44 protein-coding genes and 5 pseudogenes (1 of these 49 running past the window's edge) are annotated in these 57671 nt (G+C 68.4%); 21 read left to right on the top strand and 28 right to left on the bottom strand.

Going from position 1 to position 57671, the window contains the following annotated elements:
• From ACZ68P_RS33850 to ACZ68P_RS33805, 10 genes are all read right to left on the bottom strand, one after another.
• Nucleotides 1–874 carry the beginning of a hypothetical protein gene (locus tag ACZ68P_RS33850; RefSeq protein WP_471012959.1) on the bottom strand. The gene continues 1349 nt to the left of window position 1, outside the view, so 874 of the gene's 2223 nt are visible here — the first part of the coding sequence; it begins with the start codon at nucleotides 872–874; the stop codon falls past the left edge of the window.
• Nucleotides 871–1947, bottom strand: a complete 1077-nt coding sequence (locus ACZ68P_RS33845) for a hypothetical protein (protein WP_471012957.1) — start codon at nucleotides 1945–1947, stop codon at nucleotides 871–873. The genes ACZ68P_RS33850 and ACZ68P_RS33845 overlap by 4 nt, the downstream gene beginning before the upstream one ends.
• A 79-nt stretch (nucleotides 1948–2026) precedes the next feature.
• On the bottom strand, nucleotides 2027–3304 hold the full coding sequence (locus ACZ68P_RS33840; RefSeq protein WP_471012956.1) for a hypothetical protein: 1278 nt from the start codon (nucleotides 3302–3304) through the stop codon (nucleotides 2027–2029).
• Between the two features lie 5 nt (nucleotides 3305–3309).
• Nucleotides 3310–3618: a hypothetical protein gene (locus tag ACZ68P_RS33835; protein ID WP_471012954.1), complete on the bottom strand. Its 309-nt coding sequence runs from the start codon at nucleotides 3616–3618 to the stop codon at nucleotides 3310–3312.
• A gap of 1 nt (nucleotide 3619) precedes the next feature.
• Entirely contained in the window at nucleotides 3620–4603 is a 984-nt protein-coding gene (locus ACZ68P_RS33830) for a C40 family peptidase (RefSeq protein WP_471012953.1), read from the bottom strand.
• A 169-nt stretch (nucleotides 4604–4772) separates the two neighbouring features.
• Nucleotides 4773–6383: an FtsK/SpoIIIE domain-containing protein gene (locus ACZ68P_RS33825; RefSeq protein WP_471012951.1), complete on the bottom strand. Its 1611-nt coding sequence runs from the start codon at nucleotides 6381–6383 to the stop codon at nucleotides 4773–4775.
• A gap of 242 nt (nucleotides 6384–6625) precedes the next feature.
• Nucleotides 6626–7720: a hypothetical protein gene (locus ACZ68P_RS33820; RefSeq protein WP_471012949.1), complete on the bottom strand. Its 1095-nt coding sequence runs from the start codon at nucleotides 7718–7720 to the stop codon at nucleotides 6626–6628.
• A gap of 103 nt (nucleotides 7721–7823) precedes the next feature.
• Nucleotides 7824–8087 carry a hypothetical protein gene (locus tag ACZ68P_RS33815; protein ID WP_471012948.1) on the bottom strand — a complete coding sequence of 88 codons (264 nt, stop codon included), beginning with the start codon at nucleotides 8085–8087 and terminating at the stop codon, nucleotides 7824–7826.
• 117 nt (nucleotides 8088–8204) lie between these two features.
• Complete coding sequence (locus ACZ68P_RS33810; RefSeq protein WP_471012946.1) at nucleotides 8205–8369, bottom strand: hypothetical protein; 165 nt, start codon at nucleotides 8367–8369, stop codon at nucleotides 8205–8207.
• Nucleotides 8370–8372: 3 nt separating this feature from the next.
• Nucleotides 8373–8825, bottom strand: a complete 453-nt coding sequence (locus ACZ68P_RS33805) for a hypothetical protein (RefSeq protein ID WP_471012945.1) — start codon at nucleotides 8823–8825, stop codon at nucleotides 8373–8375.
• A 613-nt stretch (nucleotides 8826–9438) separates the two neighbouring features.
• Here ACZ68P_RS33805 and ACZ68P_RS33800 point away from each other — a divergent pair.
• The 3 genes from ACZ68P_RS33800 (at nucleotide 9439) to ACZ68P_RS33790 (ending at nucleotide 11548) form a co-directional block, all read left to right on the top strand.
• Nucleotides 9439–9768, top strand: coding sequence for a GntR family transcriptional regulator (locus tag ACZ68P_RS33800; protein ID WP_471012943.1), 330 nt, complete (start codon nucleotides 9439–9441; stop codon nucleotides 9766–9768).
• Between the two features lie 179 nt (nucleotides 9769–9947).
• The gene (locus ACZ68P_RS33795) at nucleotides 9948–10985 is read left to right on the top strand and encodes an AAA family ATPase (RefSeq protein ID WP_471012941.1); all 1038 of its coding nucleotides are present in this window, start codon (nucleotides 9948–9950) and stop codon (nucleotides 10983–10985) included.
• Nucleotides 10982–11548 carry a phosphotransferase-like protein gene (locus ACZ68P_RS33790; RefSeq protein ID WP_471012939.1) on the top strand — a complete coding sequence of 189 codons (567 nt, stop codon included), beginning with the start codon at nucleotides 10982–10984 and terminating at the stop codon, nucleotides 11546–11548. The genes ACZ68P_RS33795 and ACZ68P_RS33790 overlap by 4 nt, the downstream gene beginning before the upstream one ends.
• A gap of 7 nt (nucleotides 11549–11555) precedes the next feature.
• Here ACZ68P_RS33790 and ACZ68P_RS33785 read toward each other — a convergent pair whose 3' ends face one another.
• Nucleotides 11556–12395, bottom strand: a complete 840-nt coding sequence (locus tag ACZ68P_RS33785) for a DUF1932 domain-containing protein (RefSeq protein WP_471012938.1) — start codon at nucleotides 12393–12395, stop codon at nucleotides 11556–11558.
• Nucleotides 12396–12399: 4 nt separating this feature from the next.
• Entirely contained in the window at nucleotides 12400–13056 is a 657-nt protein-coding gene (locus ACZ68P_RS33780; protein ID WP_471012936.1) for an HAD family hydrolase, read from the bottom strand.
• A 96-nt stretch (nucleotides 13057–13152) separates the two neighbouring features.
• Between ACZ68P_RS33780 and ACZ68P_RS33775 the strand changes: the two genes are divergently transcribed.
• The 7 genes from ACZ68P_RS33775 to ACZ68P_RS33745 all read left to right on the top strand — a co-directional run bounded on the left by ACZ68P_RS33775 (nucleotide 13153) and on the right by ACZ68P_RS33745 (nucleotide 24646).
• Nucleotides 13153–13431, top strand: coding sequence for a helix-turn-helix transcriptional regulator (locus tag ACZ68P_RS33775; protein WP_471012934.1), 279 nt, complete (start codon nucleotides 13153–13155; stop codon nucleotides 13429–13431).
• A gap of 1055 nt (nucleotides 13432–14486) precedes the next feature.
• Entirely contained in the window at nucleotides 14487–16964 is a 2478-nt protein-coding gene (locus ACZ68P_RS33770) for a hypothetical protein (RefSeq protein WP_471012932.1), read from the top strand.
• 2560 nt (nucleotides 16965–19524) lie between these two features.
• Nucleotides 19525–21147, top strand: a complete 1623-nt coding sequence (locus ACZ68P_RS33765; RefSeq protein WP_471012930.1) for a type I-E CRISPR-associated protein Cse1/CasA — start codon at nucleotides 19525–19527, stop codon at nucleotides 21145–21147.
• Nucleotides 21131–21718 carry a type I-E CRISPR-associated protein Cse2/CasB gene (gene casB / locus ACZ68P_RS33760; RefSeq protein ID WP_471012928.1) on the top strand — a complete coding sequence of 196 codons (588 nt, stop codon included), beginning with the start codon at nucleotides 21131–21133 and terminating at the stop codon, nucleotides 21716–21718. Before ACZ68P_RS33765 ends, casB begins: the two co-directional genes overlap by 17 nt.
• Complete coding sequence (locus ACZ68P_RS33755) at nucleotides 21715–23061, top strand: type I-E CRISPR-associated protein Cas7/Cse4/CasC (protein WP_471012926.1); 1347 nt, start codon at nucleotides 21715–21717, stop codon at nucleotides 23059–23061. Before casB ends, ACZ68P_RS33755 begins: the two co-directional genes overlap by 4 nt.
• Nucleotides 23058–23915, top strand: a complete 858-nt coding sequence (gene cas5e / locus ACZ68P_RS33750; protein ID WP_471012924.1) for a type I-E CRISPR-associated protein Cas5/CasD — start codon at nucleotides 23058–23060, stop codon at nucleotides 23913–23915. The genes ACZ68P_RS33755 and cas5e overlap by 4 nt, the downstream gene beginning before the upstream one ends.
• Nucleotides 23852–24646 (top strand): type I-E CRISPR-associated protein Cas6/Cse3/CasE, encoded by a 795-nt coding sequence (locus ACZ68P_RS33745; protein WP_471012922.1) that lies wholly within the window; start codon nucleotides 23852–23854, stop codon nucleotides 24644–24646. The genes cas5e and ACZ68P_RS33745 overlap by 64 nt, the downstream gene beginning before the upstream one ends.
• 295 nt (nucleotides 24647–24941) lie before the next feature.
• On the opposite strand, the gene ACZ68P_RS33740 is transcribed toward ACZ68P_RS33745, so the two are convergent.
• Nucleotides 24942–25133 carry a hypothetical protein gene (locus ACZ68P_RS33740; RefSeq protein WP_471012921.1) on the bottom strand — a complete coding sequence of 64 codons (192 nt, stop codon included), beginning with the start codon at nucleotides 25131–25133 and terminating at the stop codon, nucleotides 24942–24944.
• Between the two features lie 392 nt (nucleotides 25134–25525).
• On the opposite strand from ACZ68P_RS33740, the gene ACZ68P_RS33735 reads away from it, so the two are divergent.
• Together ACZ68P_RS33735 and ACZ68P_RS33730 are read left to right on the top strand one after the other, a co-directional pair.
• On the top strand, nucleotides 25526–29050 hold the full coding sequence (locus ACZ68P_RS33735; protein ID WP_471012919.1) for a hypothetical protein: 3525 nt from the start codon (nucleotides 25526–25528) through the stop codon (nucleotides 29048–29050).
• Between the two features lie 3111 nt (nucleotides 29051–32161).
• Nucleotides 32162–32785, top strand: a pseudogene (locus ACZ68P_RS33730) (telomere-associated protein Tap); the annotation flags it as partial.
• On the opposite strand, the gene ACZ68P_RS33725 reads toward ACZ68P_RS33730, so the two are convergent.
• A complete protein-coding gene (locus ACZ68P_RS33725; RefSeq protein ID WP_471012917.1) occupies nucleotides 32764–33216 on the bottom strand; it encodes a hypothetical protein in 453 nt (150 codons plus the stop codon). The pseudogene ACZ68P_RS33730 and the gene ACZ68P_RS33725 overlap by 22 nt on opposite strands.
• Here ACZ68P_RS33725 and ACZ68P_RS33720 point away from each other — a divergent pair.
• The 3 genes from ACZ68P_RS33720 to ACZ68P_RS33710 all read left to right on the top strand — a co-directional run bounded on the left by ACZ68P_RS33720 (nucleotide 33202) and on the right by ACZ68P_RS33710 (nucleotide 34477).
• Nucleotides 33202–33696 carry a hypothetical protein gene (locus ACZ68P_RS33720; RefSeq protein ID WP_471012915.1) on the top strand — a complete coding sequence of 165 codons (495 nt, stop codon included), beginning with the start codon at nucleotides 33202–33204 and terminating at the stop codon, nucleotides 33694–33696. The two genes, ACZ68P_RS33725 and ACZ68P_RS33720, sit on opposite strands and share 15 nt — an antisense overlap.
• A 263-nt stretch (nucleotides 33697–33959) precedes the next feature.
• Nucleotides 33960–34256, top strand: coding sequence for a hypothetical protein (locus ACZ68P_RS33715; protein WP_471012913.1), 297 nt, complete (start codon nucleotides 33960–33962; stop codon nucleotides 34254–34256).
• Between the two features lie 38 nt (nucleotides 34257–34294).
• Nucleotides 34295–34477, top strand: a complete 183-nt coding sequence (locus tag ACZ68P_RS33710; protein WP_471012911.1) for a hypothetical protein — start codon at nucleotides 34295–34297, stop codon at nucleotides 34475–34477.
• A 45-nt stretch (nucleotides 34478–34522) separates the two neighbouring features.
• Here the strand turns inward: ACZ68P_RS33710 and ACZ68P_RS33705 are convergent, their stop codons facing one another.
• The 4 genes from ACZ68P_RS33705 to ACZ68P_RS33690 all read right to left on the bottom strand — a co-directional run bounded on the left by ACZ68P_RS33705 (nucleotide 34523) and on the right by ACZ68P_RS33690 (nucleotide 37072).
• Nucleotides 34523–34888, bottom strand: coding sequence for a hypothetical protein (locus ACZ68P_RS33705; RefSeq protein ID WP_471012909.1), 366 nt, complete (start codon nucleotides 34886–34888; stop codon nucleotides 34523–34525).
• The gene (locus ACZ68P_RS33700; protein ID WP_471012908.1) at nucleotides 34885–35148 is read right to left on the bottom strand and encodes a hypothetical protein; all 264 of its coding nucleotides are present in this window, start codon (nucleotides 35146–35148) and stop codon (nucleotides 34885–34887) included. Before ACZ68P_RS33700 ends, ACZ68P_RS33705 begins: the two co-directional genes overlap by 4 nt.
• 1187 nt (nucleotides 35149–36335) lie before the next feature.
• Nucleotides 36336–36479 (bottom strand): hypothetical protein, encoded by a 144-nt coding sequence (locus tag ACZ68P_RS33695; protein WP_471012906.1) that lies wholly within the window; start codon nucleotides 36477–36479, stop codon nucleotides 36336–36338.
• Entirely contained in the window at nucleotides 36476–37072 is a 597-nt protein-coding gene (locus ACZ68P_RS33690) for a recombinase family protein (protein WP_471012904.1), read from the bottom strand. Before ACZ68P_RS33690 ends, ACZ68P_RS33695 begins: the two co-directional genes overlap by 4 nt.
• Before the next feature lie 319 nt (nucleotides 37073–37391).
• Here ACZ68P_RS33690 and ACZ68P_RS33685 point away from each other — a divergent pair.
• From ACZ68P_RS33685 to ACZ68P_RS33675, 3 genes and pseudogenes are all read left to right on the top strand, one after another.
• Nucleotides 37392–37715, top strand: a pseudogene (locus tag ACZ68P_RS33685) (MerR family transcriptional regulator).
• 233 nt (nucleotides 37716–37948) lie between these two features.
• Nucleotides 37949–38152: a cold-shock protein gene (locus tag ACZ68P_RS33680; RefSeq protein WP_471012902.1), complete on the top strand. Its 204-nt coding sequence runs from the start codon at nucleotides 37949–37951 to the stop codon at nucleotides 38150–38152.
• Between the two features lie 655 nt (nucleotides 38153–38807).
• Entirely contained in the window at nucleotides 38808–39461 is a 654-nt protein-coding gene (locus ACZ68P_RS33675; RefSeq protein WP_471012900.1) for a DUF6518 family protein, read from the top strand.
• Between the two features lie 311 nt (nucleotides 39462–39772).
• Here ACZ68P_RS33675 and ACZ68P_RS33670 read toward each other — a convergent pair whose 3' ends face one another.
• The 4 genes from ACZ68P_RS33670 to fxsT all read right to left on the bottom strand — a co-directional run bounded on the left by ACZ68P_RS33670 (nucleotide 39773) and on the right by fxsT (nucleotide 46276).
• A complete protein-coding gene (locus tag ACZ68P_RS33670; protein ID WP_471012898.1) occupies nucleotides 39773–39937 on the bottom strand; it encodes a hypothetical protein in 165 nt (54 codons plus the stop codon).
• A gap of 987 nt (nucleotides 39938–40924) precedes the next feature.
• Entirely contained in the window at nucleotides 40925–42115 is a 1191-nt protein-coding gene (locus tag ACZ68P_RS33665) for a ParB/RepB/Spo0J family partition protein (RefSeq protein ID WP_471012896.1), read from the bottom strand.
• Nucleotides 42112–43359, bottom strand: a complete 1248-nt coding sequence (locus ACZ68P_RS33660; RefSeq protein WP_471012894.1) for a ParA family protein — start codon at nucleotides 43357–43359, stop codon at nucleotides 42112–42114. Before ACZ68P_RS33660 ends, ACZ68P_RS33665 begins: the two co-directional genes overlap by 4 nt.
• Nucleotides 43360–43594: 235 nt before the next feature.
• Nucleotides 43595–46276 carry an FxSxx-COOH system tetratricopeptide repeat protein gene (gene fxsT, locus ACZ68P_RS33655; protein ID WP_471012892.1) on the bottom strand — a complete coding sequence of 894 codons (2682 nt, stop codon included), beginning with the start codon at nucleotides 46274–46276 and terminating at the stop codon, nucleotides 43595–43597.
• A 1763-nt stretch (nucleotides 46277–48039) separates the two neighbouring features.
• Here fxsT and ACZ68P_RS33650 point away from each other — a divergent pair.
• A complete protein-coding gene (locus ACZ68P_RS33650) occupies nucleotides 48040–49704 on the top strand; it encodes an IS630 family transposase (protein WP_471012978.1) in 1665 nt (554 codons plus the stop codon).
• A 414-nt stretch (nucleotides 49705–50118) separates the two neighbouring features.
• The gene (locus tag ACZ68P_RS33645; RefSeq protein ID WP_471012890.1) at nucleotides 50119–50571 is read left to right on the top strand and encodes a hypothetical protein; all 453 of its coding nucleotides are present in this window, start codon (nucleotides 50119–50121) and stop codon (nucleotides 50569–50571) included.
• A 127-nt stretch (nucleotides 50572–50698) separates the two neighbouring features.
• Here ACZ68P_RS33645 and ACZ68P_RS33640 read toward each other — a convergent pair whose 3' ends face one another.
• Nucleotides 50699–51574 carry an IS5 family transposase gene (locus ACZ68P_RS33640; protein WP_423565927.1) on the bottom strand — a complete coding sequence of 292 codons (876 nt, stop codon included), beginning with the start codon at nucleotides 51572–51574 and terminating at the stop codon, nucleotides 50699–50701.
• 92 nt (nucleotides 51575–51666) lie between these two features.
• Here ACZ68P_RS33640 and ACZ68P_RS33635 point away from each other — a divergent pair, with 92 nt between their 5' ends.
• Nucleotides 51667–52758 (top strand): IS630 family transposase, encoded by a 1092-nt coding sequence (locus tag ACZ68P_RS33635; RefSeq protein WP_471012889.1) that lies wholly within the window; start codon nucleotides 51667–51669, stop codon nucleotides 52756–52758.
• 184 nt (nucleotides 52759–52942) lie between these two features.
• On the opposite strand, the gene ACZ68P_RS33630 is transcribed toward ACZ68P_RS33635, so the two are convergent.
• From ACZ68P_RS33630 to ACZ68P_RS33610, 5 genes and pseudogenes are all read right to left on the bottom strand, one after another.
• Nucleotides 52943–53365: a DUF6578 domain-containing protein gene (locus ACZ68P_RS33630; protein ID WP_471012887.1), complete on the bottom strand. Its 423-nt coding sequence runs from the start codon at nucleotides 53363–53365 to the stop codon at nucleotides 52943–52945.
• Between the two features lie 137 nt (nucleotides 53366–53502).
• Nucleotides 53503–53853 (bottom strand): annotated as a pseudogene (locus tag ACZ68P_RS33625) (transposase); the annotation flags it as partial.
• A 447-nt stretch (nucleotides 53854–54300) separates the two neighbouring features.
• Complete coding sequence (locus ACZ68P_RS33620; RefSeq protein WP_471012885.1) at nucleotides 54301–55833, bottom strand: hypothetical protein; 1533 nt, start codon at nucleotides 55831–55833, stop codon at nucleotides 54301–54303.
• A 324-nt stretch (nucleotides 55834–56157) separates the two neighbouring features.
• Nucleotides 56158–56590 (bottom strand): annotated as a pseudogene (locus tag ACZ68P_RS33615) (transposase family protein); the annotation flags it as partial.
• Between the two features lie 54 nt (nucleotides 56591–56644).
• A pseudogene (locus ACZ68P_RS33610) lies at nucleotides 56645–57392 on the bottom strand (transposase).
• Nucleotides 57393–57671 lie beyond the last annotated feature (279 nt).

Genomic DNA, 57671 nt, shown 5'->3' with positions numbered 1-57671 from the left:
CCGCCTTACGGCTGTTCTTGAGCTGCCGCTGAATCAGGGACGCGGTCGCCGGGGACAGCAGAATCTGCCACGCCTCCTCCAGTACCAGGTGGCGGTGGACGGCGGTCGACTGCGGCAGCCACACGTGCTCCGCCCAGCACGACACCGCCGCCATCAGCGACGGAATCGCCGGGCTGTTGCGATCCAGGCCGGTGAAATCGAACGACAAGATCGGCAGGTCAGTCGGGGGCAGGCTGGCATCCTGCCCGTCAAAAAGACCACTGAGAGAGCCCTCCGTGTAGCGGGACAGGGCGATCGCGGCGCCCTCGCCCCACTCGGCCAGTTTCGCGGCCGGCCACCGCCCGTCTTCCGGGCTGACCAGCGCGTCCACCAGCCCGCCGAGCGCGACAGCCTTCGGGTGGGAGAGCGCGTGCTGGAGAGCGTGGGTGGCCTGGTGGCTGAGCGCGTCCGGCTCGACCGCCAGAATCAGCGAGCGCACCAGCTGCTCGCGCACAGCGATCGGAAACAGCTCGGAGAGCGGGTTGAGGGTGAAGGATCCGGCGCGGATGACCTTGCCGCCGAGCGCGTGCACGAGCGGCTGCCACTCTCCGGTCGTGCCGTCCTCACCGAAGGAGTCGATGACGACGGCCTGGTGGCCGTTCTCACGGATCTCCCGGTGCATCCGCGCCTTGGCGGTCGACGACTTGCCCGACCCTAGCCCGCCCAGAGCGAGGCTGTTGGTGGAGGGCAGGACGGCCGTGTCCGCCTGGACGGGCGAGAGGTGAAAAGCCCGGCCGTCCAGGAGCGAGCGGCCGATCGGGATACCAGGGAAACGGGTGCTGGAGGCGACCAGGGGCGCGGTGATCGCGGCGTGGGTGGAGGGCAGGCGGATCACAGGATTGCCCCTTTCTGGGTGGAGGCTCCGTGCGGGGTGGTCATCACGTGGGCGCGGTGCTGCTGGCCGGTGAGCCAGTCGAGCCGGATGCGGTGCCGGTCGGCCATCAGGGATGCCTGCCAGCGGGCCTCGGTCACCGCCTCGGGGCTGTCGCCCCACACGGTCAGGTAGGCGTCCAGGTCCACGAGCGTCGCGCCCTGGACCAGTGCGCCGTGGGCGGCGCTGGAGGCAAGCTGGAGGGCGTCCTGCTTGATCTTGTCGGTGGTCCACGCCTCCGCCGCGGCGCTCTGCCAGCGGGCCGAGCGGCGCGACTGCGCGGCGGGCAGTGGCCGGTACAGGACGGCGAACGAGCGGTCGGCCTCTCCGTCCTCGAGGAGCAGCCGGCGCATGAGGTCGCCGTCAGCGGTGTCGGGCCAGGAGGTGACCCGGGCGGTAGCGGCGAACCGTCCGTCATCCAAAGCGACCCAGCCGGGGCCGCGCTCGACCACAGCCGGGGGCGGGTCCGGCTCCAGAAGCGTCAGTGCTCCGAGGCGGGCGAACTCCCCTTCCAGGGTGCCGAGGATCCGGGCGGGCTGGCCGATCAATGCTTTGGGGACGTGTACGGAGATCGTCTGCGTGTGGGCGGTGGTCTCGCCGACCGTGGCGTGGTGGGTGACGTGGACCTGGATCCCGGCGGTGCGGGCCTGACTGCCCGCGAACGTCAGCGCGCGGGAGAACGCCTCGTGAAAGGCCATCCGGCGCATGGGGTCCTGCATGGTGCCGTGCTCCGGGTACAGGGCCCATGTCATCGTCGCCCCCGGCCGGTCCACCACCGAGTCAGGGATCGTGCGTTCCCGCAGCCGTCGGTAGCCGACCGTGGCCCACCGGGCGAGCGAACGCGGCCCCGGGGAGAGGTTGAGCAGCGCTGCGGCCGCGCCGACCGCGCCGAGCGTCCACAGCGGCGGCGGGGTGACGATCGCGGACATCAGGACGGCCCCGCCGACCCCGGCGTTGAGCTTGGTCAGCGCGGTTTCGGCGGGGCTCAGGCCGCGCTGCAGAGCGGGCACGCGGTAGCCGGGCGTCAGCGAGTACACGGTGATCTCCTCCTGGGTGTGGGACCGAACCGGCCCCGGTGCCCGTCTGTGAGGCGGGCACCGGGGCCGGGAGAGCGGCCTACGGGTTGGGGGGCGGCGGGGGGTTCCCCTGCCGTGGATTCGGCGGGGCGTTTCCCTGCCGGGGGTTGGGCGGTTGGGGCGTCCCGGTGGGCGGGGTGCCTGCCGGACGGGGCGCGCGGACCGGGTAGCCGGCCGCAGCGCGCGCCTCGCGGCGCGCCTCGCTGAGCTGCGCGGTGCGGACGGTGTCCCGCCGGACCTTGGCCACCGCGGATTCCGTGGTGAGCCGCCCGGGCCGCTCGCGCCGCCGGATGCCATAGGCGCCGAGGAGCACGCCCCCGTCCTGCGACATCGCCCGGCCCGGGGTGCTGACCGTGCGCGGGTCCCGAGGGACGTTCTCTTGCTCGTACACGGTCGGCACCCCGGCCCGCATCACGGCATGCGCAAGCGGGTTGGAGGTGTGGCGCTCCACCAGCGTCCGGGCGGCGCCCGCCAGACGCGGGCCGAAGTACGGCACCCCATGGAAGATCATCCGCAGCATGATCGCGTCGGCCGCGACCAAGAGCACCAGATCCATCGCGATGACCCCCTTCGCGAGCGACACGAACGGCGCGACCAGCAACAGGGCAAACGGCGCGAACATCAGCCCCAATAGGCGCTGCATCCACCGCTTGAGAGCTGCCGTGTCTCCCCCTCGTGCCAGCGACGCCAGCACGAGGGGAGCCATGCAGACAAACGCGATGATGCCGAGCTGCCGCGTCATGAACACGAGCGCGGCAAAGGCGAGGGCGACCACCAGGCCGGCCACGATCAGCAGCACCGCCAGCGGGTCATCCGACTTTGCCCCCAAGTCGGTCCGGATGACTTCGAACAGCGTGTTCTCGTTGCTGTCGAAGGCGGTCTTGAACGCTGCACTGACCGCCTTGTTCAGGAGCATCACCGCACCGGGGATGGCTCCCATAGCGGCGACGGCTGCCAGCGTCCACCCGGTGGAGGCACCCATCTGCCGCATGCGCGGTGCGCCCTGCCACGCGGTCAGAGCACACACCACGACCACACAGACGAAAATCGAGACGGCGAGATGCTGCCCGAGCCACAAGAACGGCGCATAGAGCGCACTGTCCGTGTCCGCTGGCGCCCAGGCATCTTTAGGCGCCACCAGTTCGTTGATGGTCTCGATCAGATCGCGGGCGAGTTTGACGACGCCGTTGGCGGCTCCGTTGGTGATGTCGCCACCGACTCCGCCCCCGGCGCCGGGAGGGCCGCTGCCGTCTGAGTCGCACAGGTTGCGCTGGGTTTCCGGTAGCGCGTCGCACGGGTCCTGCGGGTTGTCCGGCATGCCGGTCAGCTCTCGTACGCGGGAGCGGTGACGGCCGGGGCCGGCGCGGCAGCGGGCTTGGTCACCGTGGAGAACAGCGTGCTGCCGTAGAGCGCGAGGATCACGGCGACGAACAGCGTGCCGATCGCCATGCTCCCCTTGCGCAGGGCGGTCTTGGGGTCGTTGGAAAGCTGGAGCAGCATGCGGACCGCGATCACGGCGATCACAGCGGCGACTCCCTTGGTGACCAGGCCGCCGCCGGTCATACCGATGGTGGAGAAGAAGTCGCTGAATCCGCCGGACATGTCGATCCCGGCAGCGAGGGTGGAACGCATTTCAGATCTCCTTGTTGTTGTGGGTACCGGGACGGGCGATGGCGAAGAGATCGCCCATGGTGTCCAGGGGGCTGTAGCGGACTTGCTTTCCCGGGCGGGGAGCGTCGATCATCCAGCCGTTTCCGACGTAGATGCCGACGTGGTGAATACTCGCCGCACTGGAGCCGTAAAAGACCAAATCTCCGGGAAGCGGCTTTGTGACGGGCTCCGATACGGCGTATTGCTGTGCCGCAGTGCGGGGCAGGCTGATTCCTGCCTGCGCGTAGGCGTAGAGCGTGAGGCCGGAGCAGTCGAATCCGACGATAACCGTCCCGGTGCTTCCGTTGGGGGAGCAGCATATTCCCTTGCTCGGGCCGCTTGCGTTTCCTCCACCCCACGAATAAGGCTCACCCAGCATCGACCGCGCCGCGTTAACAGCAGTCGACGCCTGCCGAGCGGTCGCACCCTTTTCGGCGGACGGTTTCGCGGCGGCACTGATGGTCCGGACGTAATTCTGCGTCTCCTTGTAAGGAGGCACGCCGTTGTATTTCCGGACGGCACCGCTGCCCGCGTTATAGGCGGCGAGCATGTTGTGCTGCTTGTTTCCGGGCACGTCTTTCACGTCCCCGGCGATGGTGCACAGATACTTCGCCGAGGACGGAATGGCGTCCTCGGGGTCCCATACGTCGCGCTTGCCGTCGCCGTTTCCGTCGATTCCGTGGCGCTCCCACGTGGCGGGCATGAACTGGGCGATGCCCTGCGCGCCGACCGGCGAGCGGGCTTTCGGATTGAATCCGGATTCCTGCTGAAGGAGCGCGGCCAGCAGATTCGGATTGACCTCCGGGCAGGTGTTTCCTGCCTCCTCGATCAGCCCTTGGTACTGCGCGGGCACGGCCATGCTGAGCGCCGTCCCTACCGGGTCATCGCCGGCGGCCTGGACGAGAGCGGCGACGACGACGGCCGCGGTGGCTCCTACGCCGATGGTGAGCGCTATGGAGGCTCGCAAGGGCCTTCCCCCCCTTCTTCTGATGTGTGAGCGGTCTTTGCGCTGGTCAGGTCCGCCACCCGTGCCCGCCAGGGGCCCGCCCGGCCCCCGCCACCCGGGCGTGGGGAGCCGCCACCTGCCGGTGTGGGTGGCGGGGCCGTGGCGGGCGTCTGGCGGGCACGGGTGGCGGTCACGAAGCGGACATGGCGGCGGCGGTGAGATCGTCCAGCCGGTATCCCCGGACGCCCTTCGCCCCCTTGCCTGCCGGGACCCCGAGGAGGGCCGACAGCTTGACGCCGAGCTGGCTGGGGTTTTCCGCCTGGACTCCGAGAGCCGGGGCCAGTTCGGATGTGGGAATGAACTCCACGCCGTTTTTCCGCATGATGTCGATCGCCTGCTTCAGCGGGGATTCCGGTGCTGCACTCAATTTCTTCTGCTGCCGGTCATATACGCCGTCCACGACTTCCCAGATGAATTCGTCCGGGAAGTCGAACCCCCGGACCAGCGTGGAGACGCCGTGCGCGAAGAGCACGCCTTGACCCTTGATGTTCGAGTCGAGCAGTGCGGGGTTGATCGGGGCGACCGTTTCGAAGTACGTGTCACCGAGGGCGACTTTCGCTGTTCCTTCCGATGCCACGTAAAGGCACATGCGGTAAAGGAACTGGTCCCGGACCATTACGGGGATGGCGTTCTGTGCCGGGCGCTGGGTCAGCATGACCGTGGAGATTCCGGATTCCAGGGCTTTCGCGACCAGGGCGCGGGCTTTGTCCGCGACCCGGCGCGCCTGCTTGATACCGGCAGGCGTGCCGTCGTCGGCGAAGAAGTCCGCTGCCTCGTCCACGATGAAGAAGACCGGTGTGAACTTCGGTGCGGGTTTCCGGTTCCGGATTGCGTCCTGGATTTTTGCGTAACGGCGCTCCACGCGGGCGTTCAGCTCGTCAAGCATGTTCTCCATGACGGCCGGACTGTCTGATGCTTCGTAGCGGACGGCGATCTTCTCGAACCGCGTCAGTCCGCAGTGTTTTCCGTCGAGGAGATAGAGGTCGAATTCTCCGTACGCGATCAGCAGGCAGGTAATGAGCCCGTTGACCAGCGTCGTTTTACCCATCTGGGTCATTCCGCCGACCAGCAGCGATGCCTTGTCGAAGGTCGGCACGCCGACCAGTTCGCCGGTGACGTCATGCCCGAACGGCACGCCCGCGAACGACTCGATCGCGCTGCGGGCCGGGGCCGGGAAGGGCTCGGTGAACGGCGGTGCGTCGAGCACCAGGAGCCGCACCCGGCGCTCGTTGTCCCGGGCGCGGTCGAGCTTCAGGTGCAGGCGGGTGACGCCGAACATCCCGGCGACGGCGGCCAGTTTCTTGTCGACGTCGGCGTAGGTGCGCCCCTCGGGCACGAGGAAGTCGTACTCCTTCCCGGTGCGCTTGGGCGTGATCGTGACCTGGTCGGCCCGGATCACCTGATCCCTGCCGATGACCCCCGCCGTAACGAGCGCCTGAGTCAGCGTCTCGTCTCGGGCGGGCCCTTCCCACTCCTCCACGGCCAGCCCTTCGGCTGCCAGCGCCGCAGAGGGCTTCTCAGCGGGGCTCGTGGCCCACAAGCGCTGAATGCGGGTCTTGACCCACCATGCTCCGTAGCCGAGGGCGACCAGCGCCCCGGCGGTGAGCAGCACGGTGGCCGGCCAGGACAGGCCGAGCTTGTCCTTGATGGCGGCGAGGGCGCCGAACACGATCGCCAGCCCGCCGATCGCGCCCGCAGCTTGCCCGTAAGCGTCGTCGCTGGCCTGCGGTTTCTTCCCCACTCCCCCTCCTTCTGTGATCTTGAGCGCGCGAGCATATGACGTACGCACGTTCGGTTTCCTGGGGTTTTGATGATGCTCGTCAGGTCTGCTCCCCTGGGTCTGCAACCTGCGGGCTGCTCGCCGGGTCACTCGCTGGGTCTGCATCGCTGGACTGCGTGTGCGTTCCGGCAGTCGCAGCAAGGGCCAACCCGCGCTCGCGGGTTGGCCCTCACTGGTGGTGCCGGACGGTGGTGCCGGACGCGTCAGGCGTCCAACGCGTCCTCCTCGGCGTCGTCCTCCGACGCCTCGTCCTCGTGCGTCATCAGCGCGCCCCACTCGTGGCGCACGCGCTGCTCGCTGCCGACGTAGCCGGCCTGACGGAAGGCACGCACGGCCTGCCGGTAGGACATGGGCGGGTCCACGGAGTAGCGCAGGTACCGCAGCACCACGCTCAGTTGATCGTCGGTCAGCTGCTCGCCCGGGACGGGGACCGGGACACCCGTCACGGCCGCGACCTCATCGAGCGTGACGGTCCGCGTCGTCTCGCGTGACGGCACGGCGCTGATACCCGCACTGACCTGCGTGACGGGGGTGTGACGCCCGACGGGACCGGGCAGTGCGGGGAGGTCGGCCCTCCACTCCTCCAGGACCGGCAGGGCGATCGCCGTGACGGCCTCGGGCAGCGTCTTCGTGGTCGTGGTCTTCTCCGTCGCCCGCGCCTGCGAGTGCAGCCGCTTCGTCATGGATTCCTGAGTCTTCAGCACGGACAGGCGGTAGGCGGTCTCGGCCCGGGCCACGCGCTCCTCTAGGTCCCGCGCGACGTCCAACAGCTCGATCCGGTGCGCCGCGTCCGCCTCCATCTCCTCCAGGCGGTCGGCGACCTCCTGGCGCCGGGTCTCGATCCTCTGCCGGGTCGAGGCCGAGGCGCGGCGGCCGAGGGCGGGAAGGGCGACCCACCACGCGGTCTTGGTGGCGACGATCGCCAGCGGGGTGAGCACGACGGCCAGGTCCGCCCCGGTGCTGCCGTCCCGCGTGAGGAGTTCGGCGGTCGGCACGGCCGCGTTGACGGCCGTCAGGAAGAGACCGGCCGCGCGCACCCGCACTGCGCGCCGGCCGTTGTTGCCCGCCAGGACCTCCGTCGCCTGGAAGACCACCCAGAGGGCATCGAGCGCGAAGACCGTGGGGACCGCCCACCCGCCGAAGCGAGGTTCGAGGATCTGGTAGCTGACGGACACGGACAGGATGGCCACGCCGAGCGTGACGATCCCGAGGATGCCGAGGACGGCCCCTCGCCAGTTCCAGGACCGGACGGCGGGCGCGTCGTCCGGGTTCGGTCGGGTCTTGCTGAAGGGAAGCACGTGCGTCTCCTAGTCTGAGAGGGCCGCCGCCGGTCTCCCGCGCATTACGGGCGCGAGAGCCCGGCGGCGGTCCGATCGAGTCGGACGGACGGGACTTGGGCGGTCAGCCGCGCTGACGCGGCACGTCGACAGCGCCCATGGGGGCCGGTGCGGCGTGCGGCAGCTCGTCGCGGTCGAGCGACCAGTGCAGAACCGTCGCCCGGGCCCACCGCGGATCGTCCGCCGCCAGTTCCGCGACGATCTCCGTGTAGAGGGCGTGGCGGCCGGTGCCGGGCGGCACGTCGACGGTGGAGGACCAGCTCCGGCTCTCGAAGCCGCCATGGCCCGGGAGCTGAAGGGTCAGAACGAAGTGGTAGCGCGTCGTCACGATGTCTCCTGCGCAGTGAGGTGGTGCGGAGTCGGGCTGTCCGGCTCCCCTGGACACCGCACGGCCCCACCCCTGGCGAAGAGGGTGGAGCCGTGCGGGTCAGGCAACCGGCAGAACTCAGGTGCGCTTGCGGTTGTTGTAGGCGTCCTGGAGCCGCGCGAAGGTCTCGAACAGCCGGGCGCCCCCCGGGCACCGCGTGTGCGCGGTGCAGGCCGGACAGCCGGAGTCGTGGGACCGCACAGCGGCGGCGGCGCGCATGTAGCGCTCGTACAGGTCGCGCACCGCTCAGCGACCCAGCGCGCGGCAGGCGTCGCACACGCCGCCGTTCCACCCGGGGAAGGTGGCGCCGCACGTCGAGCACTGCCCGCTGCCGGACGCGGCCGGCGCCCGGTCGGTCATCACTCGGGTGTGGGCCGGAGCGGGGGCGGCGTCCCCGCCGCAGTGGCACCGCCAGAATCCGCAGATGCCACAGGCGTCGTTCATCTTGGGCCGGTGCAGGACGAGTACCGGCTGCCGCTCGTATCCAGGCTGCATCTGCTGGAGCGTGCGCCGGGCCTGCCGCCCGGCCCGTGCCGCGCGGGCGTCGCCCTCGGTGGACATGGTGTCGAGCAGCCTCACCAGGCGCCGCACGGGCGCGGCCGCGGTGCAGCGGCAGGACTCGAAGCTGCCCCTGCACGTGGGGCAGTGGGCGGCCAGGGCCCCCGGGATTCCGGGGAGCGGGCGTGTCATGCTGATCATGGGTCCTCCACACAGGACTCGGACGGCCCCGGGGTTGCAGCCCCGGGGCCGTCACCTTTGGGAGTGGGCGGCGCCCAGTCCCTGCGGCACACGAATGCGCGCCGCCGTACCCCGAACCGGAGTCGAAGCGGTCGAGTCGCTCTGTTCCTACGGGGTGCGCGATCTTCGCCCTTGTCTCACCTGTGCGTCGGCTCCCCTGTCCGCCCGGAGGGGCGGGCAGAGGAGAAGGTGCGTGCTGCTCATCGCATCGCATAGGCAGGGCCGGCTTGTCGCTGTTGCCTGTCCCGCAATCTCGCCTGCGGGCTAGCGGTCCACATCACCCGGTGGAACGGGCCGGGGTACCCCACGCTGTCTACCTCACCCCAAAGGGTGGGCGGTTCAGCTCGGGGCGTCCCGGATCTCTGCTCTCTATGCAGTTAAGAAAGAACAGGCGCTTCCTTTCAGGCCGCCATCACGCGCTGCATGTCCGGGCTCCCGCGTTTCCGCAGGCCAGCACTCACCTCCAGGCTTCCCAGCCTATCGATAATGCTAGCTTTGCTGATACTGTCAATGATGTCAAGCGGTTAGCTAACGAACCCGACTAACCCGGCGAGGTGGATCTACGATGACGGTCATGACAAACGCCGAGGCCATGCAGCCGTACCAGCGCATCGTTCGGGACATCCGCGACCAGATCGCGGCGGGCCGCCTCGAGGCTGGCGTACAGATCCCCGGCATCAAGGCCTTGGCCGAGGAGTATCAAGTTGCGGCCGGCACCGTGCAGCGAGCCCTGACGGAGTTGCGCGCTTTGGGGCTCGTCTACTCCCACCAGGGCCGCGGCAGTTTCGTCAGCGAACAGGCCAACGCGAAGGCGGACTCGACAGCGGAAGCCATCCGCCGCCTCGAAGAGCGCGTCGATGAGCTGACTGCCCGCCTGGAAAGACTGGAGCAGGATTTCGAGTGATGTTGCTAGCGCCACCCTCGCCACCATCTCCCGAGGTCGATTCGTGAGGCCAATCACACTCTGGGCAGCGGCGATGCAACATCACAGCGACTTGTCGAACCCTGTACGCATTCCTGTTCACGGGCTTTCAACATCCGCGTACACATGGAACTTGGGGCCCGAGCTTTAGGCTCGCGGCCATGACGATGACGGAGGGGCAGAGGGTGGGAAGGCAGCGCGCAGGGTGGAGGCCAGACCGGCTCCGGGAGCAACGTGAGGCTCACGGCCTGACCCTGGAGAAGGCGGGCGAGCGCCTCCGGGCGGTTGCCGAGCAGGCCAAGCTCAAGGGCATCCCCGCGGCAAACCCGCAGACCTTGTGGCAGCACGAACAAGGTGAGGTCTTCCCCGGTCCCCACTACCGGCGGGCCTACTGCCTTCTCTACCGGGCCACCGAGCCCGACTTGGGGTTCCGCACTGCTCTGCCCGGAGAAAAGTCGTCTTTCAAGCTCACGCCACTGGACGACCGCCTCAACGGGTCGCACGTTTTGGCTGTTGAGCGCGCCATTCATAGCATCGCACCGGGCTCGGACGAGGCTGACCACTTCGACTTGCAGCAGCGGATTATCGACGCATGGAAGCGCCGGCACACGGGGGGCGACCCACACCGTCCCGTACTCATCCTGGTCGGAGGCTTCGCTGGCAGCGGCAAAACCGAGCTCGCTCGCTTCTTTGTCCAGCTCACCGGCTGGCCTCTGCTCGACAAGGACCCGCTTACCCGCCCGCTGGTGGAACGGCTCCTGGTTGCGTTGGGCGGCGACGCGAACGATCGGCACACCGAGCTCTACCGCGAGAAGGTGCGGCCGGTGGAGTACGACTGCCTGATGCAGTCGGCTATGGCCAACATCAAATGCGGCATCTCCACCGTGCTGACCGCCCCGTTCATTGGCGAGATGACCGACCCGGCCTGGATGCAGCGCTTGACTAACCGAGCGGGTTCGATGGGAGTCGATGTCTTCCCCGTATGGGTGCGCTGCGACGAAGAGTCGATGCGCGAGTACATCGGATTTCGCTCCGCTGCCCGGGACGCATGGAAGCTGGCGCGTTGGGACGAGTACCTGGCCACGATCGACTTGGAGCTGCGCCCAGCGGTGCCGCACCTGGTGGTGGACAACCGGTTGGGGACCGCGGTGACGCTCGCGGACCAAGCCCGGCAGGCGATGGGGGCTGTGAAGGCGTGAACGCAAAGCAGGGCGTGATCCTGTACGGCCCGCCGGCATCGGGCAAGGACACGGTCACCGCCGCGCTCACCGAGTTGAACTCGAAGTACGCGCAGTTTATGCGGCTCAAGGTCGGGACAGGCAAGGCTGCCGGCTACCGAATGGGCACAGTAGAGCAACTGCACGAGCTGAAGACCACAGGGAACGTCATCTACGCGAACGCGCGGTACGGCAACACGTACGTGATCGACCGGCCCGGCGTCGACGCGGCGTTCGCGGCTGGGGTGCCCGTGGTACACCTCGGGCAGGTGGACGGCATTCGCGCTCTGGCCGAAGGCTATCCAGCCGACTGGTTGGTGGTACTGCTGTGGTGCCCGCGCGAGGTGACCGCGCAGCGGTCGGCGGGACGCGGCGACGGCGACACTGCGGCGCGCCTGGCGGCGTGGGACGCAACCCGCGAGGACCTGGACGAGCACCCAGGTACGACCTGGGACCTTACAGTCGACACCACCGCGTCGGCCCCCCAGGATGCAGCGCGGCTCGTCGACCAGCTGCTGGCGCAACGGGCAGCAGCGAAGGCATGAGCGCGGGCTACGGATGGGCGAGTCGGTCCAAGGCGTCGGTGAGCGTCAGCTCGCTGTCGTCCTTGACCTCGTGCCACCGTGCCAGCGTGGACGCGGCCGCGCGCAGCATCTCCGGTGGAAGGCCGGCGGCCGCGAGCGCGTCGGCGGCTTCCTCTAGCTCCGGACCCCATCGCCAAGCGCGGGCCGCGGTCTTGGCGACGTACTGCGGCTCTGCAAGGTACGAGTCGGTGCGCTTCGAGGCGACCTCGATGAGTTCCTGGTCGACGCCGTGCTCGCGCGCGATCCCGACCGCGAGCGCCACCAATACTCTCGAGGTCTTTTGGAACGCGGCGTACGACAGCTTCAGCGCCGACGCCTTCCCGACCTCTGTGCCCAGCACCGACGTACGGACGGCAGTGCTGGCGAACAGCGCCTCGATGCGTTTCGTCGCGGAGGCAGGCCCGGACAGGTACAAGGTTGGCGTCTTGCCGCCGACTGGCGGAGAACCGACGACGCCGCCGTCCACGAGGGTCGCGTCCGGTTTGAGCAGAGCAGCGATCCGTTGTGTGCGCTCGGGGCTGATGGCGTTCGCCTCCACGAACACCCCGGCGAAGCGGTGCCCGGCGACATCGCGGGCCAGGTCCTCGGCCGCGGCCGGGGGGCAGAGGCTGATGACGATGTCGCTACGGTCCAGCAGCTCGGGCAGCGTGGGCACGGCCATCAAACCGAACTGGGCAGCGCGCTGTGTGGACGCGGCGCTGCGCCCTGTCTCGCACCAAAGGACCGCGGCCGCGTTGGTCGCGGCGCAGGCGGCGACGGCGGCGCCCATGCTGCCGGGGTGGAGGATGCCGACGGTCGGCTGGTCCACGGTGCTACTCCGAGGTCTCGTTGAGCAGGATGGTGATGGCGTCGGTGACGTCGTCGACGATGTGGTGCGCTGCGGGCAGTCCGTCGGGCCAGGGTCGGCCTCGCAGCCAGATGGTGCGCAGGCCGGCCTGGTGGCCGCCGCCGATGTCTCCGGCAGGGTTGTCGCCGACCATCCAGCCGCCGTCCGTGAGGCTGACGCCGCAGCGGGCGGCGGCGAGTTCGAAGAGGCGCAGGTCCGGTTTGCGGATCTCGAGGTCGCCCGAGGCGGCGACGCCGTCGGCCAGGTCGGCGAGGCCGGTCGCAGCCAGTTTGGCGCGCTGGATGTCACCGGCCCCGTTGGTGACGATGCCGATCGTCCATCCGGCCGCGCGCAGGCGGGCCAGGCCCTCGAGAACGTCCGGGCGGCAGGTGACAGTGGCTGCCATGAGGTCGACGTACTCCCGCCACAGGTCCGCAGCCGATGTGTCCAGTCCGAAGGTGTCCCGCAGCTGGGCGAAGTTGTTGACAGTCGCGCGGTCGGCCAGCTCGGTACGCAGCCATTGGTCTGCATCTGGGGCGAGCGCGCGGGAGCGGCACAGGGCGCTCAGGGCGTCGCTAAGCGCCGACTGTCGGTCGACCAGCGTGTTGTCCAGGTCGAAGAAGGCGAGGCGGGCCACGGGCATGGACCCTACCCGCCTTGCGGCGGAGTCGTGTTCGCGCTGCGGCTGCTTCCCGACACGAGATCATCTGGTGTATGTTTTCGGAGAACATCAGATGGGATGGAGGCTGCTATGTCGGGTCCGCTGCGTCGAGACGATGCCCTAGTGGATGCTGACACGCTGCCTCCGCCGCACATTCGTCGGCAGCTGCGCATCGCCGCGAACCTTACGCAGGAGGAAGTCGCCGTGGCCCTCGGCGTCAGGCGCCTCGCTGTCGTTGGGTGGGAAGCCGGCCGCACGCAGCCCCACCGCAGCAACCGCCTGAAGTACGCGGAGTTCCTCCGCGGCCTGGCCAACGAGCACCCGGCCGTTGCTCAGGGAGGTCCGCGTGAGGACTGACCTCGGTCGCGGTTTCGGGTACGCCGACTCCGCCTTCGGTTTCGAGGGGGTCGGGGTGACGTAGCTGCCACCGGCCGCGCGCGCCAAACAAGTGGACTGCAATCCACTTCGGCCTCGCGCGGCCCTTCGCGCCGACCATCAGGTCGGCCGCCCAGTCCCCGGTTCGCACCCGGCTCTGGGCTCCAGCTCTCGAGCTGGCTCATCTCACACACCGGTCCGTGAGGACCAGGCACCACCGCAGTGGCCCTCCTGCAAGAGGGCCTCTGCACAACAGTTCCGCCAGCCCCTGCAAGGGCCTTGGAACACGGCACGACCAGCCCAATGGCTGTTCGTGTCACCCGTCCGGTTCACGAGAGAAGGGAGACCCGCCTCTGGTTCTTCGTCCGGTGCCCGCTCCTCACGGAGGGGGCTCGTGGTGTCTCCCAGTTCGCTCGTCGACCGTCCCGCGTTGCGGTGTGGTCCGGCTCGCTTATGAGAGTTGGTGCCTTCGCCATAGTGCCCGATCTGGTGTCCCCTGAAAAGTCGAGCACCGCCCGTTTCGGCCCGGTTCGCGCCTTTGTCGCGTTTCACGTGACGGAACAGGCATCCCTTATCCAGCGCTTCGCTGCTTTTGGGCAGGAAGTGGCTCTTCCTATAGGCAGCCACGAGCTGATCGTTTCGACTGAGTCTGTCCGGGCGCTCCTCGGCGGCTGTGCCCGAGAGAGCGTCGTCCCGTGTGGCGGGACGGGTTCGAAAGTTTCTGTCCGCTTTGCGGGAGCGCGGGGGGTGATCCGGGCTGAGCGGACGTTGTGCACAGGCTGCCTCGTGCAAGGTCAGCAAGTGGATGATGAATCGCGCGTTCTGCCTGTTCAGGGAGGTGTCCGCTTTGGCGTGTACACCAGCCCGATGAAGAAGACGACCTCGGTCCTCGCGGTGTCCGCCACTCGTGTCCCCGCGGTGAGCCGATGAGCGCCGTGGCGGCGCTGGCCGCCGTGCTCCCGCGCCCTCGTACGAAGTCCGCCGGCGGGGCTTCGCGTCGTCGGTTGCGGTCGGTCCCCGCGCAGGCCGGTCCGGTCGTGCCTCTGGAGTTAGGCAACCCGCTTCAGCTGTCGAAGACGATGCGCGCCCGGCTGCTCACTGCGGTGCGGGCGCTGGTGTCGTCTCCGGCACTGGCCGGGGCGTCGGACGGTGCGCGGCTGGCCTCGGTCGTGCTGACGGCGAAGGCGAAGGTCCGCGACGACTACCAGGCGAAGATCTGGGGGGCGGAGCTCGGCCGGTGGCTGGGGGTCTCCCAGTCGACGGTCGCGCACACGGTACTGCCCGAGCTACGCGCTGCCGGGTTCCTCGGCTCGAATGTCGCGACGAACGCCTTCGGGCACGCGACCGGCTTGGAATGCTGGGTGATCCCGATGTACCGGGCGCAGCAAGCCGGCGACCGGCGGCACGCTCTGGCGCTGTCGCGCTCGGAGCTGTCGGTGTTGCTGAGCCTGTGCGAGGTGCTGTTCGGTCCGGGGTGGGCGCCGAAGGACAAGGCGTCGGTGCCGGCCGGGCTGCTCGCCGGTCGGACGGGTCGGGGTGCTGCGACGGACCGGCTTTGTCTGCTGCTGATGGTTCTGACGACGGGTTCGGCGGGCTGGCTGCAGCTGTGCCCGGGGTCGGTGGACACGTCCCGGGGGCGTCCGGCGGCGACGGTCGCGCGGCTGCTGGGCTGCTCGGCGGCGGCCGGGGCGAAGGTGCTCAAGCGCCTCCAGGAGCACGGTGTCGCGGAGGTGGTGCGCAAGGAGACCGGCTCGGGTCTGAACGCGCAGTCGCGGGTGCGCCTGGTGCCGGTCGCCAAGGCCCACGGCCTGGCCGTACGGGAGGCCCGCCGGGTCGCCAAGTCGGTGTTTTCAGACCTCGCCGATACTGCATCCGGAGATCTTGAGTCCGGCGAGGCGAGCAAGACCCTTGGGGTGACTTGGATCGATGGTGCGGGGCAGGGCGAGATGGCCGGATCGGCAGACCTCGCCGCAACTGCACAGCACCACGCTCTCCACGCTTCTGGGGTTACTGCAGTAGTTCCTCCGCAGCTCTCTGGTGGCTTTTCCGGCGAAGGCCGTGAGGGTAATGGCCGTCGGCCGGGACGCGCGTGCGTGCGCGAGGACCAGGCCGCCGACGGCAGGAGCGCCGTTGCCGGATCCGGGAGCCCGGTAGCCGAGGTTGGCCCGCTCCGCGGTGAAAAGCCCACCAAGTCACCCGTCGACGAGCAGGAGCAAACGGGCGCCATCGCTGCTGGCGCCGGTGCCCGGCTGACGGTTGTGGGTGGTCGAAAGACACGGCAGCAGGGGCGGCCGGAGCTCCCCGCCGATCTTGACCTGCGGGTGGCTCTGGCGCCGGTGTCCTGGCTGTGGACGAAATTGAACCGCTGGCAGCAGGACCGCGTCGTGAAGGCCGCGAATGCGGAGCTCGCGCAGCTGCGCCAGGTGCTGGAGTGGGCGGGGCAGGCCCCGGCGGTGCTGGCCGCCCGGCTCACGTCCCGTCTCGAGGAGACCGGCGGCGAGGCCCTGATCGCCCGCCCCTTCGGCTGGATCACCTGCCGCGGGCTGGTGCGCCGGCCGTCGTGCTCGGACGTGCGATGCGACGACGCCATCCGGCTCGACACCGGCGCCGACTGCGACAACTGCGCCAACATCCTGCACTCGCGCCGGGCATGGCGGGTGCGAATCGCGGCCGAGGTCGACCAGGAGCTGCCCGGCCTGGAGACGGACGCCCGGTACCGGGAGATCGAGACCCGGATGCGCCGTCACGCCGAGGCCGAGGCCGCCGACTTCGTGGACCGTCAGGCCGAGGCCCGGGAGCGGGCGGCCCAGCGCGCGGCGGCCCGCGCCGAGGCCGAGGTGCAGGCCGCCATCGAGCGGAAGCGGGCGGCGGCCGAAGCGGCGGCCCGGCAGGCCGTGGCGTGTGAGGACTGCGACCGGGAGCGGTCGGACGGGCTGTGCGAGGCGTGCGACCACCGGCGGCAGGCCGAGGTCCTGATCGGCGAGGCCGGTCTCCTCGCGGCCGCCTGGTCGGCCGACCCGACCGACCGGCGTGCCGTCGCGGCTGTCGTCGCCGAGGTCCGTACGGCCATCGAGGGCGCCATCACCACCTCGTGGGCTCAGTTCCAGCAGATCACCGACCCGTCCGCCCTGGCGGCAGCTGGCCCCGACGCCGTTGAGGACGCCGCCGCCCACAACGCCTTCCTCACCGCCGAGAGCGCGGCCGCGGAGTACCGGCACGAGGCCCTGGTGATGCTCGGCCGCAGCGAGGACGCCCAGGCCGAGGCCCACAAGGCATACGCGACCGAGCTCGCCAAGCCCTGGCACCATGCCCTGCCCGGCACCGATGACGCCCAGCGCGCCGCGACTGCGGCCGCCGCGAAGGCGCAGACCCGCACCGCCGAGCACCTGCTCGCCGTGCGGCTGGAGCAGCTGCACACCCAGGCCCGCCCCGAGCCGGTCCGCCCGCGCCGCCGTGGTCGCAGTACCTGCCCGAGCTCGCCGCCCGCCCGCTGGACGGCGAGGCCCTGGAGGTGATCGCGTGAGCGCCGTCCCGGAGCTGTCCGGCGTAGACCTCGCCCGCCAGGCCCGGCTCGCCGCCCGGGATGCAGCGAAGAAGAACGGCGCCCAGACGAAGAAGCCGAAGCAGCGTACCGGCACGACTCTGCGGCGGGACGGCCGCGAGCCGCTCGGGCTGGGCGCGGCGATCACGATGATGATGACCGAGCGCGGCCTGGTCGCCAGGGTCGCCGGCGGCAGCGTCCTGGCCCAGTGGGAAGCCCTCCTCGCCGCGGCCGCACCCGAACTCGCCGGGCACGTCCAGGCCGTGAAGTTCGACGCGGACACTGGCCGCCTGGACGTCGCCCCCGGCGCCCCCGCGTACGGCACGAAGGTGCGCTGGATCGCGCTGCAGCTTGTCGCGACCGCCAACAAGAAGGTGCCTGGCGCCAACGTACGGTCCCTGTACGGACTGCCACCCGCGACCGCCCCGCCGAGAACATCGTCGGCCGAAGCCATTGGCACCAGCCTCTCCTCGGGGGACCGAGCGATGCCTGCCGGGCAGGTGAAGAGGCCGCGGACGCCAGCGGGCGGGGAGCAGGGCATGTCGGACGGGCTCGGCGCGCCAGCGGGGGGACCATCCCCGCGGGTGCGGGGAGCAGTTGCTCCGTCTCGAGCGCCAACGTCACGTGACGGGACCATCCCCGCGGATGCGGAGAGCAGAAGAGCGTCTTCACGGACACGCTGACCACGGTGGGACCATCCCCGCGGGTGCGGGGAGCAGCCCTGCGTGGCCAGGGAGATCCAGGCGACCTCGGGACCATCCCCGCGGGTGCGGGGAGCAGCCGAGATCCTGGCTCAGGATCGCCGGCTTGTAGGTACCATCCCCGCGGGCGCGGGGAGCAGCCGCCCGAACCCCACCAGTTCAGCTCTTCGAGGGGACCATCCCCGCGGGCGCGGGGCGCAGACTCCGCCACCTGCGGTTCTATCACCTAGCGACGCTCATTCTCACTAGGTTCACCGACTCGGGCATAAGGCGATAAGGCGGTCCCTGGTGGTGAGGGTGATGTCGGCGGCGCGCAGGGCCGCTGCAGGGAGCTGCGGCGCTCTGGGGTGTCAGGGTCGATGCGGGCGATGAGGAGCTGCCCGTCGGGGAGACGGGCGGTCACTGCGCCTGGTCCGTACGGTGTGCCGATGGGCCGGCAGGTATGGGGTACGGGGGCTACTCCCCTGCCGGGTCGGGCTTGCGCAGGACCTGGTGTGCGCATTCGGTATATAGGGCTGCGGGTGGATGACGCCGACGGCGACGAGGACCAGGACGAGGCCGTTCGCGACGGCCCAGGTGCAGCGCAGGGGGAGCAGGCAGACTCGAGGTCCGGAATTGCGATCTCCTGGGGACCATCCCCGCGCATGGCGGAGAGCAGCCGATCGTAACGTCCTGCTCGGTTACTTGCGTGGGGCCATCCCCGCGCGTGCAGGGAGCAGTAGTCGCTCTCGGCGCCCTCGAAATCCATCAGGGGACCATCCCCGCGCCGTGCGGGGAGCAGTTGCTTTTGTCGGTCTCTGCCTGACGAAAAGTGGGAACTCCTGCGAGGGCGTGGAGCAGCCGCCCGGCGTGATCGCCGTCCACGTCTCCGGGGGGACCATCCCCGCACGGGCGGGGAGCAGGCGACCGCGCCGTCCGTGAAGACGTAGATGACGGGACCATTCCCGCGCGTGCGGGGAGCAGTCGAGGGGCGGCCCGTGCCCGGCCCGCTCGGTGGGACCATTCCCGGGCGTGCGGGGAGCAGTCCCACTCGCCGGGCCGCCGAACGCTTGGGGGCCCCGCATGCGGGGAGCAGAGCTTCATCTGCGACGTTAACTTCGCGACCTCGGGACCATCCCCGCGGGCGCGGGGAGCAGCGCACCCAGGCGGACACGTCGTCCTGGGTGAGGGGACCATTCCCGCACGGGCGGGGAGCAGATTCCGGCGCTGCCCAGGTACCAGAGGTGCGGGGGGCCATCCCCGCGCGTGCGGGGAGCAATTGCTCTTGTCGGTCTCTGCCTGACGAAAAGTGGGGACATCCCCGCGGGCGCGGGGAACAGGAGTACCAGATCTCCACCCCATAGAAGCGGGCGGGATCATCCCTGCGGGCGCGGGGAGCAGTCGAAGACGCAGCCGTGGGGGCAGACGGCGAAGGGACCATCCCCGCGCGTGCGGGGAGCAGGCGGCCGCTTGTGGACTGCGGCTGCCGCTGCAGGGACCATCCCCGCGGGCCGGGGAGCAGGTCTGGCTCAACTCCGCTCTGGCGGATCGCTGGGGAGCACCCCCGCGCGCGTGGGGAGCAGGCGGGCCCTGCGCCGATCGGCACGAAGACGGCGGGACCACCGCCCTGCATACGCCGGAGGCAGGCTCTGCCTGCTGCGGCTTTGCCACTAGACCATGGTCTGGGTTCACGTCCGTGGAGGCGGACTCGGAGGATTCCGTCGATGGGTTGGTACCGCGTAAGCGGTGCGGAAGTGAAGTTCGCAAAACCTGCCATACAGCCATCGTTCGCCTGCTAGCTTCTTGCCTCATTCGACCAGGCAACTGTTAAGAGAAGAGAGCGAACGATGCAACGTGGCTGATTTACCCACCCTGCGTGGCGGGCCGATACGTGCTTCTTGGGATCCGCGGCGGGAGGCATGTGCCACGGCGCTGACTCTCGATGGGGAGCTCGTCGAACGGAACCTTGTCGACCTCCTTCTGCAGGCTGACCAGTTGCGGTCGATCGAGGCGGCCACCCCTGGGGAGAAGGTGGCGCTCTTGGAATTTCTGCTGGCCGTCTGCTACGCCTCGGGTACCTACCCACCCTCTGCGAGGGAGTGGCCTGCGTGGGTGGACGAGCGGGATGCATTACGTCCTGCGGGTGAGTGGCTTTGCGATCGCCCTGTGGACGAGGCCTGGGACCTGTTCCATCCCACCGAACCGCTAGGGCAGAACGCTCTTCTCGCGCCGTTCCTCGATGAGCACGGCGCCGGGCCGGCGCAGCTGGTGATCGAGCGGGTCGGCGACTACAACCAGTTCTTCGATCATCATCATCTGGAGCATCCGACCCCGCTGCCTTTGGCCCAGGCATTTCGAGCGATGCTGGCGCAGCACGTGTACGGGCCGAGCGGACGGGCCCGCATCTCGGGGAAGGCAACGCTGGGGCCAACGCTCACCAATCTTGCGGCCACCCGCCTGAACACGCGGGTTCGTATCGTGGCGCTGGGGTCGACCCTCGGTGAGACCCTGCGGTTGAACATGGCGCCTGCCAGCGGGCCATCTGGTGAGCTGAACCGGTCGTGGACAGCGGGCAAGGAGCGCCGCGGCTTCACTGTCAAGGCGACCGGGCGGCCGGTCACCGGGCTGGCGGATCTGCACAGTGCCCTGGGCCGATCAGTCCTTCTGCGCCCCACACCAGCGGGTGACGGTGTGGACCGGGTATTGCTCTGCGCGGGTGAAGTGCTGGTCCTTACGAAGGAGCACCTGCAGGACGCTGTGTACGCGTCGAAGCCGGACGGGACGTCCCAGCCGTTGCGGGCATCGGCGACCCGTGCCATGTGGCGTGACGCGCACGCCTTGTACGCCGCGGTAGATGAGGCGCGCTCTAAGCCAGCGAACGACGGTGCGACGTTGTACCGGCGGCTAGCGCTGTTTCCCCCTGAGGATGTCGCGCCGGAGCCAGGTCAGCAGCCGGCTCGGCGTGTGGATTTGTGGGCCGTCGGGCTGGTGGCCAGGCAGACGACGGCCATCACCTGGGTGGACGGGACCTTCCCGTTCGCTCCGGGCATGGAAGCGCAGCTCTACCTTGCCTCCTTCCGGGGCTCCGAGATTGCTGAGTACACGGCTAGAGCGCTGAGTAGGGCGGCATTTGCGGCTTGGGCCGTTGCGTATCCGAATCCCAAGCCTTCGGACAAGGCGGCTCAGATCGCGCGGTTCGACGCGCGTGGGCGTCACTGGGCTGCGACACGGGAGCCGTTCGACTTGTTGATGGACGAGACCACCCTTGGCGAGCCTGTCCAGGAGTCGTTGCTCGACTTTGCCGCCTCGGTGTCGGCAGCTGCCCGCCGCTTTCTCACCGAGTGTCTCGACTCTCTGCCGCGGAACTCCCAGGGGGCAAAAGCGCAGGCCGCGGCGCTGAAGCGCTTCGACGATGAGCTGGGCGACAAGAGGGCGCCGACGGAGCTTCGAGGGGTAGGGCATGAGCATCGGAGCTGAGAGTGTTACAGGTCCTGAAGCCAGCGAGAGCAGTGCCGCTCTGACGGCTTGGCTCGCCAGCCTGGTACGTAACCGCGAGTACGGGAGTCTCGCCGACCTGCGACGGCCGCGCATGCGTAAGGAGCCACATTTCCGGGCTGTCTGGTTCAGCCCTGGAGAGGAGCAGCGGGAGGTCTACGAGCAGGTGGCCTTTTTGTTCGCTGTTTACCACCAAGGCAGGTCGAAGCCTGCGTACGGTTACGGCAGTCTCGGCGAGGCCGCGCGGCGCATCGGCGGCGGCGCGGCCCGCGGGCCCGACGACCCCGGTGCGGCCCGCCTGGTCGACCGCATCGTCTCCAGCCGCCGCATCCCCTGGCGGCACCTGCAGCACGCCGTCGCCCGGTTGCGTGCCTGTGACCAGCCGCCGCCGTCCTGGGCTCGGCTGGCCGATGAACTTGGCCGATGGCACGACCGCAAGGCCCGCATCTCCTACGAGTGGGCAGTGGCCTTCCACATGCCTCCCACGCACGCCGCCCAAGCCCGGGCAGCCCGTACGACGCCCGACACGACCCCGAAGGACACCGACACGTGACCAGCAACGCCCCGTTTACCGGCACGCAGTTCCTTTCCCTGCACCTGTTGGAGACCCTGGTCGCTGTGCTGCCCGTGCGGGACGAGAACGGCTCGCCTAAATCCATCGTCTACGGTGGCACCGAGCGGCACATGATCACGAGCCAGGCGCGCCGGCGCGCCGAGCGTGTCCACACGCGCAACCGTGCCAACGCTGGTATCGGTCCGTTGGCCGGCCGCAGCACCGGGCTTCGTACTCGGGAGTGGGCGCTGATCACTGGCCGGGAGCTTTCATCGGTCCACGGCTGGGAGCCGGAGCAAGCCGTCCGCACGGCGCGGGCCGTCATCGAGGCCATCGGGCTGAAATTTGGGGACCCTGGCAAGAAGACCGTCGCGAATCTGACCAAGGTACTGGTGTTTGCGCCCTCTGATGCAGGTAGGCGGATCGCCGCCCACATCCACGAGCAGGCAGACGCTCTCCAGGCGTGGACCGGAACATATCTGGAGGCGCAGGCAGCTGCCGCAGTTAAGGGCAGGAAGGCGGGCCGCAAGGCTCAAGCACCGGCAAGTGGCGAGGAGGAAGAAGTCGCAGGGGCCGAAGCCAAGCTGCCCGCGCTGCCGGCTCCCACGCGTGCCGCCGTCCTCACTGCGCTGGCGCCGCGCGATGCGATCGACATCGCCCTGTACGGGCGGTTCCTGGCGGGGATCGCCGATTCACCGAATGTCGACGGTGCCGTGCAGTCCAGCCACGCCTTCACCGTCCACGAAGCGGAACAGGTCGATGACTTCTATGCCGCCGCCGACGACGCGAAGCTCGACCGTAAGAACAATGCCCTGGATTTCCTCGATGCGGCCGACGACGCCGGAGCCGGGATGACCGGCTATCAGTCTTTGATCACCGGCACCTTCTACCGGCACGCTGTGCTGGACCGGGTGAAGCTGCGGACGAACCTGCAGGCCGCGGGAATGAGTGCTGAGGAAGCGGAGCAGGCGTCGGTAGCGGCGGAGACAGAGTTCGTCGATGCCTTCGTCGATGCATTCCCCGAGGCAAAGAAAAATTCGACTGCGTCCACCGGGTCCCTGCCCGCGCTCGTTCTGGCCTTCGAAGGAGAGCGCCCCTACAACTATGCAGCTGCCTTCCAGACGCCGATCGACGAGAACCCCTTGGACAAGGGTGGCGAAGGGCCTGCTGGACCAGCCGCGGTAAAGCGGCTGCTGAAGCACCACGCCTTCGTCAGCCGGCGCCGTCCTGACATCGCCCGTGGCCGCGTTCTGACCTATGACCCGCAGATCGACGAACTTCTAGGCGCCCTTAAAGACGTCGGCGCAACGCCGGTGACCCGCTCCGAGGAGCTGTCGGCGTGACCCACGTCCTGCTCGTCCGGCTCGCCGCCCCACTTCAGTCCTGGGGGGTGATCTCCCGCTTCTCGAATCGCGACACACACAGTCGGCCTACCAAGTCCGCTGTCGTCGGCTTGTGCGCGGCGGCCCTGGGGAGGGATCGCACCGACCCGGTCGACGACCTCGCCGGTCTTGTCTTCGGCGTGCGCGCCGACCATCCCGGCTCCCCGGTGCGGGACTATCACACGGTGGGCGGGGGCCGGTTCCCGCTGGGGCCCCGGGACATCATCACCGACCACCGTCGTGCAGCCGCCGTCGCCGCGAGCATGGAAGCGGCCGAGGGCCCGGGGTTCGGGCGCCACGAGCTGGCCGACTGGTACGGCGCCCCGAAGAAGATCACGGCCGATCCCGTCTCAGGGACCCATGTGTCCGTCGAACTGGCCCGTACGTCGCTGATCACTGAACGCTGGTACCTGTCCGACGCGGCATTTGTGGTGGGGTTGCAGCACGACGATCGGGCTTTGCTCGATGCCGTCGCACATGCACTTGAGCATCCTAAGCGGCTGCTCTGGCTCGGCCGTAAGTCGTGCCCGCCGTCGGGCACTTTGGCAGCGGGGATTGTGCCCGGGACGGTCGCCGAGGCGTTCACGGCCAAGCGTCTGCTGCCCGCTCTCCCGCACACCCCCGATGCCTCGGACGGTGCGGCGCGGCGGCCTTGGGCGTGGATCCAGGCGGCCGCCGGCACTAAGGGAGCCACACAGGTCCACGATCAGCCGGTCAGCTTCGATTCGGCATGCCGCGTCCACGCCAGTCGGTGGGAGACCCGCACCCGCATCACCATCGCGCCAACCGCCACCGATTGGGACATTATCCCGTGAACAGCACACGTGCCTCTACGGCCCGTTTCGTAGCAACGCACTCCGTCCTGTCTTTGGATGCCCGACATCCGTTCGTGGCCAAATCCTTGGTCGATGCCCAGGAGATGCACCGCACCGTGATGAGCGGGTTTCGTGGCTGGGTGAGCGACGGAGAGTCCGACGCCCGCTCCCAAATGGGTGTCCTGTCGATCTGGCAGGTGGATCTTAAGGCGGCGGCTCTGGTCCTAGTCGTACAGTCGAGGATTCCGGGCGACTGGAGTCGGATACCACGGGCGGCTTTCATGCGTGCGCCGCACATCATCACAGTTGACCGCACCTTCACGGCGGGCGAGGTCGTCAGCTTCCGTACGGTTGTCAACCCGACGCGCAGTAGGCCTGCACAGAGCCCTCCGAGTGAATCGGGGGCGGTGAGCACCCGGGGTGTACGGACCGGGCATACGACACCAGAGCATGTAAAACGCTGGTTCGCCCGCCGTCTCCAGGCGGAGGGCGAGCCGGCCACGGCCGACGACGGCGTGGCACGCGTGGGTGCCTCCGCTGACGCCAACACTCTGGCTATCCGCATGCTGCCGACGGTTACCAGTGCTCAGCGGCACAAGTCCATCCGCATCGGCCGCGCAGAGATTCGCGGTTCGCTAAGGGTCACCGACCCCGAGACTTTGGTCAACGTCTTGTCCAACGGCCTGGGGCACGCCCGCGCGTACTCGTGCGGATTGATCCTGACCCGCTAGAACCCCACACCCGCAGAGCCGGCTTCTCGTCCGTACATGTAGGTCGGGAAGCCAGCCCTGGCGAGCGGCGCAAGTTGGATGGTCGAAAGGCACGGACCACCGGCGACTGCGTGGTGTGTCGCCGGCTTCCATCACACTGCAGCGCGGGGATGGTGGCCACCGTGTTGAGGGCTGCATCCCCGCGAACGCGGGAGAGGAGTCGGCTTTGCTCGTAACACGGGCCATCCCCGCGAGCGCGGGACAAGGCCGCACAGGCGACAGTAGCGCCGTGCCGGGAGGTACGGCCAGCGGGCATTCAGCGCTTCCGGTTGCGGCGAACCAGGATTGTCAGCGTGGCCCGAGCGTCGCGGCGGCGCTGGGGGTCGCGGCAGAGAACGGAAGAGGCCGCGACGGTCAGAACCGCAGCGGTGTAGAGGAGGCCGGTCACGGCGGTGACGGTGGCCGCCTCCTGGAAGACGGCCTGGAGCAGGGTCAGCAGGACGGACATGTGGGATTCCCCTCGCCTTACCGCCCGTTGGTCTTCTCCGCCGGGCGCGGTCCCACAGGTATCCGTTGTCCGGAAGGGTTCCGGCGATGTCCGGCAACGTGGATTAGCGGTGTTGTTGCTGGTCAGGATGGGGATGAGGAGGATTCCGGAGAAGTTCGCCGCGGACGGGGACGATAGAGGCTGGCAGGACGGATCGGGGGCACGGGGTGGGGTTCGAAGAGGACCTTCGGGCGCTTTACGCGGCCGCAGGCGGGGGCCGGATGTTCGGGTATCAGCGCCTTGTCAGTCTGGGCAGAGCGCACGGCTTCGAGGTATCCACCTCCAGCCTCGGGGAGTGGCTCGGCAGCGGACGAAGACGATCCGTCCCTCGAGAGACCGCCCCCGTCGAGTACGTGCTGCGGCATCTGATCCCCTTTCTGGAGGCGCAGGCAGCCCTGCGATCGCCGAGCGGACACGAGACGACGAGCTTCGGCACCTGGAAGGCCCGGCTCGAGGCGGCCCAGGCCGTCAGCAAGAGCGGGCAGGGAGGACGGGGGGCCAGAGTTCACGCGGCCTCCGAGGGCCGTCTCTTCGGCACGCCGTCCCAGGCCATCGACAACGCCCTCCCGTCCGGGTTTGTCGGCCGTGACGAGGAATTGGAGGAACTGGCAGCTTTCGTAACCGCCCCGGACGGCAGCCCGCCGTACATGTGGTGGCAGGCGGACGCCTGGGCCGGCAAGTCTGCGCTACTCGCCTGGTTCGCGACCCGCCGTCGCCCAGCCGGAGTCGACGTCGTCCACCACTTCATCGCCGGGCGCCTGGGCACGAATACCCGCAGTGCATTCCTCTTGGCTGTCGGTGACCAGCTTGCCTCAGTGGCCGGGCGGAAGATCCGGGTGACCGAACGTGGGGAGCCTGACCGGTTGCCCGCGCTGGTTGCCGCTGCCGCACAGGCCAGTGCGGCGCGCCATCGACGTCTGGTGCTGATCGTCGACGGCCTGGATGAGGACGCAGACGCGGCCCTCGGCGATCGGAGCATCGCCGGGCTTCTGCCGATGCGGCCTCCGCACAACATGCGAGTCGTCGTGTCGGGGCGCCGCAACCCGCAGGTCGCACCGGATGTCGCCGAAGATCACCCCCTTCGGGATGCGAGCATCGTGCGCCGCCTGGCCCCCTCCCCCGCCGCCCGCGTCATCCGGGACACCGCGACGCAGGAACTGACAACCCTGCTGGACGACCCTGCCATCGGCTCCACCCTCCTGGGGCTGCTCGTGGTCGCCGAGGGAGCCCTCACCGGTGCGGACATGGCCACTCTGGCCGGTGTCAGACCGTACGACGTGCAGCGCAGGCTGCGCAGCGTCGTCGGCCGCAACATGACACCCACCGACGTCGACCACGTCATGCTGGACGCACCTGCCGACGGGGACACCGAAGCCGACGCGTTCGTCTTTGCCCACGAGGAACTTCGCAAAGCCGCTGCCGCCGCGCTGGGCAAGACGGAACTAGCCACACACGAGGAAGCCATCCGCGCCTGGGCGGACGGTTTCCGCAACCGCGGCTGGCCTGAGGACACCCCCAACTACCTCCTCACCGGCTACACACGCCTCGTCCAGCGCACCGGCGACATCCACAGGCTCGAGGAGCTAGTCCTCGACCCCCGGCGACAGCTCCGTCTCGTCCAACGGTCAGGGCCGGACATCGCCCTCGCGGACCTCGATCTGGTCACCCAACCCCCACCCCCTCATCCGTCGGCCACTCTGACCGTCTCGGCGCGGGTCGCCGTGTCCCGAGACGCTCTTCTCGGCCACGCACGCCCCCTGCCGCCCTCCCTCGCACGGACAGTCGCCCGGCTCGGCGACGTCCGACGGGCGAGGTCCATGGCCAAAGCCTCGCCCCAGCCGTCGACGAAGGCCGCCGGTCTAGCCGATGTCGCCCGCGTATTGGTAGGAACCAGGCACGAGCAGGCCGGAGCGATCGCCCAGGAGGCCGGGAGCTGGGCAGCGACAGCTCTGCACGAAGCAACAGAACACCACACATATGCCACCGCCACGGAGGCCGCCTGCCAGGCCGCCCTAGCCCTACTGGCCACCAAACAAGTACCCCAGGGCCTGGCACTGCTCCGCTCGACCCGCCGGCCCGGCACCACCGCCCGGTGCGAAGCCTGGGCCGAGGCAGCGGGCCTGCTGGCGCCGCACAGTCCGAAGAGCGCGCAGCAACTTCTAGACGAGCTGGAGCAGGACGCCGAGGAGCTGGCGGCAGAGGCAGGAGACACAACCTCGATCGCTATTCAACTCTGGAAGACGCTCGCAGCCGCTGATGCCGACCGCGCGAAGCGGGTCCACGCGCGTGCTCTAAAGCATGCCTGTGAGGTGTGGGACGCGGAACCCAGCCTGGAGCACACCTCGGTTCTGGCCACCGTAGCGTCGATGCTGGCATGTAACCGGCCACAGGAGGCTCGGAATCTCGCCGAAGCCGCCCGCCGGTACGTGGAGGCGACCCTCCTAGGGGACAGCACGGTTGTGCCTGCCGCCGACGCCTTTCACTTGGAGTTCGGCTTCCGCCACACCCTCCGCCAGCTGGCCCAGGCACTCAGCGACACCGGAACACCGGATGAAGAAGTCTGCAACCTAAGCGCGGAACTGGAACGGAAGCTGACCGACAGCCCCCCCGGCCCTGCTAGGCCCCCGGAAGGCGATCAAGACAGTTTCGAGGCGGCCGAACACCTGGCAAGTAGAGCCTTCCGGCTGGTGGACGGTGGAAGGACCACCGAAGGCACTCAGCAGTTAGGCGAAGCGCTGGCACTCCTGCCGATGGCGGGTACACGTACGGGCGGCGGCCCTATCTGGCTCCCGGCTCTGGCCGGAGCGCTCGTCAGATGCGACGCAAGAGACGAAGCCGTAGTCCTCCTGGACCGAGACCCCGACCCAATGGGCAGGACACGCACACATGCCGCCATCGCCCTGGCCCTCGTCGACGCCGGCCTGCCGGACGATGCGCGCAAGCACGCCCACGAAGCAGCGGAGATCGCCTCCTCCAGTCCAGCGGGCCACCATGACCACGGCGCATGGACGCACGCCGCACAGGCACTCGCGGCCACGGGCGAGGCGCAGCAAGCACTTGCACTCCTCCGTGAGCATCCAAAGCCCCAAGAACGTGCCAGGAGGGCAGCCTGGCACGCGGCAGACCGGCTGATCCGAATCGCCCTGACGCGAGAGTTCGGCACATACGCTCCTGAAAGCGCCAGTGAGCTCCTCGTTCCCCTCCTAGACCAGCTCGACGCCAGCATGAAGACGCCCAGGGGAAAGCTCACTCTTCTGGCTCGCTACGCAGAAATCCTCCCCGCCACGGCCCTGGCCACCCCCCGGCACCAGGAGCGGCTCCACGCCCTGAAGGAGGAAGCACTCACCTACAGCAACACATACAGTCCCGAAAGCTGGCAACCCGAATCAGTCCTGACCCATGCCCTCGTACGCATCAACCAAGGACGAGATCCCAGCCGCCAACTGCACTGGCTCACATCCGACATGGCAAACCGCGGCCCCCACCACTTCCCCACTGCCGCCCTCGCCCTTGTCCATGCCGTATTCGGCGACATCCAGACCGCTTTGCGCATCGCACAGGCCCGCCCGCTCGCCATCACCGCACTGGCAGAGCACTTCGCCGGCGCCCCCATCCGCCCCGTACCCGCGGCCGACCCGTCACAACCCGATCCCTTCACCCGCGCCATCCAACACCTGGCACGCACCACATCAGCCCCCGCAACCGACGAACAGACGGCAGCGCAACTCCTCCACCACAGTTTCCGAACAACCACCTGGCACCACGCATTGCCAGTCCTGGCGCAACTCCAACCCGAAGTAATCCCTCTCATCCGCGACATCGCAGTAGCCCACACAGCCGCAACCCAAGGCCCCTGCCCTAATGCCTACCGACACTGACGAGGCGATCGACGAAGCTCGCACCACTACCAGATGCATGAGCCGGGATCCCGCCTCCAGCTCCCCGCACCCGCGGGAATGGTCCCGAGATCGCCCGCCTGACCGGGCGGAGCAAGCGGTGCTCCCCGCACCTGCGGGGATGGTCCCCGGATCGGTCCGGTCGCGTCGCGGACCGTAGTTTGCTCCCCGCACCCGCGGGGATGGTCCCAGGCCGGTCGTGGTGTTCTTGCCGAGCGGGATGGGCTCCCCGCACCCGCGGGGATGGTCCCGTGTACCGGGCCTGCTTCTCGCTCCTCGCCGCGTGCTCCCCGCACCCGCGGGGATGGTCCTAACGTGACCTCGAGGACTGACGCTGCTGCGCTGTGCTCCCCGCACCTGCGGGGATGGTCCCGCCACAGGCACGGTGGTCCGGGCCGGGTCCTGGTGCTCCCTGCACCCGCGGGAATGGTCCCGGCCGCGTCAGCCGCATGCGCGTCGACGGCCTGTACTCCCCGCACCCGCGGGGATGGTCCCCCGGGAACTCTTCCCCGCCGTGACCTGATTGTGTGCTCTCCGCACCCGCGGGCATGGTCCGCGTGGCACGCGCTCCGCCTCCGGGACTCCGAGTGCTCCCCGCACCCGCGGCCGCGGGGATGGTCCCGTCACGGTACGGGAGACGGTTGAACCGGAGTTGTGCTCCCCGCACCCGTGGGGATGGTCCCTTCTGGGGGTCTTCCGCGTCGATCGCGTCGATGTGCTCCCCGCACCCGCGGGGATGGTCCCGTGTTCGACCGGATCCGTACCAGCACCGGTGCGTGCTCCCCGCACCCGCGGGGATGGTCCCCACTTGTTGGCCAGGTACAGGTCGTACCCGTTGTGCTCCCTGCACCCGCGGGGATGGTCCCCGCGGATCGGTTGGGGTGACGACCTGCGCGGAGTACTCCCCGCACCCGCGGGGATGGTCCCGTGGCGCGGGCGGCCCGATGGCGGTCGATCTCGTGTTCCCCGCACCCGCGGGGATGGTCCCCCGGCCTACCGAAGCGGCCTGCACGACCCGAAGTGCTCCCCGCACCCGCGGGGATGGTCCCACGGGGTCCAAGTAGCGGCGGGCCCGGTTGCCGTGCTCCCCACACCCGCGGGGATGGTCCCGTCGGTGACTGGGCGGCCATCGTGGGGGCCACATGCTCCCCGAGTCCGCGGGGATGGTCCCGCTCCGAAACAGGTGGCTGCGGCTCTCGTAGGGTGCTCCCCGCACCCGCCGGGATGGTCCCTCCGCGAGGTCTGCGGGCGACGTCGCCCGCCCGTGCTCCCCGCACCCGCGGGGAGGGTCCCGTGTTCGAGATCCACGGCGCGGGGTTGCAGGAGTGCTCCCCGCACCCGCGGGGATGGTCCCGGCTCATGGTCCGCTCGGAGACCGGATGGTCGGTGCTCCCCGCACCCGCGGGGATGGTCCCTGGACGGTTCGAAGTCGGTACGTCGGGCTGAAGTGCTCCCAGCACCCGCGGGGATGGTCCCTCCACGGTCTGGGGCATCGCCACCAAGCTCCTGTGCTCCCCGCACCCGCGGGGATGGTCCCTACTGCGAGCTGGTCGTGGACGCTTTCGTAGGGTGCTCCCCGCACCCGCGGGGATGGTCCCTCCCACGGGAACCGCACGAACAGCTGCGGGGAGTGCTCCCCGCACCCGCGGGGATGGTCCCCATCTGCGACTTCCACAGATCCTTGTGCCGGGGTGCTCCCGCACCCGCGGGGATGGTCCCCATCTGCGACTTCCACAGATCCTTGTGCCGGGGTGCTCCCGCACCCGCGGGGATGGTCCCCACCCAACCGAAAGGAACCAACCCATGCCCTAGTGCTCCCCGCACCCGCAGGGATGGTCCCATGCCCATGCCGCCGACGAACCGGGTGACGCGGTGCTCCCCGCACCCGCGGGGATGGTCCCTCGCCGGGGATGACCCGCTCGTAGACAGACGCGTGCTCCCCGCACCCGCGGGGATGGTCCCCCGATCCGCGCGAGCACACCGGGGAGGCCGCCGCGTGCTCCCCGCACCCGCGGGGATGGTCCCTGGCGGTGCGTATCGGCATCCTGGCCGCGTGAGTGCTCCCCGCACCCGCGGGGATGGTCCCCGGCGTCAAGGGCCTGACCTGCGTGTATATCCGTGCTCCCCGCACCCGCGGGGATGGTCCCCCCAACGAGGACTCTGTAGCTCAGATCATCCAGTGCTCCCCGCACCCGCGGGGATGGTCCCGGTCCGGCCGGCACGATTCCAGGAGGAGGCCGGTGCTCCCCGCACCCGCGGGGATGGTCCCGCTGATCCGGTCGAGAACCTGGACACGGCCTGGTGCTCCCCGCACCCGCGGGGATGGTCCCCCTGACGCAGCAGTCAACTTGCCCTGATGAGAGTGCTCCCCGTACCCGCGGGGATGGTCCCGTGGCCCGCGCCGCGGAGTCGCCGCGCAGCAGGTGCTCCCCGCACCCGCGGGGATGGTCCCCTGGAGTACCGGACCGCGTTCTGGAACTCCTCGTGCTCCCCGCACCTGCGGGGATGGTCCGAGAGGCTTATCGCGCAGCTGTGGAGAGCGTCTGTGCTCCCCGCACCCGCGGGGATGGTCCGTCGACGTGCCGCCCTCCGGGTCGCGGGGCCGGTGCTCCCCGCACCCGCGGGGATGGTCCCACCGCCTCGCTGGGCGAGTCCGGGATCCGCTCGTGCTCCCCGCACCTGCGGGGATGGTCCCGAGATGACCGCTACTGGGCATCATGGGCCGACGTGCTCCCCGCACTCGCGGGGATGATCCCCGCCACGGGCTGCTCTACTGCATCGTCCAGGCGTGCTCCCTGCACCCGCGGGGATGGTCCCACCGCCTGCGTCATCTGCGTCAGCGACCTCTGGTGCTCCCCGCACCCGCGGGGATGGTTCCGAGACGATCAAGTTCCTGATGACCCGTACCGGATGCTCCCCGCACCCGCGGGGATGGTCCCCAGTCGCGGCCGAAGTCGGAGCGCGCTGTCTTCGTGCTACCCGCACCCGCGGGGATGGTCCCGTGAGCCGGGTCGTGGGCGAGGCGAATCTGCCGTGCTCCCCGCGCCTGACCAGGTCGTGCAGGCTGCGCCCCGGACGTCGCCCACCTTCACGCACTCCGATGCCGTGACCGGCCTGGAGCTGATGACCGCCCTGCACCCGGCGACCCGGGCCTCCGAGCCGGACGCCGACGGCAAGCGGCACTCCGAGCACAACCCCGGCTCGCTGGGCAAGGACGCCATTGACCCGATGGACTGGCCGCCGTGTGAGGTCCCCGACGGGCACCCCGTCCTCAAGGACCTGCCCCGCTTCCACGTACGGGGCCCGGCGGAGAAGCTGTTCGAGGAGGCGTACGGCATCGACGTGAACATGGCCTTCGCCGCCGGCGCCAACGGTCTGAACGTCGGCCTCGAGGAGGCGACGCACGTCAAGGCCCCGGCGTTCGACCCGAAGCTGCCGGGAAGCTGGCTGGTCGACCTGTCGCACGTCGACCTGTCTCGCGTGAAGGTCGGCAAGGAGTGGGTGGAGCTGGACGGCTCGCTGCTGCCCTCTCCGTTCACGCCGAAGGGCGAGCGCCCGACCGGCCCGGCCTGGTACGCGACTCCCACCGTCGCCTACGCCCAGGAGCTCGGCTACGAGGTGCGGCCGATCGAGGCGTGGGTCCGGTACGAGAACGGCCGGTACCTGGACGGCTGGTACAACCGGCTCCGGGACGCCTACCTCGCCACGATGGCCGACGAGGCCCTGCTCGACTGGCACAGCCGGCACAGGTAATCGTCGGCCCGCAGCTTCCGAGCCCGCATCTGCCCGTACGGCACCCCCCGCAGGTGCCCGGTGTACGCGGTGAACTCCGCCCCCGAGTACGGCGGGCACATCGTCACGTACCCGGTCTTGGTCGACGTCCTCCAGCCGCTCCAGCGCGGCCCCCGCGCCCCGCACCGCGAGCACAGCCGCGCCTGTTCGAGGAGCTTCTCCTCCACTACCTCCCACCAGTCCAGGAGGTCGGAGTAGGCGCGGGGAAGCCACCAGCGCCCCTCCGAACGGGTCAGAAGTTCCAGAGGCAGGGTTCCGGCGATCGAGCTCCGGTGCCGGGCGGTCGCGTGGGTGGAGACGAACACGTCGCAGGTCAGGCCGCCGGGCAAACCGTTCGCCGAGTGGATGCCGTCCACGCCCCCGAGCTGATCGGCGTGCTCAGGCACCTGTACTGGCAGCAGCCAGGCATTCACGGACGCCCCCTCGCAGAGGCCGCCGACCTCAACCTCCACGACATGCTCGCCGCGATCGGCCCGGCGCCGTCGGGGATCCTGTGCGCCGACTGCGGTACGGAACTGCTGCGCACCAGCCGCTCCTGGAAGCCGCCGGCCCGGTACGGGCCGCCGCTGTGCCCGGACTGCGTGAGCCGGGAGCGCGACGCACGATCACGGCAGCGGCGGGTGGAGAGCCTGCGGGCCCGCATCGTCGCCGAGGCCCTGGTGCAGGGGCGAGCCATGGACTGGCGCGCCGCTGCCGAGCTGGTGCTCGCCTTCCCGCCGCTGTCCCAGGGGATCGGCCGCGGCAGCACCGCAGACCAGCAGGACGGCGTCTGGCGCGGGTGGGAGAAACGCCCGGGTGATCCGCAACCGCCTGATCACGACGGCCGCCGACGGTGACGACATCGTGGGTGTCGCCGTCGAAGAGGCTCAGCTCCTGATGGAGACCACCCTGCGAGTCGCCGACTGGGACACGGCCCGAACCCGCGACATCGTCGACCCGATCACCCATGAACCCGCATCACCCACCTCAACGGCAAGGTCGAACGCTCCCACCGGATTGACGCCGGGGAGTTCTACCGCATGCTCGACGCGCCCGCGCCGCACGACCGCAGAGGCGATAACCCGACCGAGCCATCTCGAGCCCCGAAAGACCCACCGACATGCCCGTGGACCTGCAGACCGGCGTACGCGTCTACCAGTTCGTCGCGGATCGCCTCGACGATCGGCGCCGCGACCAGTACCCGGACGGCCGCGAAGAGTACGAGACCGACTGGGCAGCCGCCCACGACCTGGAGAAGGCCTTCGCCGAGGCCGTATATGCCCACGACTCCGGTGCGGCCGAGCACCTCCTCCAGCAGCTCCGGGACATGGCCGCTCCGTGGCAAGACCATCCCCACCACCCGGACGCCGACGGCGCGCACGAGCCGGACGGCACCGTGCGGGACAGCCGGCCATGAGGCGGCAGTGGATCCTTCCGTGCGGCATGATCGCCGTCATGTTGGTGCTCACGCCCACCGTGTTCTATACCCGCAGCACGCCATGGGCCATGGGATGGGTCGCCATCCTCTTCGGAGCCCTCGCGGTGCAGATGCTGCTCATGCTGGTGGAGCATCTCGTCCCAGCGGCGGACAGGCCCGAGCCCGACGCCGGTGCCAACGACGCCGGCGCTCCGGTCTGACCAGGCGTCGCTGGCCGGTCGACGCCGGCACACGGCTCTGCCCGATCAGCTCGTCCAGGTCTTGATCTGCGCGGCGACCTCACGCACCGGGAGCCCGTCCCGGGCGGCGCGGGCCAAGGGCAGGACAGTGTCCAGGCCGGGATGTACCGGAAGGCCGCACGCCGCGAGGTAGGCCGCGGTCACCGCGGCCGCGAAGAGGAGGTTCCTCACCTCCAGGCTCGGGTTCCTTGCCAGCTCGCACAGCAGCGCTGCCGCCTTGTGATGAGGCTCGGGGTAGACCTCGCGGTCCAGGACTTCCGCCCGGTGACGCGCTTCCGCCGCGACCGGGACGCCGTAGTCCACGACCTGGGGATCGCCCGGAATCTGCTGGGCCACTGCCAAGATCCAGGCGAGATCGACGCGGAGATTCACGCGGCGTCCCTCGGAGCGCGCTCCTCCAGCCCTTGCGGAAGGTCGGGGTACCGGTCCTCGCCGAACTCCGCGTCGAACACGTCCGTGTAGGCGGCGAGGAACGACGCAGCGCCGGCCATGAAGGCAGCACGCGACTCGTTCACATCAGCCTGAATCAGGTCGGCCACGTACCCCTGCAAGGTCAGGCCGCGGCGCTTGGCTCGCTCCTCGGCGGCCGCTTTGACTGCTTCGTCCAGCCGGATGTTCGTCTGCTTTGCCATATCCACACTGTAGCTACCTCTTGGTACCGGGACATAGCAAAGGGAGGGGGCTGCCCGGAACCGGTAGCGCGAGCGTGTCCGCCACGGGCGTGGTGAGAGGCCGGCCCGCATCGGCGAGGCAACCGCGTCATGCCGGACGTACAACCAGCGGCGTGCAGCGCGTCTGCCAGCTCGCGGGCTCGCTGCTCGGGGTCGGTGTCGATGTCGATGTCGATGTCGATGTCGTGCAGCATGCAGTAGACCGGCCCGGCGGAGGAGTCGGGGCGGATCTCGCGGGAGCGGATGACGGCGGCACGGATCGCGTTGTACGCGCTGTCCTGCACCGTCTGGTGGGGCTGGCGGTGAGAGAGTCGGCTTCGCAGTCCAGCGCGGGCCCTGGCGCTCGACGGCGACGAACACGGCGCGTCGTTGTTTGGTCTGCCGGTAGGCGGTGTTGAAGACGTCCGTGCCGGTCGCGTCCGGGAGAGGTCGGCGGGGCAAGGGATCGGCAGCGGCCCCATGAAAAGCATGCTCCCGGTCGGTGGCAGGGCTGTGCGTGGAGGGGGCGTGTCCTTTTCGAGGTGGGAGCGTTGGGGTAGGTGACGCGTGCACTGGTACGGACGCCCCACGTCGGGCCGGTGCAGTCCGCGGCCCCTGATTCCGCGCTCTGGCGTCGGGGCCGCGTCAGCCCTGGTCCCCTCTCGTGACCGGGGCTTCGTGCTGCCGGGGCGCCGTGGTGTGCGCCCCGGCCGGGGTGGTGAACTGGTGGGGCTGCCGGGCCGGGGCCCCACCACGGTGCCGGTCCGGCAGCCCAGGAGCGCCGGGCGTCGTACGGCGCTCGGCAGGCTTCTTCGAGGTGGTGCGGTGCGGGGCGGTGGGGGCGTGCCCGCACCGGGCGGTCAGCGCCCGGGCCAGGGGTAGTGGCGGGCGAGGACCGTCCACTCATCGTCCGGTTGGCCGGGCACAGCCCGCCCGTCGCTGGCCCACCGCGCCGCGAGCTCGGTGAAGATCGGCTCCAGTTCGGGGCAGGGAACCGTTTCCCTGCCGTCTCGCTGTACGCCGATGACGGGCGTGAGCCGCATCGTCGTTCTCACGCCGGGTTCAACGCCGCTGGGGGTGTCCAGGTCACCCACCGCGTACGTCACGGAGGGCGGCGCGGGCCTGGTCGGTGTCCAACGGCAGGGCGAACTCTTCGTACGCCACGGCCATCACCTCGTCCGGGGTGGGCGGCCTGTCCTCGTGGGCGCGGCGGACGGGAGCGGGCGGCGGCAGCCGGCCACGATCTTCTCGCGTTCGGCGTCGTCGAGGGTGGTGTAGTTGAGCGCGGCCAGGACCTGCCGCCACAGCGTCACCGCCCGCTCCCGTCCGCAGGCGCGGGCGCCGTGGCGACCGGCTCCTCGGGGTGCACGCCGGTGTCGTCGCCCTCGCCCGGCGCGGGCCGGTGGTCGAAGGGTCCGTCCAGTCCTGGAGGGGCTCCCGGCGTGGGGGGCCTTTGGCTCGGTGCGGTGCGTAGATCATGCGCTGATGCTCCCGCCATCTGGCTCGGGATGCTCCTGGTGCTCTGGAGGGCGGCGAAGTCGGCGCGCGCCGCCGTGACGGCCTCTGGGTTCGCCTGCCGCTTCTCGTGCTCGGCGAGCGCCCGGTAGATGCTGGGTAGGCTGGGGTTGTGCCCCTTGCGGCGGTCGGTGAGGATGATCAGGTCGGGCTGGATCTGCTCGACCGTCTCACGGTTCGCGCGGCGTCGCAGGACGGTGTGGGGCATGTCGTCGGTGATGGCCGGCGGCCGGCCGCCGTGCCTGCCCCTGCGGGCCGCGGTGTCGAGCCCTTCCAGGGTGGGTTCGCGGATGTTCTCCCGCTCGGTCTCCGCCATCGCGGCGAAGAACCCGAGCAGCAGCCCTCCGTGGCCCGTGGGGTCGTAGATCCCGGCCAGCGGTCCGGCGAGCATCTTCAGGATCAGGCCGTGCGGCGAGAGGGTCGGCCAGCGCGGTCAGCTCGGCGGCGTCCTGCCCGAGCCGCATCATCTCGTACACGGTGGACATCACCCGGCAGTGCGGGGCATGGGCCTTGATCTCCCAAGCGGCGGCCAGCGCCCGCTCGAACTTGGGGCGGACCCGCACCCCTCTGCTGATCCTCTCAGCGAAGATCTTGCCTCGGGGGATACCGTGCCCCGCGAGCGCGTCGAGCTGGGAGTCGAGTTCCTGCCCGCGGGTAGAGCAGCGGGCAGGAAGCCGATGCGGATGTCGCCGCTCGGGGTGTCCGCCTCGATCGCCGCGGGTGCCGGGGCGCCACGGCTGCCCGGGCCCGCGGCCGGCGGGGGTGAGGACCTGCTCGGCACCACGCAGAGCTTCCGCCGTGCCATAGGCGAAGCACGCCTCATCACGCCGCTCCGCTCCGAGGGCGGGCCACCGCCCTTGCTCCCGCTTCCAGCTGCGCGTCGCCGCCCGCGCCCGCGAACTCGTCGACCTGGGCACCTCCATCGAGACATCCTGCCGCCTCATCATCCTGGAAGACCAGCTCGAGGAAGCCCAGCGCGCCAACGCCGAATACCGCCGCGCCGCCGGTTGGCGAATCCGGCGGCCGCGGCCTGAGACGACACCCGGCCGCCGTCCGCCGGGTACCGCGCACTCAGCCAGGGAGACCGTTCCTCTGGTGACGGGGTGTACGGGCGTGTAACGTCCCCGTTAGCTGTCGTGGTTCGGAAGTTTCCTTTGCCCACGCCTTCGGCGTAGGCGTTTTGCTGTGCTGTGCCGCAGGAACCAGGGCGATCACCTCCGCCTCCCACACTGTGTGGGCGGCGTTCATCGACTGGAAGGCATCAGACATGGCTACGGGAACTGTGAAGTGGTTCAACGCGGAGAAGGGCTTCGGCTTTATCGCCCAGGACGGCGGCGGCCCGGACGTCTTCGCCCACTACTCGAACATCAACTCCACGGGCTTCCGTGAACTTCAGGAGGGCCAGGCCGTGACGTTCGACGTCACCCAGGGCCAGAAGGGCCCCCAGGCGGAAAACATCTCCCTCGCCTGACCTTGGCCCGCGGAAACCGGGACCGTCGCGGCCTTTGTCCCGGGTCGCCGTTTGCAGAAGAGGCCCGCACCCAGACAGGTGCGGGCCTCCGCCGTACGCCGAGGCTGCGGCCGGCTACCGCCGTGCCGACGCCGCCCGCCGTGCGGTTCGGTCGACTCGCCCCGGCAGGAGGACCCCGCCCTGGCCGCCGTCGGCGTACGGCAGAAGCAGGCCAGCCGTGCTCACCGAGCTGGTCCTTCCCGAACTCGACCAAGCTCAAGGGCGCGCAGCAGGCGTCTTGCACCCTTCACCACCAGGAGCAGCAGCAGCACGAGGTGCTGCAACCCAGCTGGACGGCCAGGAAGGGTGGCGGGCCCACCGGTTACGGACAGTGCTCTCGTCACGGCCGTGACGGGCGGCAATATCGGCATCGTCTCGCCGACAGGGGTGTCTACCATGGCGGTGTCCGTCCCTTCGTGGGTGACCGGCGGTTGCGGCGGTCACTATGGCACCTGTGGGCACCAGCCCGACACTGCCGGTCGTCTGATCATGCGGAAAGACCATAGGCGCAGCGCCATTCGTGACTTGCCGGTTGCGCCGGGATGTCACCGACTGCTCGATTGTCTGCGCACTCGGACGTTGCTGCTCGCGCGATGGACCGGCGAGCATGGCCCTCATGAATGAGGCAACCCGCGCTGCACCCGTTCCCGTCCCGGCGGCGCGTGGCTGGACCTACGCGACGGTGGGAGCACTGGGCGGGGGGCTTGCGCTGGGGATCCTCACCAATCTCGCCCAAGGCTGGCTCCCCGGCGCCTGGAACCAGATCGCCAACTCGGGCGCGGTCTGGTCGGTCGTCGCGTTCGCCGCCGGATCCGTACTGGCCAGACGAGTCGCGCTGCCCGCAGCGGCGGTGGCCGGCCTGTGCGCCGAGGTGGGGCTGGTCGTCGGGTACTACGGCTACGCGGAGTTCGGCCGCGACGGCATGGGGCACCTCGGATGGCCTTTGGTGTGGCTGGTCGTAGCCTTCATCGCCGGCCCGCTCTTCGGGATCGCCGGCGCCTGGTGGCGCCAGGGCCGCACCACTCAACGGCGGGTGACCGGCCTGGCCGCACTCGCGGGCGTCTTCGGCATGGAGAGCATCCTCTACGCGTGGACGCTCCACTACGCCACCCAGGCATGGGCATGCCTGGCTGTGACGGTTCTAGTTCCTCTGCTGATGGCCCGCACTCACAAGGAACGGGCGCTCACCCTGGCAGCAGCCGTCCCCATCTCGCTCCTCGCCTACGCGGCCATCGAGCTCCCCATCCACAACCTCTCCTTCACCGTGTGACATAGCCGTCGCCGACCACACGAAGGAATGCGAGGGTCCATCCAGTGCGGAAGACAGGGGCCCGCCATGGCATGCCCGGTTCAGGAACAGGCACTCACCAAACGACGGACACGCGCAGAGGCCGGCCGCGCCAGCAGGACGCGGTCGGCCTGGTCAAGGGCGTCGCGGGTCAGACCTCGAGGTAGGCGACCACGACCACGGTCTTCCAGGCCGTGACCCAGTACAGGAGGCGTACGCCCGGCGCTTCCACCACGACGGCTGGGGCTCGGGTGCGGCGTTGGAAAGCACGACGTCGACGGTGACGTGAACGTTCAGCGGCCCGGGAGCCGGCGGTCCAAAAGCAGGCGGCGGGGGCGGCTCCCGGAGGGCCGGGAGGCGGCTGTGTAGTCGTGCAGCTCCACCAATCGGGCGCGGTTGTAGCCGCCCTTCATGGGCCCGTCGGCCAGCCGCGCGGGAGGGGGTGCGGGCTCGGCCATGCCGTCGAGGGAGCGGCGGAGGTCTCCTGCTTGACCGGGCGGCGAGGATACGTGAGACCTCGTTGGTGACGTCCACCTCGTCGACGATGCCCGGGCCACGACCAGCTTTGTCGCATCAGGGCTTTGACCGGGACGGGTCCAGATCGGTCCGGACCGGGAGCCTTGCTAGTCACGCATCTTCGCCTCCCGGCGGGAGGACCGGGTCGGGCCAGGTCCGAACAGGCGGCGGCTGAGGGGATCTACGGCCGCCGAGCCACCCTGGGACTACTCGAAATGGGGGTCGGCGTAGGCATGAGCCAGCTACCGACCACGCCGATTGGGCCGGAGCGACAGATCCGTCCGCATATCTTGCTATCTCACTGCGCACGGCGCCGCCGTCGCATCCCCCGCCCGCAGCACGGAGCTGCGCGACCCGCGAGTCTCCCCCCACCTTCCTCGAGCAAGCGGGGCCAGGTCGGGGGAGCATCTCCGCGGACGCGGGTATCAGATGAAGACCTTCCTGGAGTACGGAGGTGTCGCGGGACCATTCCCGCGCCGGCGGGGTGATGGTCCCGACGTCGTGGGGGGACTGAGCAACGAGTGCGGGGCGCCCCGCGCACCCGCGTGGCCGGTTGGCATCGGTGTTCCGGTTGCAGCCGGGGTCACTGAAGTCGTGCCGGGTGGATGGGTAGCCAAGGGCCACGAAAGCGCCTATAGCACCGATTTCGCAAAAAATGCGACCCTCAGAATGGGGGTGTAGGCAGCCGATCTCGCATCTCTTGGTGTGAGGGGACCAGAGAGCGCCCGATAGGGCGTTAGAACGCCACACAGGACCTTTTCCCAGTCCGAGGGTGATGCGGAGTACGGCGAATGAGTGATGCAGCGAAGGCGGCAGCGGCCACGTCGATCGTTCGTGCGAAGTTGAATAGTGGGCGGTGAGTTCCGAAGACTACAGACAGCCGGGGTCCGGCCTGACGGTGAGGAGGCTGGACCCCTTGGCTATTGCTGCTAGGACGTGGCGAGGACCTCGGAGATCCTGCGCACGATCACGGCGAGGTCGTGGCGGTCTTTCGGAAGAAGGCCGCGGCCCAAGTCGCCGGCTACTTCGTCTACGCCGCTTGCGAGCTGGAAATAGCGCTGGAGCATGACGCTTCGTTGTTGCGCGTCCAGGTGCTCGAGGGCGTAGTCCATGAGGGCTGCGCCGTCGTTCGGCGGTGCTGTCGTGGCCTTCTCCGGGGCTTCCAGCTTCGCAGCAGGTCGCGGCTCGGGGACAGGGGCGCTGGTGCGTACGGCGGCTGCGGTGCTTGCGGGGCTTTCCGCTGCTGCCTGCTCCCCCGGTGGATTGTGCGAGCCGGGAGGTACCGCGGCGGGGTTATCACGGCGTGATGGGTCGGTCTCAGCTTCGCTGGGCTGCGGGGCTCGTGTGCTCGGCGTGATCGTCTCGTCCTGAGGGGTATCACGGCGTGATAGGTCTCGCTGGGCCGCTGCCTTCTTCTCGGTGGCCTCTGCGCGGGCGTCGGCCTTGGCTCGCTGCTCCTCGGGGGGGAGCTTTGAGAGGTTGCGGACGTGCTCGACCTTCCGCCGTCCTTCGACGAGGTCGGCTTGGAGGGTGGGCTCGAGGTCAAGGATGGACAGTTTCGAGGAGATGGTGGACTGGGCGATGCCGAGTCGCTTCGCCGCCTTGTTCTGGGAGCCGTAGAACTCGACGAGCTTTTTCAGGGCGTTTGCCTGCTCGATGGGGTTCATGTCGTCGCGGTGGACGTTGGCGACGAAGGCGGCTTCCAGGAGGGCTTCGTCTGTGGCTACGAGGGCGTTGTTAATGCTGACTCGGATGGCCTGTGCACCGGCTCGGCGGGTGGCTTCGAGGCGGCGGTGTCCGTCGACGACGATGTAGCGGGCTCCGTCGTCGATGTTCTCTGCTCGCTCGGGACGGGCGGCGAGGTAGGCGTCGACGGTGGCGACGGTGATGGAGTTGACGAGGCCGATTTCGCGGATGCTTTCGGCGAGTCCGTCGAGGTCGCGGAGTTCTTCGCGTGGGTTGTCGGGGTTCTGGCTGATGAGGCGGAGGGGGAGTTCGGTGGGGTCGGGCACGCCGTCTGTGGGGGCGGCGGTGGCGGCGCCGATTGCGGCGCGGCGGGCGCTGATGGGTCGTGCCTGGGCGAAGGATGCGCCGGCGCCGAGGTTCTTGGCCTTGCTCACTTGCTGATCTCCCGTGCGAGGGCTCGGAGGGCGACGGACTGTTCGCAGCGGGGTGCGTAGGCGAGGAGGGGGCGCTTTGCGCGGACGGCTTCCTTTTGCTCTTTGAGGTCGCCGATGACGCCGACGACGCGGGGATCCTTTATGTCCATCCAGGACTGGAGGGAGGAGGTTGCGATGTATCCGCGCCTGGCGTCGTAGTGGTTGACGACGAGGCCGAGGTAGTCGATGTCGAGGGCGAGGTCGCCTCTCATGTCTTCGATCTGGGAGGTGAGGAGGCCGTAGGCGTCGGCGCTGCTGTCTTCGGCTTGGACGACGATGAGGACGCCTGAGTTGCCGGCTGCTTCGTTGTCTCTGCGTCGGCCGTAGTAGGAGGCGGCGTCCATGCTGAGGCCGAGGCTGGGGGGGCAGTCGATGAGGATGACGTCGTAGTCGGCTTCAACGGCGCGTAGGGCTCGCTCGAGGGCGGATTCGCGGGCTCGTACGGCGGCGAGGCGGACGTCGAGGAGGAAGGCGTCGGTGCAGGCGGGCAGGAGGTGCAGTCTGTCGCCGAAGCGGTCTTCTTCTACGGCGACGATGAGGTCGGTGAGTTCGCCCTTGGCGTCGCCGGCCATGTGGTTGGTGAGGGAGTCGCCGTCCATGGGGAGCGGTTCGTGGCCAAGCTGCTTGGTGAGGTGGCCTTGGGGGTCGAAGTCGACCAGGAGGACTCGCTGGCCGAGGCCGGGGAGGTCTTCGAGGGCGAGCGGGTCTTCGGGGCGGTCGTCTTCTTCGAGCAGTGCGGCGAAGTATTTGGAGACGCGGACTGGTACGAGGGCGGCGGGGTTTTCTGCGAGGGCTTCGCCGAGGCCTGCGGTGATGGCGGTTTTGCCGACGCCACCTTTCTGGTTGCAGATGACGATGCGCCGGACGGTGGTGGGGCGCTTGACCTCGGGGGCGGGGTTGGTGTCGAGCCAGAGCCTGACGGCCTGGGCGATGCCCTGGGTGAGGGAGATGCCGCGGTTTTTGGCGTCGCTGCGGAATCCGTCCCAGAGGCCGTGGGGGAGGAAGGTCGAGTAGGTCTCGGCGCCTGCGGTGTCGATGGGGGAGAGGTTGGAGCCGAGGTGGCGCCAGGCGGTGATGCCGGCTTCGACGGCGTTTTGCATGTCGAGGCCGTGGAGTGCGGCGTGGATCTTGAGTTCTTGCCGGAGGGTGCTGGGGAGCTTGGTGACGACCTTTTCCCGGTCGCCACTGGTGTCAGGTGACGTCATGGACGTCACTCTACTAACGGTTGAGATCAACTTCAGCTATCGACACGTTAGGAAGGTTACGGATGTGGGTTATCACGGCGTGATAACCCCAGCGGGCGCGTCGGGTGCTGCCGATCGTCGCTGCCGTCGTGGCGCCTGGGTAACCATAGGGAGAGCATGGGCTGAGGGGTCCACAGGGGCAGGCGGCGATACTCAGGCGTGCCGACGGTCTGCCCGCCCTCGGGGTGGTGGGTTATCACGGCGTGATAGCCCTTCCGAGAGGCCACAGGGGTCTCATCTGGGCGAGCTCCGTCAGGGCGTCAGCCAGGTTGTCGCGCGCCAGCACGGTGGTGGAGTGGTGGGGGCCGAGGATCCGTTCGGAGTCCTCGAGATTCCGCCTGTAGAGCGGGAGCGCTTTGTCGTGCTGTCCGGCGGCTTGATGGCTGGTGGCGAGGTTATTGCGGGAGCCCAGGGTCTGCGGGTGGTCGCTGCCCAGGATTCGCTCCGTGTCGGCGAGGTTCTGGATGCACAGAACCAGAGCGCGGCCGGGGTTGCCCGCCCCCCAGTACGCGCTGGCGAGATTATTCTGCGCGGCCAGGGTCATGGGGTGCTCGGGGCCGAGCACCCGTTCTCGTTCAGAGAAGTTCTCTTTGTACAGGCGGATGGCGGGGGCGTAGTCCTTGGCCAGGTAGTGGGTGGCTGCTACGTCGTTACGGGTGTCCATCGTGCGGGGATCATCACGTCCGAGGATCTGTTCGTGTTCATCGAGTAGCCGCTGGAAGTGGGTGAGGGCGTTGCGCTGGTCGCCGGACTCACGCAAGGCGCTGGCTAGGGTGCTGCGACGCATCAGGGTCTCGGGATGGTGGGGCCCGCGGCTGCGCTGTGTCCTTGCGAGGTTTTCTCTGCAGAGTGAGATGGCCTGTTTGTAGTCGCCGGATCCTTCGTAGGTAGCAGCAAGATTGTTGAGGATGCCGAGGGTGTCGGGGTGGTCCTCCCCCCACACCCGCTCTGCGGCTGCCAGGTTCTGTGTGAGCAGGGCGATGGCTCGGTCGTAGTCCTCAGCGGCTTTGTAGTCGACGGCGAGGTTGTTCCTAGCCGCCAGCGTCTGAGGGTGTTCGGGCCCCAGCAGCCGTTCTGTGTCGTTCAGGTTCTTTCTGAGCAGGGCGGTCGCGCGGGTGTAGTCCCCGGCGGCGCAGAGGGCGTTACCGAGGCTGTTGCGGGCGGCGAGTGTCTCGCGGTGCCCTGAGCCGAGCACTCGTTCGCGCATGACGAGTGCCTTCTTGGAAAGGCTGATGGCTCGATCGGTGTCGCCGGCGAGCTGACAGGCGTGGGCGAGGTTGTGCTGCGCGGTGGCCGTCTCGATGTGGGTGGCGCCCAGAGCGCGTTCGGTCTCTGCCAGGCTTTCCTCGAAGAGGGTGACTGCTTGTTGCAGGTTGCCGGCGCCTTGGTGGCCGTAGGCGAGGTTGCTGCGCGCGGCCAGGGTGTGGGGGTGGTCGGCTCCGAGTACCCGTCCCATGTCGTTCAGGTTCTCTTGGTGCAAGGCAATGGCGCGGTGGTACTCGCCGGCGGAGTGGTGTGCCCAGGCGAGCTGGTTGCGAGCCATAAGGGTTTTGTGGTTGTCCGGTCCTAGCAGGCGGTGGCAGGTGGAGAGGACTCTGTGGAAGAGCGGGATCGCTCGGTCGATCATGCCTTGATCGACAAGGAAGGCGCTGACGTCGCCAAGCACTTCTATGGTGTTGGCTGTGTCGGCTTCGGCGTTCGAGTTCTCGGCCAGGGCTTCGGCGTGGGGGAGTAGGGCGACGTAGAGGGGCCATTGGGCGGGATCCTGCGCCCTGTCTGGCAGCTTGGCCGCGAGGTGGTCCGTGGCTCTGTGGCGTGCCTGCTCGATCAGAAGCGGGTCGCGGTGAGGGTCTGCCCGGTCGGCTGTGCGGGCGAGAGTCTGGACGAGGCGGTGGACTGCGGCAGTCTGGGTTCCTGTGTCGAGGGTGATCATGGAGTAGGCAGCAAGCAGGCCGATCGCCCGGTTGACAGCGGGTGGGCTTCCACAAGCCGCGACGAGGTCGCGATGGATGTGGTCGGGGGCGTACCAGGCAAGAGTGCGCAGTACGTCACCGGCTGCGGGTTCCAGGGCTGTGATGCGGTCCAGCGTCAGACGCCAGATGCTCGCGATGGTGCGCTCGGCAGGAGTGGTGGCTCCGCCGTACTGGTACATGTCGGCCGGGTACTGCGCGAGGAGCTCAAGGTAGTCGCGGGGGCTGATGAGCGGATTTTCTGCGAGGTAGGAGCCGGCCTGCTCAACTGCCAGGGGTAGGTATCCGAGCTCGGCGCACAGTTGTGCTGCGCCGGCCATGTCTCTTCTTCCATCGTGGTTCATGGTTCGGCTGAGGAGGTCGAGAGCTTCCGCAGGGGTCAGGATGTCGAGGGGGAGCACAAAGGCGCCGCCCCAGCCGGTGGCAAGACGGCTCGTGATGAGGAATCGTCCGTCCGTAGGACGTGCAAGGAGGGGCGCGATGTCTGCCGGGTCGTTGACGTTGTCGAGGATCACCAGCCACCCGGTGTGCGTAGCCAGCCACTGCAGTGCGCGTTCGGCAAGCTGCTCGACTGCCAGCGTTTCGGCGAGAACGGGCTGGAGTGCGCATGCGAAATCCGCCAGGCCCTGACGGATGTTGTCCTTGCTGTCGGCAGTGATCCATCGGACCGGGCTGAGGCCAAGCCTGTGAGCGTGGTTAGCAGCCCAATGCGCGGCCAGGGTGCTCTTGCCGACGCCTCCCAGCCCGGAAACGGCCTGGATGACCAGGTGCCCAGGCTGAGCCATCCCCTCGTCCAACCGGTGCAGCTCTGTCTCTCGTCCGACGAAGAGGTGAGGCCGGAAGGGGAGGTTGTCTGTACCGGGCGGTGCCTCGACGCCAGCAATCGGCTGGAAGGCTTCCGGCGGCATGAATATGGTGCGCCTGGTCGCCGGTCTGGATGGTGCCGTAGTTGTCCCGCCCCACGGATGCAGAGCGGGCTCCAGATCCGGGGGAGTGGCTGCTGGTGGGCGCCGAGTCCCCAGGCTTGCTGCTTCCGGATGTCTGCTGCGCGTCTCGCTTTTGCGACCTGGGTAGTTTCACCGTGCAGCCCTGTCAAGCCCGGTCGCCGGTGGAAAGGTCCCCGGTGTTGTCTCCGCCGATCGCGATCGACCGGCTTCCCGGCGCAGGCGCCGCCGTCCCGCTGGGCGGGGACGGCATGTTGGCGTCGCCTGTCGTGATGGCGCCCTGGTTGTTGCCCTGGATAGCAACAGAACGTTCACCAGTAACGGTTGGTGTACTGCTGGTGCCAGTCACAAAGCCGTAGCCCCAGGCGGCAGCGAGGGCACCGCATGCCGCACCGAGGGAGGCGGCAACTCCCCAACGCGCACCGGAGTCCTTGAGAAGTGATTCCAGTACGAAAGCACCTGAGATCCAAGCTGGTAGCGCAAACGCAACAAGGGTGACGACTACTGCTACCGCCCACCGACCGAACTGCGTCACTTCGCGCCTCCTTCGTAGCTGCTGAGCCACACAGCATCGCATCAGCTCGTCCCCTGTAGACAGGTAATGCCAAGCAGGTGCTAGGTAGTTGCGATTCTGAGACGGCGCTGGTCGTTGACCGCTACGCGCCCGTCGGGCACGTAGCCACGGCACAACGCCTCGACTGCGGACGCGGGTTCATAACCGGGACGTGCTGTCGCAGGTCGGGAGTAGGCGCCCGTGTAGGCGTGCTGCTGGGCCTATCACGCCGTGATAACTCGCTTGCGAAGCGACACAGGGCTGGCACAACGAGGGACTGTCTCCTTGAACTGTCCGTGAGATCGTCGTGCTCGTGACCGAGTCCTGGGTGATCAGTGACGACAGCCCTGTCCCCGTGCCGTCCGAGGTAGTGCTGGAGGCTCTTCGGCTGAGGGCCGCCAGCGGGCGGATTGAGATATGGCTGACGAGTTCGTCCGGACGATCGCTGGCCTTCGTGACGAATACCGAGCGTGCGATGGTGACACTGCGCGAAGAAGAGAGCGATCCCGGCGAGCATGCCGTAGACCCCGGGGCTCAGGGGCAGTGCGCGGCACCTCTCGCCGGCGCCCCTCGATGCGAACTACGGGCGGGAGGGTCGCTGAGGTCCACAAGGCTGGTCGAGCAGCTGCATGGGGGCGGTGGCGGGCGACTGCGGTCGCGGTGGTTGCTGTACTTTCCTGCTGTACGGCGGCCGCGCGATCGGGGGGATCATGGCAGCGCTGGGGTTCTTCTTCATCATCCTGCCGTGCCTCGCCGTCGTCAGCTTCACATGCTTTGCTGCATGCCGAGCCCAGAGACACAAGGCGTTCAAGGCTTTGGCCTATGCATGCCTGTGCCTCGGCCTCCTATGCAGCCTCACTCCCATCGGAATTGTCGTCTGGGCGTCTTCGCCGTAGGTGCCCTGCGCCGGTCCCGCCAGGTTCCAGGTCGTGGCGAAGGCACCAGTTTGGAAAACCGTCGTGGCAGCGATGTCACCGTGGGTTCGAATCCCACACCCACCGCAGGTGAACGGCCCCTGACCAGGCACATCGGTCGGGGGCCGTCCTTGTGCTTGCTGCCCGTTCGACACCGTGGTTCCCCGTCGGTTCCCGCTAGAGGCTCGGCTCGCATCGTCGGCCGGGTATTCACGCGCTGCTCGGGGGTGAGCAGACTGTCCCAGGACCTGATCTTGGAGGTGGTCGTGGGGCGTCAACCGAGTGTGTTCGTCCGGCCGGTGAGCATGGAGGAGGGCCGTCGGCTGCAGCGGATCAGCCGCACCGCCAAGGATCCGGTGAGGTTGCGCCGGGCCATCGTGGTGCTGATGTCCGCGCAGGGCCAGGCGGTCAGGGACATAACCTCGCTGATGCAGGTCGGTGAGGACTACGTGCGCGATGTGATTCACGCGTTCAACGAGCGGGGGTCAGACGCGCTGGACCCAAAATGGAGCGGGGGACGCCCGAAGACGATCGGTGAGCGGGTGCGTGAGCACATCCGTCTGATCGCCCGGACGTCCCCTGCGGACTGGAAAATCGCCGCGTTTTCCACCTGGAGCCTGGCCAAACTTGCGGCCCATCTGGTCGAACGGCACGTGGTGCCGGCGATCAGCCGGGAGACCCTGCGACGCATCCTGCGCGAGGGCGGCGTCTCCTGGCAGACGACCACCACCTGGAAGACTTCCACCGACCCGGACTTCATCGCCAAGATGCACCGTGTCCTGGCGCTCCACGACACCCCGCCAACGGACGGGAGAGTGATCTGCGTCGACGAGTTCGGCCCGCTGAACCGTCAGCCGCGCAAAGGTAAAGCGTGGCGTCAGGCCGGAAGGCCCCGCCGGCTGCGTACCACCTACAACCGGTACGGCGGCGTGATGCACATGCTCGCCGCCCTCGACCTGAGCACCGGGAAGATCTACTACCGGATCCGCCGACGCAAGCGGTGGCGCGAGTTCCTGGGTCTGCTCAAAATCCTGCGCTCCCGTTGGCCCGGCGAAAAGCTGTATGTGGTGCTGGACAACTTCTCCCCGCACAAGCCCACCGAAGTCCGCATATGGGCCGCCGACAACGACATCGAGCTGGTCTTCCTGCCAACCTACGGCTCCTGGCTGAACTGGATCGAATCAGAGTTCGCAGCCCTGCGCTACTTCGCGCTCAACGGCACTGACCACCGCACCCACGGTGAGCAGAACGCCGCCATCGCCGCCTACATACGCTGGCACAACACCCGCGCCGAACCGAAGACCGCCTTCGCGCCCGACTCTTCGATCCGCAGTTGGACCGAATACCCCCGCCAGGGCGGCCTGATGAAGCTCTACGATCTTCACATGAGTGACCGCAACCCGACGGCTGACGAGCTGCAGACGGCCCGGCTGTCGCTACGGCGTCCGACCGAAGTCGATATCGACGCAATCTTTGCAATCCACCATGACCCCGAGACTTGCATGCACAACCCCTCCGATGCGCTCGCCCGACCCGACGAGGCCCGGGAGCTGTATCAACGCTGGAACGAGCAGTGGCAGCGATACGGATACGGGTACTGGGTTGCCCGGCGCCATGACTCCGATCAACAGTTGGGCTTCTGCGGGATCAAGCCCATGGAACTGCAGGGCATGAAGGTCCTCAACCTCTTCTACCGCTTCGCCACCTCAGCCTGGGGCCAGGGCTACGCCGGCGAAGCCGCCACCGCGGTGACCACCTGGGCATCCCGTAATGTTCCCGACCTGCCGCTGATCGCCCGCGTCCGGCCGGCCAACACCGCTTCCCAGCGCGTGGCGATCCGCGCCGGCCTGACTCGAGCGGAGCACCTCGACGGCACCGGATACGACGGCCACGACTGGATCTACGCAGCGAAGCTGCCGACCTGAACAGCTGCCAGGATGCAGGTTGCCCTCACGGAAGGAAGGCTTATGGCCGTCCAACCTTCCGAGCCAAGCCACTAGGCCGTGTATCGAAAGTGGATCTTGAGGCGAATCCGGAGAGGAAGAACGTCTGCTTGAGCGGCTCCCGCCTCGGCCGTGCCTTGTACGGACGTAGAGGATCCACACCAGTCCTGGAGCGTGGGCTCAATATGATCTCCTGGATCGGTTGCTGCCTGCCCAGGGGGAACAATGCCGAGCTTCAAGAACACCGCCCGAGGACTCTGCTTAGCCGGAGTGTTCCTCATGCTCGCCGGGTGCGGATCCGGCAGTGGTGAAGAGAAACCTGGTCCACTGCAGAAGAGCAGCCCACCCGCTGCTCATGCCCCCAGGCTTCTGGGGCTGCCCGAGTTCCAAGCGGTCATGCCTGGTGCCAGCGACATCCCACCTGGTTGGGAGAAGGGCTCCGAACTGCGTACCGAGGGTCCAGACGACAACACCCTCGCCGGCGTACAGCAAGGCTTCGTCGCGCCCGACCTCGAAGGCATCGTCGGACTGCGCGCCTACTTTTTCCGGTCCACCACCGACGCCGTCCGGTACTACACGGACAAGAAGTCCCAAACGGCAAGTGCCAAGCAGGGGCCGGTGGAGCTTCCCGACGTCGATGCGGCGTACACGGCCGAGTACTGCCTGACGGACGACCTCTGCAGCTCCTCGATCGCGTTCCGGCTGGGTTCCGTCGCAGGAGTCGTGAACCTCAACACGAAGACTCGACCCGCCGTCGATCCCCGAGTGCTGAACTCCGTCACCCGCATGTTCGCCCAGCGGATCCGACAGGCACAGCGGGGCCAGATCCCCTCCGCGAAGGCGGCATAGCCCTGACGCGCATGGACCGGGTTGGGCCGTGGCCGGGGTCAGCAACCAGTCCACCGGGTACTGCCCGAACGTCACCTCCCGGGCGGCAGTCGCGTGGAACGTGGATCCCACCTGTGACGGTCGGTGATCACAGCCACTCGTTGATAGCCGCGACGAGGATCGTCGCCTCGTAGCGGACCGCGAGCTTGTCGTAGCGCGTGGCGACGGCACGGTGCCTCTTGAGACGGTTGATCCCACACTCGACCGCATGGCGCTTGCGGTAGTCGGCCGGGTCGAAACGCGGCGGCCGGCCGCCGCGGGACCCGAGCTTTCGGCGGTTGCGCGCCTGGTCGGCCTTGTCCGGGATGGTGCAGCGGATCCCACGTCGGCGCAGGTAGGCGCGATTTCTGCGGGAGGCGTACGCCCTGTCAGCGCGTACCCGGTCGGGGCGGACACGTGGCCGGCCCGGTCCGAGGCGGGGGACGCGGACCTTCTCCAGTACCGGTTCGAACTGCGGTGAGTCCCCGCGCTGTCCTGCCGTGATCACGATCGACATGGGCTTTTGGCTCTGCTCGACGGCCAGGTGGAGCTTGGTGGTGAACCCGCCTCGCGACCGTCCCAGCCCATGATCATGCGGCTCGGTGAAGATCCCGCCCGGCGGTTCCTTCTGCAGGTCGCCCCGCTTGCGAGCCCCGGCCGCATGCTGATGGGCACGGCACACCGTGGAGTCGACGTTCAAGTCCCACACGATCGCGCCCTTCGCGTCGGCCAGGGACTGGAGCCGGGTGAGGATCCGCTGCCAGGTGCCGTTCCGCTGCCACCGGCGGAATAGGTCGTAGACCCGGCTCCACGGTCCGTACTCGACAGGGACGTCCCGCCACGGAACACCGGTCCGGACCCGGAACCGTATGCCGTCGAGCAGCCGCCGCCGAGGCCAGAGCGGCGGCCGCCCCGCCTTCGTGCCCTTCGGCAACAGCGGCTCCAGCACCGCCCACTGCTCGTCCGTGAGATCTCCCCGGCCCATGAACTGAGATCATGCACAGTCCAAGATCCACTTTCGATACACAGCCTAGTCTTATGAGTCAGGAGTCCTGTTCAGATGTGTAGGGTTGCCTGGTGGCACGTACTGGGCGGCCGAAGGCCGAGTTGATCCTGTCGGATGCGGAACGGGCTGCGCTGGAGGGATGGGTGCGGCGCCGTTCCACCCCGCAGGCGTGGGCTTTGCGGTGTCGGATCATCCTGGCCTGCGCAACAGGCGCGTCGAACAAAGACGTGGCCACGCAGTTAGGCTCCACGCCGCATGCGGTGGGCCGCTGGCGGAAGCGGTTCGTCGAGCACCGGATCGCCGGCCTGGGTGACATGCCGCGCCCGGGCGGCCCCCGGACGGTCACCGACGAGCAGGTCGCTGCGGTGGTGAAGCGGACGCTGGAGTCGACGCCGAAGAATGCCACGCACTGGTCGACGCGGGCCATGGCCCAGGAGATGGGCCTGTCGCAGTCGACCGTGTCACGGATCTGGCGGGCCTTCGGCCTGCAACCGCACCGTACGGAGACGTTCAAGCTGTCGACAGATCCGTACTTCGTCGACAAGGTCCATGACGTGGTCGGCCTGTATCTGGATCCGCCCGAGCGGGCCCTGGTGTTCTGCGTGGACGAGAAGAGCCAGATCCAGGCCCTGGACCGCTCCCAGCCGGTGCTGCCGATGATGCCCGGGGTCCCACAGCGCCTCACCCACGACTACGTGCGCGCCGGAACCACCACGCTGTTCGCCGCCCTGGAGGTGGCCACCGGCAAGGTGATCGGCTCCTTGCACCGCCGGCACCGGGCCGAGGAGTTCAAGAAGTTCCTGATCAAGCTCGACCAGGAGGTGCCGGCTGGCCTGGACGTGCACCTGGTGCTGGACAACTACGCCACCCACAAGACCCCGGCGATCAAAACCTGGCTGGTAGCTCATCCCCGCTTCCACCTGCACTTCACGCCCACCGGATCGTCCTGGCTCAATCTGGTGGAACGCTGGTTTGCAGAGCTGACGAACAAGCAGATACGACGCGGGGTCCACAAGAGCGTCCAGGCGCTGGAGAGGGACATCCGCGCCTGGATCGCCGCATGGAACACCGACCCCAAGCCCTACATCTGGACGAAGACCGCAGACGAGATCCTTGAACGCCTCGCCGGCTATCTGAATAGAATTCCTGACTCGGAAGACTAGATCGGGCACGAGAGGGACACGGTCACCTTCTGATCCGTAGCTCTAGCCGGGATCGGCTAGTGACGGCTATTCCGGCCGCTGTGAGGCCCTGGAGCCGACAGGCTATGGGGCGGGGCCGGTTGCAGGGGTTGCGGTACGGAGCCGCTGTACAGCGATCGGGCGAGAAACCTGTCCCGCCGGCCCCTCATAGACCATGACGCGTAGCCGCACCGTCCGGCACGTCTGAAATACGTCGGGCAGTGACCAGATACCCCACGAAGCGCACCCCCGGCTGCGCCTTCGCCCGCCCGTCCGCCGCCTCGATCGGAACCAGAACGGTCGTACCTGGCACGGGGTGGTAGATGTTGGACGTGCTGCCCGCGGGCACCTCGTAATGGCAGTGCGCCTCATCGACCGACAACACCTCCAGCCGAACGGGCGCATGCCCCTCGTCCCGCCCGTGATGCTCCTCGCAGAAGTCGATTTTTGCCGCGCGCTCATCACCGACTATGCCGGCGTAGTCCTCCGGATCGACCTCCAGGAGCGTCCACGAGACAACATCCCCTGGCGCGAAGCTCTCTCCACAGCACTGGATCTGCCAGTCATCGACCCAGATCGTCAACGTCATGACGCCATTATCTGCCGAGCGACTGAGCCCATCAGCGACCTCGCGCATGTACAACACCCGCTTTAGGAGAGCGGGAGGGCGGGCGGACACCTGACCTGCACGGATGCTCGGAGAGCTGATCGATGGCTCAGGACCCGCTACTGACCTTGTAGTCGTGGTGTCGTCAGGGTGAGTCCGGTGCCGGTGAGGCATCCGTCGATGATGTCGCTGCGGTATTGGATTTGGCGGAGGCCGTGTCGTAGTCGGCGGATGAGGTGGTCGGGGTCGGTGAAGGCGGTGTTCGCCTGACTGGTCCTGCGGAGGATGGACCAGATGCCTTCGACGGGGTTGAGGTCGGGTGCGTAGGGCGGCAGGTGGTAGGCGGTGAGCCAGTCCTGTGCGTCGATGAAAGCCCGCATCCGGCGGTCCTTGTGGACGTTCAAGTTGTCCCAAACGAGGATGATCGGTCCGTCGAGCTGCTGGTGGGCGGCGATGAGGAGGTCGCGGTACTGCTGATGAACGCCCTGTCATCCCCTGAGGCGCCGGGCAGGCAGATGAGGCGGAGCCGCCGTGCGGCAATCTGAGAGGTGTTAACACCCTGGGCGGTCCTGAGGGCGAGCACGCTGTTGACGGCTGCGCGGGGCGCCAAACGGGCCGTCGGCTACAGCTCTCGTCAGCGGAACGGGCCCTGCCAGCTTCGCCTCGGCAGGGCCCGTTCGTAGCCTCGGGGGGCGTTCTCATCGGAGCGAGCGTGCGGGCCCGCTTCGTTCTGCATAACGAGCCTCCCCGCAGATGGACACGCAGTGCCAAGGATTGGGGCGGCAGGTGGTACTGCTCCCAGAGCGCGATCTGAGCACCGGGACGCCCGTGAAGCAGCCAGTCCCCCCATGATGGGCCCTATTTCCCCCGGAGAAGGAAAGGGCAGAAAAGGAGGAGCGGACGGGGCTTGGGCAAGTTCAGCTCGGGTTCTTCCGAGGGCGCTTGCGGTTCCGTTGGACTCTTTCCTGGGGGGCGGGCAGAGTAGCCGGGTTCAGGCCGGTCCAGATGCCCTCCATGCCGTTGTTCAGATCATCGATAAGGGCAGCGAGGATCGCCAACCCGCCCTTGGCCGGCATTCTCGCCCGTCCCCCCAAATTACGCAGCCGGGTATAAGCCAACTTGATATCGATGTCTAGGGCGGTGGCGATGCTTTCGGTAGTGCGGTTGCCGTGGTAGATCGCACCGAGGATTTCCAGGTCCGCCTTATTAGGCTTGCGGGTCTCTTCAGCGCTGCCCTGGGGGACGGGCAGGGTGATGGGATTCAGGCCGGCCCAGATGCCCTGCATGCCGTTGTTCAGATCATCGATAAGGACAGCGAGGATCGCCTGCGTACGTTTGGCCTCGATCCTCGCTCGTGATCTCAATCCGTACAGCCGAGCCGGCAGATTGTCTTTCTCTATATTTAGGGCAGTGGCGATGCTTTCGGTAGTGCGGTTGCCGTGGTAGATCGCACCGAGGATTTCCAGGTCCCCCTTACTAGGGGCGCCGTGAGAGCGGGATCGCTTGCGGAACTCTTCAGCGCTGTCCTGGGGGTCGGGCAGGCGGGCGGGGTTCAGGCCGGCCCAGATGCCCTTCATGTCGTTGTTCAGATCCTTGATAAGGACAGCGAGCACCGCCGCCCCGCCCTCGGCCGTAATCCCCGCCCGCTCCCCCAAATAACGCAGCTTGTCATTCACAAGGCTGGTATAGACGCGCAGGGCGTCGGCGATGCTTTCGGTAGTGCGGTTGCCGTGGAAGATCGCACCGAGGATTGCCAGGTCAACCGGACTGAGTGGGACGGTGTGGTCGCGTGGGGTGCTGGTGGTGGTTGTGGCGGTGTTCTGGGTGGTGGCCGTGGGGTTAAGTGCGGCGGGCTGGACTTGCGTGACGGTGTGCAGGAGGGCATTCCTCCAGATCTGGAGGATGTCGGGGCTGGTGGGGGCGAGTGTGACCAGGTACGCGGCCAGGTCGGTGTACTGGGGGGTGGGGGGGATGTTGAGGACTCGGGATGTCTGGTTCAGGGCGTCTATGAGGAGGGTGGCGTCGGCGTTGCCCGCTCCGCCCAATCCCCATGCGGCCCAGGACAACGCGGCGTCCCAGTCGCCCTGACTGATGGACTGCAGACAGGCAAGGTCCTGATCCCAGCCCTCCAAGGGGTTTGAGGCGCTGCCGGTGAAGGGATTGGACAGAAACTCCCAGAAAGCTCCCGCGGTGACGATGCCGGCATTGAGCAGTGTTCCCGCGAGGTCTTCGTCACTGGCCGCCTCGAACTGCCACCGAGCCGCGACCTGCTGCACCGCTCCACGGAACATCGGCTCGTCCACATGCAGACCGGTCAGGGCTCCCGCGAATGCGGCGGCCTGCGCCCACGCACCAGACGCCGCATGCGCAAGAGCCTCCGTGATCACCGCCTCCTGCCCCTGGCCTTGCGCGGCCGCACCGACATCCGCACCCAAGGTGTACTCACTCATCTGCATCCGCTCCACGATCAGTCACTGCGACCGGACACATGACCGGCCACGGCAAGCACACCAGCACCACCAGGCAGGCAAACAATCCAAAGAGGAAAAAACCCGCCAACCGGCATGCGCTCATCCCCATCGTCCCCCCACATCAGCCTTATCGGGAACCTCCACACCCATCCTCTCCCCACCCGACACTCGCGCGCCGGCAGGAAGAACACGCAGACAGCCCCCAGCAGCCGTAACCGGCCGTGAAGACCCCGGAGATGTCAGAGCATCCAGGTCTGACGGTGAGCATTTTCAGCGTTAACGTTCGAGGGAAGACCTCTCACCACCAGGCAAGCAGCGGTCAACCGCCTCGCCCGTGGGATCGGTGACGGCCTGGATGTTCACTCCGTGCCGTCGGGCCTTGCCGGAGTAGTCCATCCCGTTCGTGGTCGCCGACGCGGGCGCACTCGGCGATGGTGCCGTCCACCAGGACATACTCGGGCCGTGCCCGGCGAAGCGCCTGCGTGAGGGATGGTGCCTTCGAGGCGAGGAGTTTGATCACGATCTGTACGTAGGCGTGGGCGGTGCCTTCGCTGATCCGGAAGCCCGCGGCGAGCTTCGCGTAGGTGGTGTGCTCGCGCAGGTAGACCACGGTGATGATCGCGCGCTGCGAGGGTCGCAGCTTGCACCGGCGGTCACCCTCGCGAGTGACGATCAGCATCGTGACCCACTCCACGAGCGCATGCGGCAAATCGAGTGCGGCAGGAAAGACGACCAACGAGGCCTCGTCGCAGCGGTTGAGACGTCAGACATCTCGAACCACTGAGCGTTTTCAGCGTTGACGCTCCAGGGTGAGGATGGCTGCGGCGATGGCGGTCATGCGGTTGGGGCTGCAGCGGGCCCGGCGGAAGATTCGCCAGGACTTCAGCCTTGCGATGCTTCGTTCGACCGGTGCTCGTGCCGCCGACAGGGCTCGGTTGATCGTCCGCTGGGTCGTGGTGAGGCCCTGCCGGGAAGCCGTCTGATCGGTATGGTCACCCAGGAGCCGGCACCGATGTAGGCGCGGTCGGCGAGGACGGGGACGCCCTGGCGTTCGCAGATCCGGATGATGCGGTGGGTTCGGGCCGCGGTCAGGTCGTGGGTGCGGCCGGGCAGCGCGGGCGAGATCCACAACAGCTTGCCTGCGGGATCGGCGATAACCTGCACGTTCACGCCGTGACGGCGGTGCTTCTGGGAGAAGTCGGCCCGGCTGTCGCCGACGCGGTCGCACTCGGCGAGCGTCCCGTCGAGCAGGACGTGGTCAGGATCCGTCTCGCGCAGGACTCGCAGCAGGCCGGGCGCCTTCCGGGACAGATGTTCGACGACGGCCGTGACGTAGGCGTGGGCGGTGCCGACGGATATGCCGAAGCCGGTGGCGATCTGCATGAGCGTGTCGTGGCGGCGAAGGTAGACCAGGCCCACGAGGCCCGCTGGTGGGGCGGGAGCTTGCAGCGTCAGTCACCCTCACGGGTGACGATGAGCATGGATACCCACTCGACCAGGGCGTGAGGCAGGTCGAGTGCGGCAGGACAGGGAACCAAGGAGGCCCCTGCGCTGATGAGTTGAGACGTCGAACACCTCTCTCAACGGCACAGGAGCCTCGTGCGTTGTGGGACGCCTGCCCGTCACCCGATCAGTGGCCGCTCTGAAAGAGCTCACTGCCCGAAGGCCTCGCCTGCTATCCACCCCTGGATGTCACCCGATCGGTGGCCCCGCTGAAGGAGCTCAGTGAGCCTTTTTCATCCTGCCCCTGAAGGGCTATAAGGCCTGGTCAGCTGGGGTGGTGACGTGGCAGAGCCCCCGGTCGTTGGCGGTGTTGA

The organism is Streptomyces sp. NPDC036822 (assembly GCF_055609145.1).
The sequence above is the reverse complement of the archived record's forward strand: the minus strand, read 5'-3'. Positions and strand labels throughout refer to the sequence as shown.

What these genes read in the sequence shown, in the direction of transcription:
- ACZ68P_RS33670 (WP_471012898.1), bottom strand. Translation starts at nt 39,937, where the DNA reads ATGGCCGAGCCCGCACCCCCTCCCGCGCGGCTGGCCGACGGGCCCATG.
- ACZ68P_RS33775 (WP_471012934.1), top strand. Translation starts at nt 13,153, where the DNA reads ATGGAGGCTGCTATGTCGGGTCCGCTGCGTCGAGACGATGCCCTAGTG.
- ACZ68P_RS33805 (WP_471012945.1), bottom strand. Translation starts at nt 8,825, where the DNA reads ATGATCAGCATGACACGCCCGCTCCCCGGAATCCCGGGGGCCCTGGCC.
- fxsT (WP_471012892.1), bottom strand. Translation starts at nt 46,276, where the DNA reads ATGCCGCCGGAAGCCTTCCAGCCGATTGCTGGCGTCGAGGCACCGCCC.
- ACZ68P_RS33840 (WP_471012956.1), bottom strand. Translation starts at nt 3,304, where the DNA reads ATGCCGGACAACCCGCAGGACCCGTGCGACGCGCTACCGGAAACCCAG.
- ACZ68P_RS33710 (WP_471012911.1), top strand. Translation starts at nt 34,295, where the DNA reads ATGTTGGTGCTCACGCCCACCGTGTTCTATACCCGCAGCACGCCATGG.
- ACZ68P_RS33740 (WP_471012921.1), bottom strand. Translation starts at nt 25,133, where the DNA reads ATGTCCGTCCTGCTGACCCTGCTCCAGGCCGTCTTCCAGGAGGCGGCC.
- ACZ68P_RS33660 (WP_471012894.1), bottom strand. Translation starts at nt 43,359, where the DNA reads ATGACGTCACCTGACACCAGTGGCGACCGGGAAAAGGTCGTCACCAAG.
- ACZ68P_RS33700 (WP_471012908.1), bottom strand. Translation starts at nt 35,148, where the DNA reads ATGGCAAAGCAGACGAACATCCGGCTGGACGAAGCAGTCAAAGCGGCC.
- ACZ68P_RS33680 (WP_471012902.1), top strand. Translation starts at nt 37,949, where the DNA reads ATGGCTACGGGAACTGTGAAGTGGTTCAACGCGGAGAAGGGCTTCGGC.
- ACZ68P_RS33630 (WP_471012887.1), bottom strand. Translation starts at nt 53,365, where the DNA reads ATGACGTTGACGATCTGGGTCGATGACTGGCAGATCCAGTGCTGTGGA.
- ACZ68P_RS33715 (WP_471012913.1), top strand. Translation starts at nt 33,960, where the DNA reads ATGCCCGTGGACCTGCAGACCGGCGTACGCGTCTACCAGTTCGTCGCG.
- ACZ68P_RS33690 (WP_471012904.1), bottom strand. Translation starts at nt 37,072, where the DNA reads ATGCTCGCCGGACCGCTGGCCGGGATCTACGACCCCACGGGCCACGGA.
- ACZ68P_RS33800 (WP_471012943.1), top strand. Translation starts at nt 9,439, where the DNA reads ATGACAAACGCCGAGGCCATGCAGCCGTACCAGCGCATCGTTCGGGAC.
- ACZ68P_RS33835 (WP_471012954.1), bottom strand. Translation starts at nt 3,618, where the DNA reads ATGCGTTCCACCCTCGCTGCCGGGATCGACATGTCCGGCGGATTCAGC.
- casB (WP_471012928.1), top strand. Translation starts at nt 21,131, where the DNA reads ATGAGCATCGGAGCTGAGAGTGTTACAGGTCCTGAAGCCAGCGAGAGC.
- ACZ68P_RS33795 (WP_471012941.1), top strand. Translation starts at nt 9,948, where the DNA reads ATGACGATGACGGAGGGGCAGAGGGTGGGAAGGCAGCGCGCAGGGTGG.
- ACZ68P_RS33620 (WP_471012885.1), bottom strand. Translation starts at nt 55,833, where the DNA reads ATGAGTGAGTACACCTTGGGTGCGGATGTCGGTGCGGCCGCGCAAGGC.
- ACZ68P_RS33675 (WP_471012900.1), top strand. Translation starts at nt 38,808, where the DNA reads ATGAATGAGGCAACCCGCGCTGCACCCGTTCCCGTCCCGGCGGCGCGT.
- ACZ68P_RS33780 (WP_471012936.1), bottom strand. Translation starts at nt 13,056, where the DNA reads ATGCCCGTGGCCCGCCTCGCCTTCTTCGACCTGGACAACACGCTGGTC.
- ACZ68P_RS33640 (WP_423565927.1), bottom strand. Translation starts at nt 51,574, where the DNA reads ATGGGCCGGGGAGATCTCACGGACGAGCAGTGGGCGGTGCTGGAGCCG.
- ACZ68P_RS33645 (WP_471012890.1), top strand. Translation starts at nt 50,119, where the DNA reads ATGCCTGGTGCCAGCGACATCCCACCTGGTTGGGAGAAGGGCTCCGAA.